We start from the raw sequence: 57,671 nt of genomic DNA on the forward strand, positions 1-57,671 counted from the left end.
TTTAGTCCTTCTTAGAGGTTCGTAGTGAAGACTTTAGTCCTTCTTAGAGGTTCGTAGTGAGGACTTTAGTCCTTCTTTCTTGCGGACTGAAGTCCTCACTACAAACAAATGCGATCGTTCAGTTGGCAGATGATACTCTGGTTTTTTCGCCTAATCTGGTCGATCGCAAATGATTATACCGAGCCAAATTGACAGCAAGCCACAGACTAATCGTAAAACCGATCGCCAAGAATTACTTAAAACTGTCGCAAAAAGCGCAAATCGCTAGCATAAACCCGGCGAATATCGTCAATTTCATAAAGTACCATAGCGAACCGCTCCACCCCAAAACCCGCCGCAAACCCAGTATACTTTTCGGGATCTAAACCGACTCCTTGAAGAACATTCGGATCGACAGCGCCGCAGCCCAAAACTTCCAGCCATTTACCGTTCCACTGCAAATCAACTTCAGCAGAAGGTTCTGTAAACGGAAAGTAACTCGTGCGAAAACGAATCGGCAAATCTTGTCCGAACATTTGGCGCAAAAACTCTTTAATTGTACCTTTCAAGTCAGTAAATGTGAGATTTTCACCAATTGCCAAAAGTTCAATTTGGTGGAAAACTGCCGCGTGAGTAGCATCAACAGTATCGCGGCGGTAAACGCGGCCCGGAGAGACAATCCGAATCGGCGGCTTGTGCTGTTCCATGTAGCGAATTTGCACCGATGATGTCTGAGTCCGCAGCAAGTCACCACCGGGCAGGTAAAATGTATCTTGCATATCCCGCGCCGGGTGATCGGGGGGAGTGTTGAGCGCCTCGAAGTTGTAATAATCGGTTTCCATTTCCGGGCCGTTAGCGACGGTGTAGCCCAGACCGACAAATATATCTAGAGCGCGGTCTATGACTGCATTTAACGGGTGGATGCGACCTTGGGGGCGAAAAATCCCCGGCATGGTAACATCGAGGGTTTCTGAGGCTAATTTGACTTTAATTTGGGCGGTTTGGAGAGCGGCGCGCTTGTCTTCTAGGTCGGCTTGTAGGGCTTCTTTTACAGTATTGGCGATCGCGCCTACTTTCGGCCGCTGGTCTGGCGGCAGTTTCCCCATCATGCCTAAAATTTGAGAGAGTTGCCCTTTTTTGCCGAGGTAGCCGACGCGCAACTGTTCGAGTTGTTCGAGGGTATTCGCAGTTGCGATCGCACTTTTGGACTCTTGGCCCAGGGTTTCTAGTTGAGTTTCAATGTCGCTTAGTTGGACAGTCATCTTGATTTTAGATTTTAGATTTTAGATTTTAGATTGATGGCAGTTTTGGGCCAAGCTGAGTGTAGCGCAATTTTGGATCGACTGACTTGTAGATTTTAGATTTTAGATTTTAGATTGATGGCGGTTTTGAGCCAAGCTGAGTGTAGCACAATTTTGGATCGACTGACTGGTAGATTTTAGAACGAACAGGGGAGGATCGGCACTGCGGGCGATCGTTCAACACACTTGGGTTAGGTGTTGTCCGAAGAGAGGAACGAAGCAATCGCAGTATCTATTTGTCACAAGGTTTTACCCCTAGGACTGTCCGATCATAACTTGTATTGAGCGATCGTTGCTACTGCTTCTACCCTAGCATTTTTGCGATCGGGCGATCGCCAAATTCGATAACAATCGCTCATCAAGATTCCTGCTAAAATAATGAAGTGCATTTATATCCAAGCTTTTCCAAATTCTTCCAATTCAGCAACTCAATAGTTTCCAACTCAGCAAAACTCAACTCATCTTGCCAAGCATTAATTCCCTTAACTCCAACAGGCTCTAAAGTATGTGGATGCCACACCATTTGACTGGGCGGAACCAAACCTTCAGCAGCATTTTTTTCATAAAAATCCAGCATCGATTCCTGAAAATCCACCCCCAACCACTTGCAAATTTCAGCCAAATGTGCTGACTGCTCCCTCACCAAATCTTCGTAAGAAACCAAATAAAATTGCTCCCACTTTTGATGATACTTTTCAAGAATTTTAACAACTTGATTCCACTGGTGCGTCAGTCCTTCTACCGTTTTTATCCCCTGCCACACTTCCCCGCTTTCCTGTTCTTTTGCTACTAATTTTTTTACCGAACTGTAACAAGCCCGAAAATCTCGCACAATCAGAATCACCTTAACGCCTGGAAAATATTTCCTAATTTTCCCTAATTGATAAATGTGAAAAGGATTCTTATCGCCCCAAATCGAAGCTGTCGGGTCAAACTGCTGGCGGTAAGTTTGATAAACTGTAGAAACTGCTCTCTGGTAACTCAACTGCTGGTTGTTTGTCAAGTTATTTAATAAAAGCTGTCGGTCAACATTCCACTCCCCAAACCTGTGAAAATCGTTATTGTAAAGGTCATTTAAAAATTCTTCGATTTCAGGCAGCAAGTCGCTGACAGCGCCGTATTTCGACTCTAGGGCAACAAAGAAAAGACTTTCAGGGGGAATGCAGATATCTGGATGCGCCGCGAGCATTAAACGCAGGAGAGTTGTCCCCGAACGTTCGGCCCCGAGGATAAAAATCGGACTTGATGCGGTCGATCGACTGCCGGGTGAATTTGGGAACTCGCCCAAAAATCTGATATTATCAATTTTGCGATCGACCTGCTTTGGACGCAAGCGAAATTGACCGACAAGTTCCACTCCCAGCTCCAATGTATCGGCAAGTTTGCGACGAACGAGCGCCTGTTCGACAGCGGTATGGCATAATAATATCTGCTCGGCCCGATGCTGGCGAGAAAAATTGTGCTGGTGGATGCGGTAATAGTACAGCGGTTTGTTGAGTTTTCTAATTTCTGAAACTTCGCTCAGCCGCAAGCACAATTCGTAATCGAAAGCACTGGCAAATTTGGTGTCCACACCGCCACAACTATTGTAAGCCGAACGGCGGATGAGGCGGAAGTGAAAAACGATCGGATCGACTAACAGTTGTTCTGGCGAATATGGGATTTTGCAGAGTTCACCTTCGCCGCCAACGCAGTCGTTTTCATCGATGAGTAAATAGTTGGTGTAAACAACTCCAACTTGAGGATTTGCATCTAAAATAGGGACTGTTTCTGCTAGTGCTTTCGGAGCGAGCAAATCGTCGCTATCCACACACCCGAAGTAGGGAAATGCAGTTTCTCTAATCGCGGCCATGAGGGAATAGCTGACTCCTCGGTGTTCGGCGGCGAGGACTTTGATTCTGGAGTCGAGTTTGGCGTAGCTGCGGGCTATATTGAGAGAGCTATCTGTGGAGCCATCGTCCCAAATTAGCAGTTCAAAGTTGGGGTAGGTTTGAGCGAGAACGCTTTCTATGGCGGCTTTGAGATAGCGTTCTCGGTTGTAGACAGTCATGACAAGAGAGATGGGAGTCATATCACTTTAACCTGCTTCTTTCTGCTGGCGTTTGTACAGAAAAAATCGACTGACGATATCTACTTCTAATTCAAATTTATCGCTCAGCCCGCGTCTCTCCAGCGCTTGTGCAATAGCTGACTGAGATTCTTGAATTTGAGCGAGTTGTTGTCGAACTGTATGCTGGGAATGTTGCCGGTAGTAGTAAAGGGGTTTGTTGAGGTGATAGAATTGGGTAATTTCTGAAAGTCGTAGGCAGAAATCGTAATCTTCGGCGCGGTTGTATTCGGAGTTAATGCCACCTATTTTATCGTACAATTGGTGGCGAAACAGGCGAAAGTGAAAGGTCATGAAGTCTACTAACAGCCTGTCTGGAGAATAGGGTATTTGGCTGCGGTGTCCCAGTCCTTTTACTTGAGTTTTTTCATTGATAATTAGATAGTCGGTGTAGACTGCACCAATTTCTGGCCGTGCGTCTAATACGGCTGCGGTTTCTTGCAGGGCGGTGGGTGCGAGCAAGTCGTCGCTGTCCAGCCAGCCGATGTATGTTCCTTTGCAGATTGTGTGAGCGGTTTTGAGAGCGATTCCTCGGCCTTGGTGGGGGGCCGCGATTACTTGAATTCGCGTGTCTTGCTGTGCGTATTTGCGGGCGATGGTGAGGCTAGAGTCGATCGAGCCGTCATCCCAAATTATCAGTTCAAAGTTGGGGTAGGTTTGGGCGAGAACGCTTTCTATGGCTGCGCTGAGGTATTGTTCTCGGTTGTAGGTGGTGGTAATGATGGAGATTCGGGAGGTCATTGGGGGTTTCTAAGCCGTCGCACTTTCGGTAAACAGCTTTGATGTGTTTCTGCGGGAGTTTGCAGGTAAGTTTTCTCGTTAAATCTGATGTTAGCAGAGGTTGGGAGCGATCGATTGTGCGATCGCCCGTGATAATATCTCTGTCAGGGCGATCGCAAGTACAAATACTCAATCATATCGTATTGGCGATCGATTTAGAATCGCAGGCTAAGCAAGAACAAAACAATTAGGATACTCAATTGAACTTAGTCAAACTTCGGATCAGTATACCATTTCTTCATATTCTCGTACCATTGCAATGCTTGTTCATGTTCCTCAACTAACTCAGGGAGAGCTCCTTCTTTTTGGTAATCTAGGCACGAATCATTGTGCTGAAATTCACAACTAACGTGATAGCCTTGTGGTAAAGTCTTCCAATAAGTTGCTTCCCAGGGTTCAAGGACATTCCATTTTTCGGTTCCTGGAATATGTTGCTTGCCCAAAATCAAGCGGTCTAAACTCAACAATTGTTCGAGAATTTCTCGCTGAGTACCGAAAATTTCATCTTCATCAGGGAAGAACTCACGAAAATTAACAATAAAAAACTTATTCCAATCAGGATGAGCCATTGCTTCCCATCTAGCACCACCTTGAGGAGTTAAATAGTAGCTTGCTACAAGTCTTCCAATTAAGTGGTCTTGAATTCCTGCCCTGGTTAAGACAACATCTGAAGCTGGTTCGGTGTCGTATTCATCGGTAAACACCATTGCTTTAATGTCACCTCTCTGAAACAAGGAATCTGCTGCAAGAACTACTTCAGCCTGAGATAGCTGCTCTGAGTGTGCAAAATTAATTAGTGACTCGCATCCGCATATTGCAGACTTAAGCATCAAGTATTCAATTTTGAGGTTCGGACTTTTTGCTAATGCTGTGGAATAGTTAAGTTCTGCTTCACACTGCTTAAAGTAGTTTGTATACCAGATTCTAGTGCTAGAATACCAGTTATTTGCTTTTTTTTCTCGTTCAATTAACTTAGGATCGCGTTTAGCAGATTCATCAAATTCAACGCTTCTACTTTCATACCGAACTTCGTAACCAATAGGAAGTGTTTTCCAATAAGTAGCTTGCCAAGGAGTCAATATTTTCCATGATTCTGTGCCTGGGATAATATAGGCACGGGTATTTCCATGATCTATTAAATGGTATAAGGCTAAATATGCTTCTAATAATTTACGGTCAGCGCAGCCAAGGAAACCGTCACATCCTGTCATATACAAATTCCAATTCGGATGAGAGACACACTCCCATTTTTCTCCTCCTTGACTTGTCAAGAAGTAGAACAAATTTATTCTTTGATGAATAGCAGACTCAATTTCAGATTTTGAAGGTATAAAACCTCTATTAAAGCCGTACTCATCGAAATCTGAGGGAGTAGTTGCTAGCAAGTCTCCTGTTTGAAACAGACAATGCAATAGATCGGTTATTTCAGCTACGGTGAGATTGAGAGGTGCGCGATTGATGGCAAGGTCTCCGTATCGATCATCAGGAACAATCCAACTGAAACCAACCACTTCTGTTACAGCAGTGTCTAGAAACCAATACTCGAATTTGTTCATCAGTACCCTCGATCGTAATATTTGTTACCTGCTTTATCTTTAATGTTCAGAATAGCAAATCGGTTTACTAATTCGGGAGGATTTCCTTCTTTACAACATTTACATTCAGCTAGAGAACCAGCACTTACCTCGCGTGGGAGAAGGTCTTTTATGAAAACGTTGTAATGATTAGCATCTGTAGGGTTTTTACATTTAAACTTAGTCGCTGGGTCGCCTTGTCCCCGTTGAGGCTGAAGCTCTCTATAATCTTTGATCAGAGGATGCTTTCCTCTAAAGTTCTGGATAACTTTAGCAGCAGAGGAAGCACTTGTATCTTTATACCCTCCAAAAGGCAAATCGTTTGTCACCAAATCACTACACTTATCATATGAACTGAATAGGGAGTCACAGGTTGGACAATTGCTATCTTTCTTGTTGGCGGCTGGTGCTGGTGCAGGGGCTGATTTTGGTGCTGGTGTGGGGGTTGGTGTAGGGGATGTCTGCGATGGTCGCGTAGGAGGTGTCTTAAGCGGTGGAGTAGGCTGAGTTTGTCCCTGTGGCCGAATCAGCCCTCTCCGCACCCTGTCTTGAAACAGTTGATCGTTCTGGCCCGCAGACCAAGGATTAAGCACCCCACCACCACCAGGAGGTGCAAGTAATATACCCCCAGCACCCAAACCTTTCAAAAACGGAATCAAACCACCCGCAGGCGGCGCAGCCACAGGAGGCGCAAGAGGCACCGGTATTAATCCCGACGGATCGGTATAATTAGTAGGGCTATTCCCCACATACCGATACAAATTAACATCCCCACCCGCAAACCCAACAGTATCCTCACTAATAAACCTCCCCCCTTTCGGATCGTAATACCTCGAATTGTAATAATAATTCCCCGTCTCCGCATCCAACTCCCGCCCCGTAAAACCAAAACGGAAACCCACACCCGGATTAGTTTGAGCAGTAACCTTCCCAAAACTATCATAACCAATCCGATTCAGAATCACCCCATTAGAATCAACCAAATCCCGCACAGTACCCAAATTATCAGTCAGCGGCCACAACACACTACCACCAACACCTTCATCTGCCAAAATCTGGTCAGTTTGCACCCCATACAAATAACGATGCGTTTGATTTCCACCCCCATCAAAAGTCAAAGCAATCTGCTGTCCGTCGTAAACCAAACGCTCGAATTGAGGTGCTGCACTTCCCGCACCATCGGCATCAACTTCCTTAACAATGCGGCGATTCAAACCATCATAACTATACTGAGCCGACTTAATCACAGAACCGCCAGCATTCTTACCAACAACCTGACTTAAACGATTGCGATAATCCCAACTGTATTCAGTCACCTCACCCGTCACAATATCAGTCCGCTTCGTGAGATTCCCCTCACCATCGTACTGATAATTATAAACACCATCAGACTGCAACTGATTGTTACTACCAGTCTGATAACCAGAATTAGTGCGAGTCCCATTATCATCATAACTGTAACTCTCATCACTCTGAGAACTGTAATCTGCCCCAGTTAATTGGTCTCGCTTATCGTAACTGTAACTCGTACTACCCGAAGGCGAATTAAATCCAGTCACCCGATTGGCAAAATCGTAAGTCCAAGCATAATTAGCTAAGATTGTATTCTCCTTAGCGTGACTCAACCCAGTTAAACGACCCCCACGGTCATAAACATACTCACTTTTTGCCACCAAACCAGTCCCATTCAAATCGCTGTAACGAGTCACATCCTTAACTTGACCCGCAGCATCATAACTCAGATCCACCCGCTTGGAACTGACTCCATTCCCGCTTTGAGTAATCCGAGTCACCCGGTTCGCATCATCGTAAGTAAAAGACTTCGTTCCCCGCAATTGACCGTTAATTGTATCCGTCACAGAAATCGGATTGTTAACATTATTGTAGGCGTACTTCAACAACACATTTGGCACATTCGGAGTTCCCGCATTATCAACAGTCTCCAAATTGCCAGCCAAATCGTAAGTCAAAGCATAACTTGCATCGGGGTCATTAATAGTTTTCAGTTGACCTGCTGCATCGTAAGTATTGCTAATCGTGCGAATCGGAGCATTAGTTGAATTCAGCCACTGTTCCTCTTTGGGACGGTTAAGTTGGTCGTAAACAAACTTGCGAGTGCGGTTGTTGCCGTCTTTTGCAGTTAGCAAATTACCTGCGGGGTCATAAGTGTAACTGCGAGTGCGGTTCAGAGGTAGATTGGTTTCAGTTTTGCGGCGATTTAATTCATCGTAGGTGTAACTCGTTTTGTTATTTAAAGGATCGGTAATTGAAGCAATGTTGCCGACATTATCGTAAGCGGTAGTCGTCACTTTATTGAGAGCATCAGTCGCTGTAGTTTGACGGTTTAAAGCATCGTAACCGTAGCGGGTAGTATTGCCCAAGCCGTCTGTGACAGCACTCACGTTGCCGTTAGCATCGTATTCTGTAGAAATTGTATTGCCCAACTGGTCAGTAACAGCAGTCACTCGGTCTTTTTTATCGTAAGTATAGGCAGTTTCCTCTCCCAATTCGTTGGTGAATCTGAGGAGATTGCCGTTAGCGTCGTAGGTGGATTTTGTGGTATAAGTTAGGGGATTTTTAGTGCCGATTTGGCGGTTGAGATTGTCGAAGGTGTATTCAGTAGTGCGGTTGAGAGCGTCGGTAATTTTGGTTCGATTGCCTGCCTTGTCGTAGGTATAGGTGGTAGTATTGAGTTTGGGGTCGGTGACGGTTTTTTGGCGGTTTAAAGGGTCGTAGGTAAAGGCAGTTTTGCGAAGTAGCGGGTCGGTAACTGCTTTGAGATTGCCAGTGGGAGTATATTCAAAATTGGTAACTCCGTTTAAAGCATCGGTGATTTTGGTTTGTCGATTCCTGGCATTATAAACATACTGAGTCTTGTTATTATTCCCATCAATTTCAGCAGTAACGTTCCCAACCTTATCGTACTCGGTTTTGCGAGTGCTGGCGATCGCAGTCGTTGCTCCCTCAGTCACATCGATTCTTCTTCCCAACTCATCATACTTGTACTCAGTTCGGCTACTATTGGCATCAACTTGAGCCTTTAATTGATTGGCAGCATCGTATTCAAAGCGAGTAACTTTCTGATTGGGGTCAACCTCCCGAATTAACCGACCCCGCGCATCGTAAACTTTGTTAGTGCGGTTGCCTTTAGCATCAATATTCCCCGTTTGATTGTTATCCGCATCGTACCGCATCTTCTCCACAGTACCGTCAGGATTCACCGTCTCAACCAACCGATTCCGACTGTCATATCGATACTCAGTCTTCCTCCCCAACGGGTCAAGCATCCACACCTGATTCCCATTCTTATCGTAACCGTAACTCGTCACCGGAGAACTCAGCGGCCCGCTACCATCCGGGTCAGGTGCAATTTGTTTTACCAGATGATTCATCACATCATACTGAGACTCAGTTCGGTTGCCATTTTCATCAATAACTGCCGTCTGATTCCCATCACCATCATACTCAAAGGTTTGTGATACCTCATCCGCTGTTCCCTTGGCAAAAGTAGTCTTTTTCAACCGATTCATCGCATCGTACTCGTACTCAGTCCGATGCCCTAGTTCATCAATTACCGCCTTTTGATTGCCCGCAACATCGTATTCAAACTGCTGCACAGCTTCATCAGGAGTTCCCTTAGCAACAGTGATTTTAATTAACTGGTCTTGAGCGTTATAATCGTAATCTGTAACCCGTCCGTTGGGGTCAGTTTCAGTATCGATTAGATTCTTGTTGGTGTAGGTATAGCTAATAACCACATCATCAGTGCCACCAACAGCACCTACTACCTGAGTCATCTTTCGGCGATTGCCAGTAATCGAGTCAACTTCGTAAAGAGTTTGGCGGCCTAATTCGTCAGTTTCACTGGTTACTTGATTGAACACTGGGTCGTAAGTATAACTCCGCTTGCCAGTACCACCTCCCGCACTATTTTGTACAATATTATTTAAACTGACATTAACTGCACCACTAGCAAAGATTAAATCCAAATCGCTATCAAGATCGACATCTGCTAGTGCTACAGCCTGATCGGTGACATAAGTGGAATTCTCAGGAAAAGTATTTGGAATAGTAAAAGTACCGCTACCATTGTTAAACAATACCCTTTCTAAACCATAACCCTGACCAGTAATAACTGCATCCAAATCTCCATCCCCATCTAAGTCTCCTACAGCTACGGACAAAACATCCTGAGCATTTCCCAGACCTAAATATGACGAAATTAAGTAATTAGTCGCCGCACCAAAACTACCGTCGCTATTACTTAACAATACAGATATGCCACTACTATTGATTAAAGATCCAGAGGCGTTGTTGTATCTGCGTTTATTTGCAGTAATGATGTCATTGTTGCCATCCCCATTCAAATCTCCTACAGCGACAGATACAGCCCCACTATTCACCGCGTAATTACTTGGGGCGGCAAAAGTGCCGCTGCCATTTCCCAACAATACTGACACCCTGCCACTAGGAGGATTAGTGTCGCTAGAAGGGCTGGCAGCAATGATGTCTAAATTGCCATCCTTATTTAAATCATTGAAAGTTACAAATTCTGGCGATGAATTCAGTGTGATATTCGTGCTTGCAGCAAAAGTTCCGTTGCCATTTCCCAACAGCAGTGACAAACTATTGGTGCCAGAATTATTAGCAGTAATGACATCATTTCTGCCATCTTTATTTACGTCTCCCACAGCTACGGATAAAGCACCAGACCCGACCGGATAATTATTAGTTTGAAGGGTAAAATTGCCTTCACCGTCGCCCAACAATACTGACACTCGGCCGGCATTGGGATCAGTACCGCCAAAAGAATTGACAGCAATGATATCTAAATTCCTATCACCATTCAAATCCCCTAAAGCTACAGAGTTGCTATTTACAGTGTAATTTTTGACGGCAAAAGTGCCATCGCCGTTACCCAACAAGACTGATACGTTGCCATAACCAGCAGTAACAATATCAACCGTGCTGTTATTGTTGACATCTCCTACGGCAATAGCCCTAGCATTCGCGTTTATATAATTTCTCGGCGCAAATAACTGCCCGTTGTTATTTGGGGGTGTTTGAGGTGTACCAGAAAGGGAATCAGAAATGCTTTTTACATTCCCTTTAGCATCGTACTCATACAAGGTAGTATTGCCCCGCCCGTCAGTTCTTTTCGTCACCAAAAAATTCGGATTCCGTTCAAAAGTAGGCTTATTTCCCCCTCCATCTTTTGCCGAAACAACTTGTCCGGTTTGGTCGAGAATCTGAGTAACTACCCCACCGCTACCGTCAGCATAACTCGCTTCTACCGCACCTAAAGGCTTAGCCACAGGCGCATTCAAAGGATTAGTTGTATCCTGTTCCCGGTAAAGTCCTTGTACCTGTACCGGTGCCACCTGCAACTGCGAACCATCCTTACGAATTCCCCCGGTAGCCCTACCTGCAAAGTCGTACAAAGTTTGTTCGGAAACTCCCCGCTTGTCTACCTCTTTTGTGATGTGGCGCTGCGCGTCGTAGCTAAACGTCCGCGCTGTGATATCGGGGTCAACAATCTTTTGCAAGTTGCCAGCAGAGTCATATTCTAACTTTGTCAACCGTCCTGCTGGGTCTTCTATTTGACTGACTTTGCCGTTGGCATAGGTCAACTTGGTAATCAACCCGGCTGCGTCGATGATTTGGGACAATTCATTTGATGAATTGTAATTATATTTGGTTTCGTTGCCGTTGGCTTCTTTGACTGAAACCAGGCGTTTGCTGGTATTGAAACTGTAAACTGTTTGGTCTTTTAAGGTGCGGCGAAATGTGCCGTCTGCTAGTTTATCGAATTTAGAGAAATCTCCTGGAGGAGATACGTACCCTCCCCCTGCTGCTGGGGATTTGTCGAATACCAATTCGCTGCCGTCTCCGTCTATTAACAATATTGAAGAGTCGGAGTTTTATACTAATTCTTGCCAGCCTGCTATTCCCCAACCGCTGCCGAAGAAACTGTTGATTGTGTTGACTGAAATGAATTTGTCTTTGGTATCGGTTGATGAACCTGCAAATATACTGCCTGTAAATCGGCGGATGCCGCTGTTAATTGTATAGTCGTACTGACCGGAAGGTAAGGCACTCATATCGACTTGTAATGCTGCGTCAATTGTACCTCCTGCTTCAGGCATCGACCAGAAGTGTTCGCCTCCTGTCAAACTGTATTGAGTGCCGGAATATCCGGGTATTTGATATTTGAATTTTCCGGCGTCTACGGTGAGTTTGGCAACTAATTTTTGGGCTGTATCGGCGGGGGCGTTGTTGTAGCCGAAGTGGACTATTGGTCTGGGGTCTGCTCTCAGGGAGTCGTAGGTTAGGGTTAGGCTGCGGCTTTCTCCCATTGATTGGTAGGGTATGAGGTTGTGGGTTTCGATGACTGCCCCGGAGTGCATTTCTACGGAGGAGGTTAAGCCTCCTTTTGCTTTGCATTCGTGGCATTTGTCTTTGGGGTTGCGGGGGTCTTGACTGGGGTCTTTGGGTGCTGGTGCGGGTGGGGCGAAGAAGTGCCAACTGCTGTTGCGGATGCCTCCTGATATGGTTTCGATGGTGGTGCTGTCGGTGCTGACTTTGCCGACTCCTACGTTGTCGAAGAAGCCTGTGGTGGGGTTAATTGACCACAAGTCCATTGTCGTACCGGGCGCGTATCCGGCGCGGTTGGGCAAGGAGAGGGGGGCTGGAGTGGTAAACACCATATCCCCCGGCTGAATCGTAACTACCAAGTCGGTATGCAGGTTGGGCGGCAGCGCGGCAGGAGTTAATTCCGTGGGAACTTCGGTGATGCTGAGGTTTTCGGTGTAGGGGTTGCCTTCCGCGTCTTTAATAGAACCGGCTTTGACAAATACCGATGCTTTGGGAATGGCTGCGGTGGTGACAGTGGTATCGGCAGTTGGGTTGATTGTTTTGCCGTTGGCAGTGTCGATCGGTGGCAGGTAAATCGGACGGGTGATAACGTTGTTAGCGTTGGAGTAAACTTCGCGTTCCAATAACAGCGGCAATTTTTCCGCAATATAGGGGTAGTTGTCTTCACCGGTAATGCCTTCGCCGAAAATTCTCAAGGTATCGGGCGGTGTCAAATCGGGCAGTCCCACTCCAGACAAACCGGGAAATTCCAGCCTTTCAATTTCAAAGGAACCGTCGGCAGCAGTTACTGTCCGCAATTCGCCGAGTCCTATCAACACGCCTGCTAAAGGTTCTCGGTTGGTGTTTTGAATTACTCCAGAAATGCGGGTGCGGCCGGGAGTCGAAGGGGTAACGTTAACTGTAACAGGTCGAGTTGTTTCTAACTCTCCGTCGCTGGCAACTAATGTAAAGTTGTAGGTTCCTATTTCTTCGGGAGTGGGGGCAATTTCTAAAGTGCCGTTGCCGGTGATTTGGCCCGTGGGTAGGGCAGTAGAGGATTTGACAGCAAAGCTGATGGGGTCGCCGTCGGAGTCGGTGTCGGTGAGGGGCAGTTTGAATGTTTCTCCGACTTTGACGTTGATGGTTTGAACGGCAGCTAAGCTGGGGGCTTGATTTGCCCCGCCGGCAAGGGCGGTGGCGATGAGGGAAAATTTCTGGAAGTTGGGGTTGTTGATGGTGATTTCTACGGAGTCGGAAATCGCCCCGGCATCCAACCCTCCGGCGGGAATTGCACTGCGTAAGTTGATGTAGGGTTTGCCGTTGCTGTCGGTACCGCTGGGATTTTGCAGCGTTACTCCGGCTGGCAAATTCGGGAAAGCTACTGCGACGTTGCGGCTGACTGGATTGCCTGTATTTTGTACTTGTACTGATGCTTTGTAGCTGCCCGTAGCGGGGTCGATTTGTACCTGAGTGAAGTTTACTTTTAAATCGGAAGCTGCTGTCAGGTTGGCGGTGTTGAGGCTGCCGCCGCTGCTGGCTTTGTTTGGCGCTGCTACAAAAACCGGGCTGGCAGTACCTTCTTCATCGACTGTGTTGGTGAGGTTTTTGACTTCTACGGTACTGCCGGTGTCGGTGTCGCTGTCAATTAACTTAAACAACAAATTGCCACTGCTGCTGTTTGTCACGCCAGTCAAATCGATTTCTACGATATCGCCAGTGTACCGCACTCGTCCGGGTAGGAATTCGGCTTTGCTGCCGGCTAGGGAAAATAGGGGTGTTCCGGGGCTGCCTCCATCCAGTAAAGTTTGGCTGGGATTGCTTGGAGAAACCAGGAACACTTGGAACAAGTCTTCTATTGCTGATGTTGTATCTGTTTTGTCGAAATTGGCTTTGAGTTGGAAGCGCAGGGTGCGGCTGCCCCTGGGTTGCCCCAACTGTACTGGCAGTAAGGCTTGGACGAGTTTGCTGTTGCGTTCGGCCAGGAGTACGGTGTCTGTTGATGCTGCCGCCCACCCCGTACTGCCGTTGGGGGTGATAGTGAAGTTGTTGGCGACGGAGAAGTTGGCAGTCTGGGATGTTTGGTTGCCAGCGATATCTGTTGCCGTGATGGCTGCGGTGTGGCTGCCGGTGGCTAGCGGCGAGTTGTCCGGCAAGGAGTCGAACTTGCCATCGGTTCCTGGGGTGATGGTGTTGGGGCTGCCGCCATCGACGGAGGATTGCAGGTTGGACAGATTTGTCCCGGTGTCGCTTGCCGTACCGGTGACTCGGACTGTGTTGCTGTGGTTGCCTCCGGGAATTGGTGTCAGCAACGCGGTTTGAGGGGCGGCGGTGTCGAGGGTAAAGTTGAGGCTGAAGGTGTTGGAAGTATTGCCGGCGGAGTCGGCGGCTATGAGGCGCAGGGTGTAGTTGCCGTCTCTGAGGGGGTTGCGGCGGATGGTTTCGAGTTGGGCGCGACTGAGGGTGAAGCTGCCGTTGCTGCCCAGGAAGGAGGTGATGTTGGTAAATTCGGCTGTGGGAGTGTCGTCGAAGCCGGCGCGGAAGCTGGCGATGCTGCAGCTGTCGGTGACGGTACCGCCGATCGCAGGATTGTTCGTAATACGATCGCCCGTAGATGTTCCGGTATCGTTGGTTAAGCTGGCGGTAATTGTCGGCGGTGTCGTATCGTTGGGAACTAGGCTGTTGGCGTAGCTGATAATTTGCTGTCCCAGAGGGGTGGTGCGCCATTCTCGGGCTGGGTTGATAAGCGTGCCGATTGCGGGGGCATTGCCGGAGGCGCCGGTGAAAGTGAAGATTAAATCGTTGTAGTCGCCGTCTGCTTGAGTCGCGGGTACGTCTTCTATTGCTATGGTGTTGCCCCCTCCTGTAACATCTGCGATCGCTAGCTGATAATTGCTATTGGCAGAGTTAGCTGGAACAACGGAGAATATAGGGCGGTGTTCGGGAAACAAATCCCACAGCCACTGGTTGTTGTAGGATATTTGCACCGTCCCGTTGGGAACCAGCATGACTCCAAAAGTATCGAACGGTGTCATGGTGAAGGTTTTGGCACCAGTGTAGGGCCCCGAGCCCCAATTGTATTCTCCCGGCATCGAACCGCTGAATTTTGCGCCTTCGATCGAGTCGCGGAGGACGACGCGGCCTAAGGTGGAATTGGTGAGGGCCCTGCGGGATGCTTCCAGGACAAAGGCTTCCGAACCGGGGACTAAAGCTTCCATGCCGGTGAGGCTGAAAATAGCCAGTTCTCCTTGGTAGTAGCCGCCGTCAAACAGGTAGTCCAGGCTGACTTGCCCGCTGGCACCGACTTGAAACACTCCGACTGGTAAGGTGCTGTTTTTTGCCTGCCGTTCGGGGGTCGATGTATCGGGAAGCTGGCTGGCAGCAATAGTGCCCGTTTGTGTTGCTATTTTTTCGCCGGTTAAGGTGTCGCTGTTTGTGAAGGCTGAGGGCGAGGTGTTTGGGACTGCACCCAAGAACTGCGGTTGTGTTAAAAATTGTGCAAAACTCTTGCTATCTTCAACTTTTTGTGATGTGAAAAAATTGCCCCCTGCTGTTTGTGAAATTGGGGCGGGAATGCTGTTGGAACTGCCAGCAATAGTGCCCGAAGTGAATAATTTTTCCGGCGCTAACGGGTTCGTTGCGGTCTTCTCTGAGTTAATTTCAAATGGCTTTTTCTGAGGCAACACAATGTCTTGAAAATTATTCATATCCCCTCACACTTTTTGACAGTACACCCGAGCGAAAATGAGTTTTAGTTTGAATTCACCTGCGATGATAATTCGCCTGCAATTAGAATTTATTGCGATGAGAATTCCCTGTTCGTAGTGTGGACTTTAGTCCGCTATTTTTTGCGGACTAAAGTCCACACTACGAACCGTTATGGAAACGGTATTTCTTCGCTACCTGCTATTTCTAATAACGGACAATTTGTAGCTTTTCAATCTTTAGCATCTAACCTCGTAGCGGGTGATACGAATAACCGGGCAGATATTTTCGTGCGGGATGTGCAAGCTAATACTACGAATCGCGTTTCTGTTTCGAGCACAGGATCGCAGGGAAACGGAAATTATGTTTCTGCGCCTGCTATTTCTGGAAATGGGAGATTTGTGGCTTTTGTTTCGGACAGTTCCAATTTAGTGCCGGGGGATGCGAACAATCTTCCAGATGTTTTTGTGCGGGATTTGCAAGCCAATACTACGAATCGTGTTTCTGTTTCCGCTAGCGGTGGAGGTACTGATTCTTTCGAGGTTCCTGCTATTTCTGCTAGCGGGCGATTGGTGGCTTTTGAGTCGGGAGTATCGAGTTTAGTACCGGGGGATGCGAATAATGCCAGCGATATTTTCGTGCGGGATTTGCAGGGGAATGTGACAAATCGCGTATCTGTATCTATGACAGGGAGTGAGGGAAATGCGGGTTCTTTTACTCCAACGATATCTGCTAATGGGAGGTTTGTGGCTTTTGAATCTGCTGCTTCTAATTTAGTACCGGGAGATGGGAACAACAGTCGGGATATTTTTGTGCGGGATTTGTCTGCGAATACTACTGTACTTGTTTCTGTGTCCGCGACGGGCGATCGCACTAACGGCGATTCCAAACGTCCTTCTATTTCTGCTGACGGCAGGTTTGTGGCGTTTTCTTCTGAAGCTTCTAACTTAGTTTCGGGGGATACGAACAACCGCAGCGATATTTTTGTGCGGGATTTGCAAGCTAATACGACGAATCGCGTGTCTGCGGATGCTGCTGGCGATATTGCTAACGGTATTTCCCTACTTCCTGCTATCTCAAATAATGGCAAGCAAGTAGCATTTTATTCGCTGGCTAGCAATTTGGTTCCGGGTGATACGAATAATGTTTCTGATATTTTTGTTTTTGACTTTGACAGCGGTTCTAATACTGTCAGCGGTACTCCCAATAACGATACCCTGACTGGCAGCAATGATAGCGATATTATTAACGGTTTTGGTGGGGATGATGTGTTGGCTGGTTTGCAAGGAAATGATGTTTTAAATGGGGGCGCGGGCAACGATATTTTATCTGGCGGTAGGGGGAACGATTTTCTCAGAGGCGGGGCTGGGGACGATACTCTCACTGGCGGGGCCGGCAGGGATACTTTTGTGTTGGGTTTGGGTTTGGGGGTTGATACGATTGTTGATTTTACTAAGGGTCAAGATTCGATTCAATTAGCCAGCGGTTTGAATTTTGGCAAACTTTCAATAGCGGCTGGAAATAATGCTACATTAATTAGATTGGCGAGCAACAATCAATTGTTGGCTGTGTTAAATGGGGTTGAATTTAGGGCGCTCGGGCCTAAAGATTTTAATTCAGTTGAGTTGTGAGGTGTAAAAATTTATTATTTTTAGGCTCTAAGTGTTTGGCAAAGCCATGATAAAAGAATAGAACCCATTTGGGATCTCTGATGATGAGTTAAGATCAGAAATAAATGCTATGGGACTTACACAAAAAGTGGTTTGGCAGTCTCTTATAGCGGGAAGCATTGGTGTTAACTTAACGTCAAACGTAGTCACAGACTGCTGTCTGACGATTAGGCCTTCGATCCCCCCGGCGCCCCCCTTAAAAAGGGGGGGACAAGAAGCACTCAAAGTCAACCCCTACTCCCCTTTTTAAGGGGGATGCGAGGGGGATCTTGCCTCGGCTATCAACGAGAGATACAAAGGTTTTCGGGGTTAAGTTGACACCAATGAGCGGTAAGGTGCTCCGTGTGCACCCACCCCGCTCAGGAGTGCAATCAACCTATTTGCCTGATTGTAGGTCTTGCTCGTTGGCAATAGATATTATTTATAGCTAATCGTCGATCGCGCGCCAGAAGATTTATCGCCCTTACGGGATGACAAGCAACTTGAAAATCTTACTATACAATGGTTAACGGGACTCAAATATTTTATAGCCCCTAAAGTGGCTGAAAACCTCTCTGGAGAATGTACAGAGGTCGATGCCCGAAAAATGCCTGAAACTATGCGTAAATACTGGATTAATGCCAATTATAGCTAAAAGTCTCTCTAGGTCTGGGTTTTAAGCCTTTTTAATCTCATTTTTAGTTTGAGTCCGGTTAAACCATTGTCTACTGAATTGATGTTTAAAGGCTTAGCGATCGCCCTACTTGAATCTAGTTTAAGATTGTTCTCAGGCCTCTAAAAATTTAAATGAAACTTTTAATTAGCAACGACGACGGCATCTTTGCCCAAGGCATCCGCAGCCTCGCCAACGCTCTCGCCGCTGCCGGCCACTCTGTGAGCGTAGTTTGTCCCGACAGAGAGCGCTCCGCTACCGGGCACGGCCTGACATTGCACCAACCCATCCGCGCCGAAATTGTCGAATCTGTTTTTGACCCCGCCGTCAAAGCTTGGGCTTGTTCGGGGACTCCCGCCGACTGCGTGAAATTAGCTTTGTGGGCTTTGCTTGACAAACCGCCGGATTTTGTAATTGCTGGCGTCAACCACGGGCCGAATTTGGGCACGGATATCATCTGTTCGGGTACGGTTTCGGCTGCGATGGAAGGAATTATGGAAGGCATTCCCAGCATTGCTTTCAGCCTTGCGAGCTATACTTCGCAGGAATTTGGGCCGGCGGTGGATTTTGCTGTGAGCTTGCTGTCGCAGTTGGAAAAACAGCCAACGCCCAAACCGATGCTGTTGAATGTCAACATACCAGCAGTCTCACAAGCTGAAATTACCGGAGTTGCGATCGCCCGTCAAGGCATTCGCCGCTATTTCGACATATTTCAAAAGCGCACCGATCCGCGCGGCAAAACTTATTATTGGCTAGCTGGGGAATTGTTAGAAGATGTGGAAGAAAGCATAGATCCGGCAGTGCCGCATGATATTCCTACAGACGTACAGGCTATTCGCGACAATAAAATTACCGTTACTCCGCTGCAATACAATCTCACCTGTGCTCCCGACTTGCACTCGTTGGGGGATTGGCAATTTGAAGGTTTTCCCAAACAGTGAGCTCCGATCGACCCGATTCGAGCGGTAAACTAGGAATTAAGGATAAAGTGCCTCTTTAGGCATATGCCCTAGGCGTTAACGCAGGCTCTCTATTGGTTGTTGGTTTTTTACTCAAGAAAAGCAGTTATGAACGCTCCCACCTATAACACTCATTCTGTCACTTGCCCGATTTGCCACCGTTCCAGCGTCGTGGGCCCAGTCGGAATGGTCAGCGGACTATTCACCTGTCCCCACTGCCATTCTCATATGGTAATTAGCTGGAGCGGTCATTTTGTCCGCGATCCTTTTAGTCTCAAACAACTGACGGTGGGAAAGATGCTCAGGCGCGAGAGCAGGCCGCTAGCTCGCCTTCAGCGCGACTTTGGGCTGGGTAAGCATTTCCCGCTGCTGGCAATTTTGGGAAGTGTGGTATTTTTGGGATGTGCGATCGCCGCTACAGAACAATCGCTGCCCCGACAGAATTCATTTCAAGGGTTTGTAGAGTGGGTGAGCGGAACTGGCAATTCCCAAGATGTCTCGCGTTAACATTTCTCAACACAAATTGTGACAGATATTCCGTGCAAATATCTATTCCTTTAGGTAGAGATAACGATACAACACTTACGCACTCCGACTCCTCGAAACCGGGTTTCGACTTCGCTCAACCTGCCGGTTTTTACGGTTTTGATGGGCTGTAACGAATTATTTTCGTGAACAACTCGGTTTCTGAGCAGCCGTGCGTAAGTCCTAGTAGTTTGAACTTATACCAATTCCCATAAGTATGGCTACTTTTAAGAATTGGTAATTTTTCGTTTGTTTAATAGACAAGATTGCAAAATTCCTTTTAATCAAATCTTGGAACAGGCTCTCCGGCCCGTTCGACAATAAAAAATGTTTTTTGTGGAACGGGCCGGAGAGCCCGTCCTAGTTATTTTTGCAATCTTGTCTAATCGACTTATACTCAGGCTGCGGACTTTCGTGGGCAATACGAACGAATCTTACTACGGTTAATTGAGCCGACACGATAGTATTCCATAAATCTTGGATTGATAAATCAACCGCAGATAAACGCAGATAATTTCAAGAGAGGAGAGCTGATGAATCCAATCTTTTTAATTGAGAAATTAATTGAGAAATTCCGCAATTTTGCTCACTGCTGTTTCCAAAATTTCTGGCGGCTCGACTAAGGCAAATCGCACATAGCCTTCTCCTGATTTCCCGAAACCGGCGCCGGGGGAAGCTGCGACTCCTGTACTCTGTACTAGCTGAGTGCAAAATTTCACGGAATCCGAGGCCCAAGGTGCTGGCAGTTTCGCCCAGACGTACATGGTGGCGGGGGGTACGGGTACTTCCCAGCCGATCGCGCTAAGCGCGTTTACAAAGGCATCCCGCCGTTTTCTGAAGGTTTCGACGCTGGTGGTGACGGTATCTTGGGGGCCTAGTAATGCTGCGCTCGCTCCGTTCAAAATCCCTATATATTGGTTGAAGTCTACTGCTGCTTTGACTTGTCGCAGGGCTGCAATTAGTTCGGGATTGCCGATCGCATATCCAACTCGAAAGCCTCCCATGCTGTAGGATTTGGATAGGGTGAAAAACTCGATCGCCACACTCTTATCTCGATCCGCCTGAAAAATCGACGGCGCCATCAATTTGCGAAATCCCTCCTCGTTACCAGGCTCTGCCTGGTAACGCATATCCAGAGGCTCTGCCTCTATGTTAGAGTTGCGATCGTCAAACACCAAATCCACATAGGGGAAATCGTGCACTAAAACGAGATCGTGTTGGCGACAAAAAGTCACTGCTTTCTCAAAAAATGCCAGCGGGGCGATCGCCGTTGTAGGATTGTGAGGATAGCTCAAAACCATCATCTTCGACTGAGCCAAGACGGGCATCGGAATATCTTCAAATACTGGCAAAAACTGATTTTCTGCTAATAGTGGCATCGGGTAAATTTGACCGCCCGCCAAATAGACACCGCCCGCGTGGGAAGGATAGCCCGGATCGAGCAGCAAAGCAAAATCTCCGGGGTTGAGCACGGCTAAAGGCATATGCGCCGTGCCTTCTTGGGAACCAATTAACGGCAGCACTTCTGTTTCTGGATTGACTGCTATCCCGAATTTTTTCTCGTACCAGGAAGCTGCTGCTTCCCGGAAAGAGCGGGTTCCGTTAAACAATAAATAGCCGTGGGTGGTAGGATCGGATAGCGAACGGGCGATCGCATCTGTAATGTGAGCAGCAGCGGGCAAATCGGAAGAACCTAGAGACAAATCAATTACATTTTGTCCGGCGGCTCTGGCGAGAGATTTTGCTCGATCCATATCGGCAAATACATTAAATTTCAGGGGTTCTAAACGTTTTGCAAATTGCATATTGGCTACCAGTATTTTTGTGAATTGTGAATTATATTATGTTTGTTTCCGGTAAAATAAAGATTATCAGGTTCGTAGTGAGGACTTTAGTCCTCTGAATTTGATGCGGACTGAAGTCCTCACTACGAACCTATTTTTTGATTTTTGTTGTTTTCTAGGATTGAATATTGTAAATTATTTGACAATCTAGCGGCGATAACTTATATTTAGCGTTGAATCATTATGAGTTATAAATTATCAGTTGCCAGTTAAAAATAATTTAACTAAAAACTAAAGCTTTATAACTCAAACGTCAACATTAAAAACTTAAAACTCAAAAGTTTATAAGTGACCTTCTAGCAAACCGATCAATTTTGCTTTGTTAATGGCTCCTTCGTGGGAAAGGACTACTTCGCCATTTTTAAACAGTCTGAGAGCAGGGACTCCTTCTACTTTATACTGCTTGACAGTAGTAGGATTGGGGTCAATTTCCATTTTAACCACTTTGAGGTCGCTGTAGTTGGCCGCCACCCAGTCGATCGAGGGCGCGATGAGTTTGCAAGGCCCGCACCAAGATGCCCAAAAATAGGCAAGCACTGGTTGCTCTGCTTTCATGACTTCTGTTTCAAATTTTTCGTCGTTAATGACAATTACACTGTTGCTCATGGTTTTACGATGATTTTTCCTGATTATTTATAAAGCACGGGCGGGCGTTAAACTTGCACCAACTTAAAAGACGGGCACAAAAACTGTTACTAATTTTAAAACATCCTGTCAATTATTGAGTATAAACTCAGGACTGGGGGCTAATGGCTAATTCTGTATGGCGTTTAATTCCGCTGCTGTCGGCGTCTGGTAGGGTGCAGATGGCGATCGACAAATGGCTGCTAGAAAAGCATCTAGCGGGGAAAAATCCGCCAACTCTGCGATTTTACACCTGGACACCGGCGGCGATTTCCTTGGGCTACCACCAGCAGCGCTGGCCGGAGTTTTGGCAGGAGTTGTCTTGGGAGGGACAGCCTGTGGAGTTGGTGAGGAGGCCCAGTGGTGGGCGCGCTGTGCTCCACCAAGGAGATTTAACTTATGCAGTTGTGGCGTCGGGATTTGACAGCAGTCGCCTGAAAGCTTATCACACTATTTGCGAGTTTTTGATCGAAGGTTGGCGGGCGATGGGTGTGGATTTGCACTACGGGGAAGCTAAGCGGAGTTACATTCACAATCCGAATTGTTTTGGTACGGCGACGGGTGCGGATTTGGTTACTGTTGATGGTTGCAAGTTAATTGGTAGCGCGCAATTGCGCCGTGGTGATGCTATTTTGCAGCATGGTTCGATGCGTTTGCAGCCGGATGTTAGTTTGTTTTCTCAAGTTTTTGGGGAGGAATTAATTCCTGTAAAATTACCTCTATCTGAAGGGGGAGATGATTTGATTGCAACTGTAATTGATGCTTTGAGTGCGGCGGCTTGTCGTTGTTTTGATATTGATTTGGAGGTGCGGCCGCTTTCGGATATGGAATGGGAGGAGATTTGGGAATTGACTGGAAAAACCTGTATTTGTAGATAAACAATGAGGGCGATCGCCAATTTTTGCTGATTCTACCATTTGAGATTTGTTAAACTACCTGGGCCATTGCTTTGAGCAGCGCCCGCAAACTTAAATCTAGATGCAGTAGAGCTTAATTGGCTTCCCCGATCAAAGTAAATGCTGCCCAGTTTTTCGGTTCGGGATATTGTTCGATCGTAGCCAGCATGGCTTGACGCAGCGCCTGAGCCTTGTCCGGGTTTTTTTGAAGATTTTGATAAAATTCGCTCATCAAGGATGCTGTAGGCGCATCTGGTACTGGCCAGAGGGATACAATTACGCTGGATGCACCTGCCGTAATCAGCGATCGCGATAACCCAATTACTCCATCGCCTGTAATAGTGCCCCTACCTGTGTCGCAAGCACTCAAAACCACTAATTCCGCATTTAGTTTTAAGTCTAAGATTTCATCCGCAGTCAGCAAACCGTTAATCCCTGAGTTTTGCTCTTTGCTGGAAGATGGAGAATCTGGAGCAAGGGCGATCGCCCCTGGCACTCCCGATCCGTTAAAATCGTTGAGCAACCCATGTGTCGCCAGATGAATTATCCTGGATTTGAGCATTTGTTGGACGATCGCCCCTTTCGTAGCTTCATTACCGATGATTGCTCTAGTTTTCAGCAGTTTCGCAATAGCTAAAGCTTCTTTTTGGGCACCGGGAAGCGCTTCTAACTGCTCGGGTTTTTCGCCAACCTCAAAAGCAATGCTCGGCATAGTCGGATTTCCTACCACTAAAACCTTGTCTCCTGACACTTGTTTGCGCTGCTGATTCGTTAGCTGTAGTACCTGAATCGCCGGTGCTGTTAAAACCGTGTGTTTTTCAATTAAATATTTGCCAGCCGGATCCATTAGTGCTGGGAAAGGAACTAGAAACAGAGATTTTTGAGGTATAAAAATCACCCGCTGCTTGGGGTCATTTGGCAGCAAATCAGCAATTGGTTGAATCAAGATTTGATAGAGTTGCTTTAATCTTTTGGTTTCGATAGTTTCATCGCTTCGCCCTGCTTCCGTACTGCCACCACCTCTGGCACCGAGATATGCGCGGGTAGTGGTAATATAGGATGCTAAAGAAATCTGCTGCTCTTGCCATAGAGCTTTCAGGTTAACCAATCGAAACGTCACTTTACCATTAGGCTCGATCGCCCAAATATACAGTTCTGATTCCTGACTTTTTTCTCTACCTTCTACTTTAAAATCGTTGTAAATAATCGAATATTGAACGAGAGTGGCATTTTGAGTTTTAGCAATTTGTTGAATTTGCTGGATATTCGGCGCAGTAATGGTAGTAACTGGTGCTTGCTTCAGAGATAGCCGCTTCTCCAGTAACTCCACCAACGCCCTGGCTCTCCCTCTTTCGGCAATTTCCAGTGCTGCATCAGGTTTGTTGGCAGCAATCAAGACTTTTTGTAAGTTGATATAAGGAAAAGTCTGAGTTTCAAAGATTGCAATTTTATAGGCATCATTACTACCTAATCTTCCCCTCAGAGATTCTAAAACCTGGATGCCTTTTAATAAGTTTTCGGTGGCTCCCGATAAATCGCCTGTGTTGATTTGCAGCACTGCCATATTGTTCCTAACTATGGCTTGCTCTCGGTGGTTTTTTCCAGAAAACGTGCTGGTAAAAAACAGATTGTATAATTCAATTGATTTCTGATAGTTGTTCATCTGAAAATATACCAGTCCCAGATTGGCACGCACCTTGTTGGCTATTTGAGACTCGCGAATTTTCCAAGCAATTGCTAAACTTTTTTCGTATAACTCAATTGCTTTGATGTAATCGCCTAATAAATAGTAAGCACCTCCCAAATTTGCCAAAGCTTGTTCTTCCCAAAGTGGGTTTTTAATTGTTTGGGCTATGGCTAAATATTGTTGTTGGTATTCAATGGCTTTAGTATGGTTTCCTTGGGTATGGTAAACTATGCCCAGATTTGAGATTGCTTGTCCTTCTCCCAAGGTGTTTTTGATTTCCCGCGCGATAGCTAAACGTTTTTGCTGGTATTCAATGGCTTTCTTGTAGTCGCCTAAGGCATGATAAACAATGCCTAAATCTCCTATCGCTTTACCTTCGCCTCGACGGTCTTTTATTTCTAGGGAAAGTGCTACACGTTTCTGATGGTATTCAATTGCTTTGGCGTACAAATCTGCACTATAATAAGCATTGCCGAGGTTGCCCATTGCTACTCCTCCCCAGCGCCGATCTCCTCCGTTGTAGTAGTAGGCTTTGTGCCAAGTCTGTGCTAGATATTGCTCTAAATACTCAAAGGGGTCGATGTAGGCAAAGCCATTTTGCAGGTAGGCAATTCCTATATTTCCTAGCAGGATGACTTCGAGATTGCTATCTCTGATTTCCTTGGCAATTACTAAACTTTGTTTGTAGTAGTCAATGGCTTTGTCAAAGAAACCGCCGATCGCATGATTGGCTAAACCTGACTGGAAAAGTGCGCGGGCTTCTTTTTGTCGATCGCCATGAATCCGGGCAAATTCCACATCGCCATCAGGGTTTGACACCGCATCGGGCGATCCTCCGTCGATCGCAAAATAAGCGATGCCTTGGGGAGAGACAAACATTCCCTCCCACTCAATATTCTGGATCGGCTGATAAATGGTTAGTGCTTGCTGTTGGCTGGAAGTTTGAGCTAGTAGCTGCGCCCCTGAATCTGAGCCGGGTAATAAATTACCAAATTCAGTTTGGGCGAAAACACGGGTATGACGATCGATTTTGGCGATCGCCTCCAACTCGCCTAAACCCAAAGTTGCGAGAGTAGAACCACAGAATTGTAAGAAATGACTGCGTTTCATCTTCAACCAATCTACGGTTTCGGCTCAGTTTGGACTTGGACGATCGGCTCTTTGGCAATTTTGAGCAAGTTTACTGCATCCAGGAAGTTGGCCCAATCAGCATAGAGCACTGTATCCGACGGCTGAGCGCGGCGAGTAGCGACTAGATTGCTGAGGGCATCTTGCCAAATCCCATTTTCAGCATAAATAGCGGTCTTCTGGCGCGAATCAGCCTTGGATAATTCACTGCGGATATCTGCACTGAGTTCAACTCGCCGTACAGTACCGATTTCGATCATATCGCTCGATCGGTCTTGAGAGTTGCAAATCACTGTAAAATTCCAATTGTAACTTTTGCCTACTTCCAAGGGCGCCACATTTTTGTTAGCGGGGATACTAATGCCGATCACCCCTGATAAATTGCTAATGGTGAGAGTCTGTTTATAAATCTCCTTACCGCTTTTATCTACTAGGCTAAATTCGGCTGATTCCGCCTCTGTTGGAGGCAGGTAGAAAAAGAATGTTGGATAGTCGGAAACAGTTCGTCCGACTTTATTTTGAGGGACTAAGCCTGTGAGAGTTTGCTGAGGGTTGCTGGCGCAGCCACCGCGCACATTATTTCTTGGTGCTCGACGGGACACATCGATATCTTCAGGGGGCTGAGAAAAGCGCGGCCCTCCCGGTTGAGTGGGCGGCTTGCCCTGCACCCCAATTGGCAGATCCTGTGCCAGACTTGCAAACTGGCAAGCGTTAAATGAGCCTATCAACAATATGGCACAAAAGGCGAGCGATTTTAGCCTAAATTTATTCATTTTTCCCCTAGTTGCATGATTTTTTCAAGAGATCTTCTCTATTTTTACTTGCGAGAGCTTTCTCCTCCCAAGACGCGGTAGACATTAACTTTTTGCTCCCGGCCTTTTAAAGGTAAAGCTCCCCAAGATTCTACCTCAAATTTTCCTTCTAGATGCACTAAAGTTTCTTTGGCAATCAAGATCCGGCAGGTGTCTTCTTGCCGATCTTTTTCACAGCTTTCTAGGCGAGAAGCGATATTGACACTATCGCCGATTACTCCATATTCTAAACGGGTTTTGCCGCCCAAACTGCCCACCATGATCGGCCCTGTAAAAATTCCGACTCGCATTTTTGCCGACGGTAAACCGCGAGCGAGCCAACTTTGATTCATGGCTGGCAAGCGGGAACTTATCGCCTTAGCGCAAGATACTGCAAGCCTAGCATCTTCGGCAATTTCTTCGGGAGTTGTGCGGGGAATCGGCACGCCAAATACCGCCAGCATTCCATCTCCGGTAAATTTATTAATCACACCTTGATGTTTTTGCACTTCCTGGGCCATTGCTGATAAATATTCATTTAACCAAGGCATGACTACTTCTGGGGGTAATTGTTCCGAAATCGTGCTAAAACCCTGCAAGTCAGTCACGATCATTGTAGCAATTAGTCTTTTGCCAGGCAATAGCCCCGACTGGAGGAGATGGACGCGCTCTTTCCACAGGGCATTGGCGATCGCCGGTGATGTTTGCTGTCCTAAAAGTTTCATTACAATTTCTTGCTGCTGCTTTGACTGCTGGTACTTGTATGTGATGATAACTGCTGGGGCGATTAAAAATCCCAGAGTCGGCGCACTCAGAGATATCCAGCCTTGTTGAGTGAAGAGAAAAAATGTGAAGCCCCACAATATGCCACCAAGTGCGATCGCGCTGACAATGAAACCGAGCGTATTTTCTAGCCGCCAAGCTAAACAGCCGCCAACTGCTGCCCAAACAGCGATCCACAGCATTTCTTGCCATTCATCCCAAAACCAAAATAGCTTTTTGCCGTCTAAAACTGCGCTGAGAATTTGGCTAGTTGCCGTTGCGTGAATCAATACCCCAGGCATGAGGCGGTTGCCGCTGGCAGTAGCGCTGTAAGGGGTAGAAAAGACATCTTTTGTAGTTGGGGCTGTAACCCCGATTAGCACTATTTTACCCTTCACCAATTCTGGGTCTAGTTTTCCCTCTAAAACTTGAGTGAGTGTCACGGTTTTTGCGATATTTTCAGCAGAGCGGTAATTGAGCACCATTTGATAGCCTTGAGCATTAATTGTCTGATACCCTCCTGAGTCTGATTGCATTGGCGGAAAGACTGTTTTTCCGATCTGAATTTCGTTATTTGCTGTGACTATTGTCTTGATTTGTTTGGCATCAAAATAGTTAAAGGCTAGCCGCATCGAAAATGAGCTAATCGTCGATTTTTTATCGTAAATCAACATCAAGTGTCGGCGAATTATGCCGTCTGGATCGAGGACTAAATCGTTAAATCCTATCCGTTTTTTTGGGATGTTGGGAGGTGGCCCAATTCGATCGTACTCAGAGTCACCGATGAAGGTAATGGGGATTACTTTGGGGTTTTTGAATTGAGCAACTAATTCTGCATTTCCCGGTTCGTAGGGAATATCGCGAATTAGATCCAGACCAATAACGGTGGGTTCGAGACGCGCTATGGAGGCGATCGCACGAGCTAAAACGCGATCGGAAATTGGCCATTTCTTAAAAGCATGAATGTCTTGTTCTGTGACTGTCACTACCAGCAACCTCGGGTCAGGGCCTGCATCGGGGCGCAACTGTACCATCCGGTCAAAAGCCATTAATTCCAATGGCTGGAACCAGCCTAAATGTCGCACTCCTAATAGAGTTCCCGTCACGACAAGCCAGCTAATAGCCAGAGGTTGCAAGTCAGCGAAGGGAAAGGAATGAGTTAAGTTTTTCCAACCTCCCTCGCCCAATTTATGATAAAGTTTATGAAACAATTTGGGCATAAGAATTTTTGTTTTAATCCTCCTTGACATCTGTGCGCAAGCTTTTGTAGTGCGAGTTCGCGACAGCTCGCACGGGCTTGTATAACCAAGCGATATCTTAAGCTCGCACTACAAAAAAACGCTTTTTACACTCTCGTGAGATGCTCCCATGTGCTACATCTTAACTTTTCACTAATCCGGATGAGGATGCCCAATTTTTAATTGTCCTGTGCGGTTTTGGCGATCGCACTTAACTGCAATCCCTGCGGATAAATGTTTTCTTCTTTGCTGCGCTTGATGTCGGCTTCGGAAATCCGGGGTTTGAGGTATTTTGCCAAAACTTTCACCACGTCGCCCCGATCGATCGTCCCTACCACTGAACCAATGGGCGAGAGGACGATGATTCGGGGGAGTTGGCGGGCTTCCATGCTGTTAATCACTTCTGCGATGGATGCTTTTTCTGAGACTGTAGGGGTTTTTTGCAGCGGTTGCAAAATGTTGTGCAAAGTCTGAATTTGCCACTGACTGCGCTCTGTGAAGCGGATATCGTCGATCGACACTAAGCCCAAATCGCGCCCGTTGGTCGCAGCAATGTAAAATGGAAACGGATTCACTTCTAACAAATAGCGATCGGCAAATTCTCGCAGAGTCAAATCTGCATCTACCACTCGAAACTCGCGGCTCATCGCATCCGCGGCCTTAGTTTTGAGCAGGGCTTCTTGCAACGAAGTAAAGCGGCTGTAGGCTAGCGCATTCCGAATCGCAAAAGAGCCGATCAGCGCAATCCACAAACCACCATACTGGCGCGTTAACAAGCATGAACTTAGACCAAAAGCAACCGCCAGCCAACCTAAAACTTGTCCTGTTTTTGCCGCCCAGCGCACGCCGGCAAATCGAGAGCCGGTGATTTTCCAAATTGCTGCTTTTAAAACTTGTCCTCCGTCCAAAGGCAGGCCGGGAATTAAGTTAAACAATCCCAAAACAAGATTGATTAGTGCTACCCTTTCGGTGATAATTGCCAGCAAACTTGTCTGGGGTAAAACTTGAGAACCCAAACCGAGGATTAAAAACAGCGCGAAGCTGACGAGAGGGCCGGCAATGGCTACTTGAAAAGCTTGACCGGGAGTTTTTGATTCCGAGTCGATCGATGCAACTCCGCCAAATAAGAATAGAGTAATAGAATTAACTTTAATGCCTTGCGACATTGCCGCCAAGCTGTGTCCGAGTTCGTGCAACAGCACGGAACCAAACAGCAGCAGAGCTATTGCCAACCCGGCACTCCAGGAGATCGCAGGCCCCAACAAGCTGTAACTGCTGGCGTATTCGCGGGTTGCTAGGGCTAAAATTATAAACCACGAATAATCTATCAGTAGCGGGATGCCAAATAAAGAGCCGATTCGCCAACCTGTCTGCATGAAAGTTTCCTGGGAAAGGAGAGCTAGAAAGAGTTTCTATTATATCTTTTATAACCCTTGCCTTTCCCCGAACCCTGATTTCTAAAGAACTCCGGCGTTACCCAAGCCCAAGATTACTCCAGCCCCGAGCAAGTGGCCGAAGCTGGTTGTGGCCAGCAATTCTGGGATGCCAAAGCCTTTGAACATTCCAGGGACTGCAACAGGTAAAGCTGGGCCCTTGCCTCGGTTTTGCTTGTTGATGCCGTAGTAGCCGATCGCGATCGCCAGCAAATTGCATATAATCATTGTCAGTCCTACCATTGGCGACCACTCCGGCGTTGAGGGAGCGGTAGCTTGTACGGCTAACAGCAAAGATGAGTTAATCATGTTTATATGCTCCTGATTTCACAGATTAATTGAGTTACCAAATTATAAAAAGCGTTTTGCATTAAACTAAGATTTGTTTTAATAGTTAACAATTCGTTGATATTTTGATACAAATTCAGCACAGAGGAAAAAGAGTGCGGGTTAAAATTTGCGGAATTACTAAATTAGACCAGGGAATGGCGATCGCCCGTTTGGGAGCCCAAGCTTTGGGGTTTATCTGCGTTCCGGCTTCCCCCCGCTATGTCAGCCCCGAAACTATTCGTCTTATTGTTGAGCAGTTGCCGAAAAATGTCGATCGCATCGGCGTGTTTGCCAATACCACAATAGAAAATATCTGTCAAGTAACCGCAGAGTCAAATTTAAGCGGGGTGCAGTTGCACGGAGATGAAACAGCGGAATATTGCGATCGGCTGCGCGAGTTTTTGCCGGGAATTGAAATTATCAAAGCTTTGAGAGTTAAGACTCCTGAAACTTTAGCGGCTGCGGCTGTTTACGCCCTTCGCGTCGATACTTTACTGTTGGATGCTTACCATCCCAATCAACTCGGCGGTACTGGCAAAACCATAGACTGGATGATGTTAGCAGAGTTTAAACCGCCGTGTCCTTGGCTGCTGGCGGGCGGTTTAACGCCCGATAATATTTTAAATGCAATTGATAGCGCGATCGGCAAAAACTTCAGCGGTGTTGACCTTTCTAGCGGCGTAGAAATAGCGCCGGGAGATAAAGATTTGACCAAAGTTGCTCAGTTGTTTGCTAACTTAAGTCTACTTACTAATCCTAGGTAATTGGTAATTGGTAATTGGTAATTGGTAATTGGTAATTAGTAATTGGTAATTGGTAATATCATGTCCGGTCGATTACCATAACAAAAACGGTTCGATCGCGCGTGCGCCCGAAAGTCCGCTATACGGCTGCGGACTTTCGGGCGCACTACAAACCAATCTTATTGTGGTCAATCCACCGGATATGATATAATTGGTAATTGGTAATAGACATCTCCAATAATTATTATGAAACAGGCATCTTGCCTGTTCAATACTTGCTTTTTAGGAGAGGTATAATACAGATTTCGTGCTTTTTATTCCATTGATTCTTTAGTTTGCTTGGAGTGGAATTCGCTTGTGTAGTGGGGGTTTAAACCGCCGATTCCCATCTCCTAATATCTGTTAAAAACTTTTAATGCTAAATTAAATTATGTTAAATTTGAGTGCGATCGCGCTGTTGGACTTACTCGCACGCCGCCTCACCCACGCTTTTTCAACTATTCCCGATTTCACCGATTGGCTGGTTGCAGCCATGCTCGTCGTAGTTTACAGTGCGATCGCACTTCCCATCGGTTTTTGGTCGGGATTTCTGAAAGTAGACGTGCTAACCTCCAGACGTACCATCGCGGGAGTGCTGATTGGCTGTTTGTTAAGTCCCGGTATCACCGAAGAAGTATGTTTCCGCGTGTTAATGCTGCCGCACCCCTTCGAGAATGCTTCTGGATTAATGCTGTGGTTTTGGGGATGCTTGAGTTTGGCGCTGTTTGTAGTTTACCACCCGCTGAACGCGCTGACTTTTTATCCCGTTGGTCGATCGACCTTTATGAATCCAGTGTTTTTGCTGCTGGCGGCAATTTTGGGGGTAGCGTGCTCCATCGCGTACCTGCTCTTCGGTTCCATCTGGCCTGCGGTGGCGCTTCACTGGCTCGCTGTCACAGCTTGGCTGCTGCTATTGGGCGGTTACAGGAGGCTTTATGGTTAAATGTACAAAGTCCAGCATCACTATATTGTCGGGAGGAACTCAATCGTGGGTATCATAGGAGCGATCGTAGGTTTTTTGGCAGGCATAGCAGTTGCTTACTGGTTAGTGGAAAAGCGGTTACACAAGCAAAAGCAAGAACACTTGCAGCAAACTCGCAGAATAGCTCAGGATATAGAACTAGCTCAGATATCTCGGATGCAGCAAAGCACCGAATCTCAGGAGGGAGAACGCGAAGATCGGCTGAGAAAAGCTACTGTCGAACACGAAAATTTACTCAGACAAGTTACAACCCAATACGAAAATCAACTCCAACAAGTTGCAGCTCAATACGAAAATCGGCTACAACAAGTTTTGACAGAACGCGATCGGCTCCAACAAGTTGCTGGCGCACACGACAATCAGCTCCGACAAGTCAGCCAGGAATTAGAGGCAGCTCACAATGCTAGGATGCAGGAAAATCTGCAATCTTTGCAAGCAGAACACGAACATCATTTACTCACAGTTGCTGACGAACTGCATAACAATTATCAAGCTCAGATGGAGCACCATCTGCAAAACCTGCAAAACGAGCACGAAATTCGATTGAGACAAACTGCCGAGGAATATCAGAACCGCGAGGTTGAGATGCACTTAACTATGCAGGCTTTGCAACAGCAATACGAGAGTCAGTTGCAAGCGGCTAACGAGCAGTTGCAAGCTCACGAAGCTCAGATGCAAGCTACTATCATGTCTTTGCAACAGCAGTACCAGAGTAATGTACAACAACAAGAAGTCCCGGATCAGCAGTTCAGTCAGTTAAATCAAACAGAATTTCGAGAAGATTTACCACAACAAGAAGTTTGGCAAGAACAGTCAAGTGAGTTAAATGAAACAGAAGTTGAACAAGAGTTAAATTACACAGAGTTTTCCGAACCAGAATCAATTGATTTACATAAACCAGAAGTCGAACAACAGCATCAATTTTCCCGACAAGCACCAAGCTATTCATCGGTGGCACAGTTGATGGGATGCGTTCAAAGTCAGGACACAGAAACCCGCAAGTTGGCAGCGTCTGCTTTAGGTAAAATGGGTGCTGCTAATGCTTTGAGAACCGACGGTCAGCGAGCCATAGAAACCCTGGGTAAATTAGCTCAAGATTTCCACCCAGAGGTGCGCGAAGCTGCTGTGGAAGCACTAGGAATGATTAAGTCGGAAAAAGTAATTCCGCTGTTGCAAAGAGCTTTGCGAGATACAGATAGCGGTGTGGCGGTGGCGGCAAGTGCTGCGCTGAATAAGTTTAAGTTTTATCCGCGCACTCCGGCGGCTAAACCAAAAACTGTTGATATCAAGAAACCAAAGCCTTAAGCAGTTACTGCAACAGCGTAGGGATACAACAATGTTTATTGGTGTCAACTTAACGTCAAACCTATTATCAGTCTTTTGTCTGGCGATTAAGGCCAGATCCCCCCGGCGCCCCCGCAACGATTCGGGGGGGACAAGACTCTTTTCAAAGTCCCCCTACAACCAGGGGAATTTAGGGGGATATGGTATCGGCTATAAACGAGAAATACAAAGATTTTCATGATTAAATTGACACCAATGAACATTGTTGTGCCCCTACACTGTTGCTTGCTGAGTTTATTTATGGCAGGTTTGTAGTGCGGACTTGAGTCCGCAGCAGGTTTGTAGTGCGGACTTGAGTCCGCAGCTTTTTGATTTTTGCGGACTGAAGTCCGCACTACGAACGCATCTAATTGTCCGCAGCTTTTGGCTTTTTGCGGACTGAAGTCCGCACTACGAACGCATCTAATTGTCCGCAGCTTTTGGCTTTTTGCGGGCTGAAGTCCGCACTACGAACGCATCTAATTGTCCGCAGCTTTTGGCTTTTTGCGGGCTGAAGTCCGCACTACTAACGCATCTAATTGTCCGCAGCTTTTGGCTTTTTGCGGGCTGAAGTCCGCACTACGAACGCATCTAATTGTGGTTAATGAATCGCACAGGAACTCACAAACATATAGCAATTTTCCCTGGCCGACAATACAGGACACAACAATGTTTTGTCCCTACCCAGTAAGGTATGCATTGCACACCCTACGACTCATGACATTACGGACTTTAAAATCGCTGCCTTGTACCGAGTACAAATTTGATGTCACCCGCATCGCTCACACCCACATCTAAGCGAATTAATCCCAAGGACGATCGCACCCTGACACCCAAACCAACACCCGCCCCAGTCCCAGGTTTGTCCCTAACTACCGCCGGTTTTCCCAACACGCTGTCACCCGTTCCCAAATCCGACGCAAAATCAACAAAAATCACGCCGCCCACATCCCTACCAACCGGAAACCGATACTCGCCCGAAGCCAAGAAATAACTCCGCGCGCTACCGATATCCCCGCCGTCGTAGCCCCGCACAGAATTGCGGCCACCGAGGCGAAACGCTTCCGTTGGGGGCAAATCTCCGATTACCGTGCCCCCTTGCAAATTAAAAGCCAACATTTCCGGCAAAGCTTCGGACTCGCTGATGCCGAGTAAAGTTACGGGTACATAATGTATATAATTTGCCAGCAGGCGGTTGCTCACAATGTTACCTCGCCCCAAAGGTATCGACTGCTCGGTGCTGAGGCTGAGAATCGAGCCGCTGGTGGGGTTGAAGGGATTGTCCCGCCGATCGCGCACCGCGCCCAAAGAAACAGTATATAACTCATCAACGCCAGAACCGCTGAATGTGAGAGGATTGCCGAGTTCGTCGCGGCGGGCAATATTTAAATCGCGATCGCGCGTGCTGATATTGGTATAATTCAATCCTAAAGTCGATTGCCAATCGCCCAAAGGTCTAGTAAACCTGAGATTTCCGCCCATCCGAATTTCTCGAACTCGGTTCCCATTGGGCAAATCGATATCCTTGTTGAAAATTTCCGAGATTCTGCGATCGCCAAAAGCTCTCACACTGTATCCCAAACGGTCATCGGCGGCAACGTAAGGGCTGACAAACTGGACATCGTACTGGATACCTCGGAGGCTGGGCTGAAGTTCCACCGCCAACCGCTGCGGGTTTCTGCCGAAAGTGCGATCGGTATACGAAAGAGGAACAGCAACGCCAATATCATCACTAAGACTAGCACTCACGCTAAACGATCGAGCCGATCGCTCTTGAACGTTGTAAATTACATTAACATCCGTCCCAACTTCTTCAGTAGAAACCGTCACCTTCTCAAACAATCCCAACTGCTGCAACTGCTGCAAGTCTAGTCGCACAACTTCTTGGCTGTAATTATCCCCCGCCTTAAGTTTGAGTTCGCCTCGGATAAAATCTTCCGAAATTCGGCCCTGAATTGGATTCCCTTTTTGATCGACAGCTTCGCCTCGGGAATTAACCAAGCGAATTTTCACCTGAGCAACGTAAACGCCCTCAGCATTTCTCCCTTGACTGATTGGTAGAGTACCGCCTAGCTGTTGGGCGTTGCGGTTGACTGCTTCCGGGATTTCGGGTTTAGTGGCGATCGTCCCCGCAGTTGCGAACACAGATGTAAAATCTTTATGGCGATCGGACTTGAATGAAGGCGATCGAACTTCTGGAGCAACCGCGATCTCATCGGATGCCGCCCTTGTGGGACAGGCGTCTCGCCTGTCAAGGGATGCCGGCAAATCCCGCACAATTGGACTCACCTGATCATCCTCCCTCTGCGCCCTTGTGGGATAGGCGTCTCGCCTGTCAATTTCTGGGCTTCGCCTGTCAACTTCTGGGCTTCGCCTCTCAACTTCTGGGCTTCCTTCACTAACCTCCACCTCAGCCGGTACGACAGTCAGATCGATCGCCCGCGCCACCAATTCCCCACCAGCCACCGCCACCAAACTCAAAAATGCAATAATCGGAATTCGCATAAACATAAAACTAAAGAATACTCAACGCATATTACTCAAATTCGGTCGTGATGCCTAATACCCCATCTGGAAATAATACCCCTCTATTCTTCAGTCGGCCTGGGCCGACTTCGCTTGTGTAGGATCGGTTTCAACCGCCGACTCCTCTCGACTTGAAGTTTCAACCCAGATTTAGTACCATTAGCCAACAAGAAACCCGGTATTTTTGAAGATACCGGGTTTCTGGGTTGATGAAACTTGGGGAAAGATCGATCGCGTGCGATCGTACAATTGGGAAACCGAAAATTTATTTAAAGAGATTGCCGAGAAACACGCTTCTCAAAATGAGCCTGAGTCTGCTGCAACAGTTGTTCGCGACTGTCCTTAGCAGTGGTAATAGTAGGGAGCAAATTGCGAGCTTGTAAAGTCATGTGAAGCTGTAGGTGTGCTACGTACTCACTGACATCTTCGCGCAGGGAGCAAGCCGGGTAACGTTTTAAAGTAGAGTTCAAAGTGTTCTCCTGCTTTGAGTTTGCAGTATTTTTCAAATAATAATAGAGACTATCACGCTCTATTTCTAATTCTGTACTCTGTAATGAAGTTTAACCTTTGGACTGCTCTTTTGTTACAATTGTTTACAAGTATTGCTGAAATTAAGTAAATCCACCTCATTAAAAGTAAAATGCCGAGCGCTAAAAAGCTTACTGTATATATATTGTTCCTTCTCTCGCAATAACAAAAGCCCTCTTCCCTCTTCCCTCTTCCCTCTTCCCTCTTCCCTTTTCCCTTTTCCCTCTTCCGACTTCCATCGGACTTCAATCCGTTACATCCGTTACATCCGTTACATCCGCGGAGCGAATCCGTTGCCGAACTTCCTTCTACATTATCAGGAGTCGATCGCCCATGCAGTCTCAAGCAGCAGCAGCAGTAGCACACAAGCACACATTAAGTACAGTTGTCAATAGCAGCAGCCAAACAGCCGCCTACCTCGACATCGGGCACGGCCGCCCCTTATTGCTGCTGCACGGTTTTTTCGGAGAAAAGACTTGCTGGTTGCCATTAATTGAATTATTGCAATCTCAGTTTCGGTGCATCAGTTTAGATATGTTGGGTTTTGGAGAATCCAGCAAACCACAAATCCAGTACGACGTAGCCGTAGAAGTTGCCTTCGTGCGGCAAGTTATAGAACAACTAAACATCGAACCCTGCGGCATCATCGGACATTCTTTTGGCGGTTGGGTAGCCTCTGCATATGCCCTAAAATATCCTAATTCAGTCAGCAGTTTAGTGTTAGCAGCACCTGCGGGAATCCGGGACGACAGTTTTTGCGGTCAGTACGATGCTTTGCGGCCCTTGCTGTGGCAAACGCCCGCCGTTGATTGGGCCTTGCAGCTAGCAAAACCTTTGGCTAGATTAGCAGGGAAAAGTGAGAAATTACAGGAAATTTCCGGGTGGCGCAGGGAGTTAATGTCTCAGCCAGTAGCAAGGTCATTTTTAATGAGCCGGATGCGGCCGGAAGACGCAGTTGATACCGTAGAAAAAGAAATTCACAAATTACAAATTCCCACCTTAGTCATCGCAGCTATGGGCGACGAAACCATTCCTCTATGGCACTGTGAAACCTACGCCAACGAGATACCGGGGGCTGAGTTAGCAATTATTCCCAATGCCACTCACGGGTTGCCGCAAACTCAAGCTCAAATCATGGCAAAGTTGATTGGTAAATTTTTGAATAATTAAGAAAACCTTTGCTAAAAGCGGAATGCTAAAAATTGTGATAAGGCAACCACGCCAGACGGTTAGGACACTCTTAATTGCCCTTTCTCCATGCGGTTAATTGCTTCTTCTTTCTTCCGACTTCCATTTCTATTATTGTTTCTTCCTTCTTCGCTCAGCAACCAATAGAAAATAATTGTGTTTTAGTATACTACTTCAATAGGAAAGACAGCATATATTGCTTACTGTATTGTACAATTATTTTTATGGCAATCCAATCTTGTGTCAGCACGAGCCACAGACATTTACTTGATTCGAGGTTATTACGAATGGCGGCACTGAGCAACTATTTTAATCTGGAAGAAATTACGACAGCCAGAAAAGTTAATGCTGCGGTAATTAATATCAGCGGCCGCCAGCGAATGCTTTCCCAGCGCTCGGCATTTTTTTGCATGAGGTTAGTTGGCTCTCAGAATGTGGCAGAAAGAGCAAAACTGCGCGATAATTTGTTAGAAGCGATCGAGCTTATGGAAAAATCTCACCGCGATTTAATTAATACTGACAGCAGCATCAACTTATTAAGTCCCCCTTCACCCACCGTCAAGGCGATGTATTTTGAGGCGCCACTGTATCTAGACAAGCAAGTGCGCGAATATATCGATCGCATAAAAGCCTTAGTGGAAGTTCCCGATGCCGAACTCAGCCTAGAAAATCCCCATCTGCTGTACATTGTCGCAGCGGCGGGCGGCGAATTGCTAGCAGCTTTTGATGCCGTCGTGAGTCAGTACCAGCAAGAAAGCGAAATCGAACAATTTGAAATCGACCTCAAGCAGGTTGAACTGTATCAAGAAAGCTGTGCTGCTACCGCAAAAGCCGAAGCTCAAGCAGCCCAGATCGATCGCGCACTTCGCGAGCTCAAACAAACTCAAACTCAACTCCTCCACAGCGAAAAAATGTCTTCGCTGGGAGCGCTAATGGCCAGCATCGTCCACGAAATTAATAACCCAGTTAGTTTTATTTACGGCAACTTGAGCCATGCCGAAATTTATACTAAAGATTTACTGCACCTGCTGCATCTCTATCAAGAACACTGTCCCAATCCCTGTGCCGAAATCAAAGCTCAAATCGAAGAGATGGATCTAGAATTTCTAGTTGAAGACTTCCCTAAAGTTATGTCTTCCATGCAAATGGGTTCCGAGCGTATTCGCGAAATTGTCAAATCTATGGGCAGCTTTTCGCGAACAGATAACAGTAACATGACGATGTGCGATTTACACGACAGCATTGACAGCACCATCTTAATTTTGCGCAACCGTATCAATGCTAAAAGAGACCGTCGCGAGATTGAAATAGTTAGAAATTATGAAAAATTGCCTGGTGTAGAGTGTTATGCCGGACAGCTAAATCAAGTATTTATGAATCTAATTAGCAACGCGATCGATGCTTTGGACGAGGCAGCTAAAAGTCAGGCCCAAGCTGCGCTAAAAATTTCGATATCCACAGAAGTAGCAGGGTTCGAGCGCGTGAGAGTGCGGATTGCTGACACGGGAGCGGGAATGACAGCAGAGGTAAAAAAACGAATGTTCGAGCAGTTTTTCACCACCAAGGCGATCGGTAAAGGTACGGGTTTAGGATTGTCTATTGTCTACAAAATCTTAGTAGAAAATCACCGAGGAACGCTCAGGTGCGAGTCTGAACCGTCCCAGGGAACCGAGTTTATCATTGAACTGCCAGTGCAGCAAACTTAAACAGTCGATCGACATCCAAATTTAGCTGTATAAATTGTGGCACGGGCAGGTTTGATCGTTCGGACTTCAGTCCTCATAAAACTTAGAGGACTGAAGTCCGAACGATCAAACGTTAACTGCGGTTAAAATTCACACATCCTCTACTCCAATTCTAGCTTCAAAGTTGGCAACAGCTTTTCTAAATTCTTGAGAGATTTCTGTTGCCAAGGAATATCATTTGAGCCCAATACCAAAAGTTGAATCGTTTTCTTTTTCCGCACGCTAATAACAAACTTAGACAGCATACTGATACCAGAACTGTTAACAAAGTCCAATTTTTTTAGGTTCAAGGTAATAGCAGGCGGTTCGTTCAAGGCGACCTCATCTAACAATTCGACTATTGGTGCATACTCTGATGGCCCGCCAAGGCTGAGTTCGCCTTGAAAACAGACTGTCACCGATTGTGGATCGTACTGAATGCTGTAGTCTTGACCTTTAATTTCTTGAATACCCATTGTTTTTTGGTTTCCTGACTGAACTATGGCGATCGCCTATCGGAGTAAATACTGAAATGGTTTAAACTAGACAGTAATTTGAACCAAACTCGTAACAAATATCCTATCAGGACTGTCTCGCCTTGGCTCGAATTTCCCACCTATCTTAGCTGAATAGTCATTAATCATCGTCAGCAATCGCAATCTCGATGTTTCGCTTTCAGATTCAGCATTCTTTTCAAGCTGCTGCAAATTGATAAATTGCGCGGCGTTATAAAATAAGAGAAATGGAAGTCGGAAGCAGCAATCGACAGTATTAGTACCAATTAAGAACATCCTCACCGTCTTGGCTGTTGCCGCAGACAAACCGGGTTTCTTTTAGTTCAATACGGTTTACGATCGACTCCTTATACTCGGAGAGCTCCCTCGCATACCCCCTACTCCCCCGAATCGTTGCGGGGACTTTAAGAGCATTCTTCCCCCTTGATTCGGGGGGCGCCGGGGGGAGCGGTCGATCGTGAACTCTATTGTCTTTTAGTTAACGCTTAATTCTGCGAGATGTCGCCCTGTTTCTTCAATACTACCAAAGTAATATCATCAAATACTTTTTGCGCTCCAATAAATTCTCGCAGGTCATTAATTGCCGCTTGCTTAATTTCTTCGGCGCTGTTGTGCCAATTCAGAGAAATTATTTCACAAAGCTTTTCGAGTCCGTAGAATTGTTTCCTAGTGTTTGTGGCTTCCGTGATGCCGTCGGTGTACAGCACCACCCCGTCCCCCGGTTCTAACTTTACCAAAACATGGCTGATGAAATCAGCAATTTCTTCATCTAAGCCGATGGGAAATCCTAAATCTATTGTATCAATCCGTTCAATTTGACCGTCTTTTCTGACCACCAGAGTTTCCTCGTGCTGGCCGCTAATGCTAATTCTGCCGTCTGCGTAGTTGAGGACAGCCAATGTCAGGTTTTTGTCGGAATTCATGCGCTGAATATTTTTGTACAAGGTGCGGTTGAGAGTATCTAAAAAGCGCACTGGATCAAGTTCTTGCATTTCCTTCAGAGTGCGAACAGCAGTTTGAGCCATCACCATCAAAATGCCACTTTCTAGTCCGTGTCCGGTGACATCGCCGATCGCAATTGTCACCACACCCTCAGTGCAAAGTACATCGTAGTAATCGCCGCCAACTTCATCGGCTGGTTCCATAAATCCAGCAATATCCAAGTCTTCAATTGCTGCGAGTTCAGCAGGTTTTGGCAGAATCAACTGCTGCATTTGTCTGAGCATACCGAGTTCCGAACTCATGCGCCGATTTTCCGCTTTCAGCCGCTGGTTGAGAGCAGCAATTTTTTGATTAGCTGTGGCGAGTTCCGAGGTGCGTTCTGTAACTTTATATTCTAGAGTTTCAAAGGATTCTTTGAGTTGTAAGGCCATGCTGTTGAATGAATGAGCTAAGGTCTCAACTTCAAATATTCTGCTAGAATCAACGTTCTGCTTGAGAGCGCCACCTGCGAGTTTTTCAGAAGCTTTAGCAATTTGCAAAATCCGGTGAGCAATCCTGTTAGCGGTGAGAAATCCCACTCCAACCGAGGCAATTAGAGCCGCAATACAGAGCAAGATGGTGTTGCGAGTGTTAGCATAAATTTGCCCCATAAAGTCACCTTCGGGAACCACAACTACAATCAGCCAGTTGAGACCGTACTTGTCAGTGAGCGGAGAAACTTGGAGAAATTGCCGCTGACCGTTGAGCTGAAAATTGAGTTGAGCAGTTTCTTGAATGTCTTGCAAACGGTGGAAGCGCTCGAGCAAATAAACCACACTTTGGCGCATCAGCAGATTGCTGTTGTCCTGTGTTTTGAGCCGCTTTCTGTTTTCGCCTTCTCCCATCGACAGAGGCTGATTTTTTACCGAACTGGCGATTAAGTCGCCGTTCGGCTCAATGATAAATACTTGACCGGAATTACCCACGCTTAATGTTTGCAGGAAACCGCGAATTTGATCTAGCCCCATCTGGCAAGTCAGGACACCAATCAGTTTGCCTGCGGCATCATAATAGGGTTGACTGGCATTAATTTGCAGCGTACCGTAGCCAAAATTAATGTAAACATCGCTCCAAGCTGCTTGTTTTTTCTCCACAACAACGGTGTAAAATGGGCGGTTGCGAACGTCATAATTGGGTTGAGACCTCTCAATTGTGTTCGGGTTTCCATCACCGTCAACGTCGTAGAAGAGCAAGTCGCCACCCCCGGGAATTAGTTGCTGAGCAAGCTGAGGTTGCTCAGCTCCCGCCAGTCGGTTCACCCAACCAATGCGCAGGTACTGACCTTTTTCGTTGGCAATTCCAGCGTAGCCGATCGAATTAAAGCGCAGAACTTGCTTCCAGAGATAGGGTCGAGAGCGCTCCAAATCCTCGAAGTCCAACACCCCCAGCGGTAAAGAATCCTGATTGATTTGATTGACTAGCGGCGGAGCTTCCAGGTAGTTTTGGACGCGCTCGTAAACTCTGGCGCTGACGGAGCGCCCCAACTGACCCGCAAGATCGTTGACTGTTTTCTCTCCGTTTCTGTAAGAGAGATAGCCCACCCAGCCAACAGCAGCGACAATTTGCAACACAAAGGGAACCACCAGGACGCTGCGGAGACGGAATTGGCCCTTGGTGGGGACGATCGCGCGTTTTTGAGAAACCATTGTGAAAAACACTCCCCAGGGCTGTTGGCGTTGCCTCAGCATTCTGTGCAAAAGACACTCCGGCTTGAGACCGGGAAATAGGCGATCGCCAGCACGAATCCGCTCGATCGCCTTACCGTTTCCCTGTCTCAAGCTGCTGAAATTATATCAAATCCGCCACAAAATCCCCGCTTTCGGCTGAGCAGTTCAAACACTCGTTACACGCACACAAAACCCGCGATTGCCGGTTAATTTAGCAAAGTATTTTGCTACAGTATTCGCTCCGAGCGAGCCTCTTTTGACTTGTTCTAAGACAATACGCGATTGTTCACATTTTTTGTCATTGTTCGCGCTGTGCAAGGGCGAAGCAATCTCATCTCAATTATGAAAAATATTGCTACTACCGAAATTAGAGGTTCTCATCTGTAGGGAAACGGCCCTGGCTAAGTCCGGCGGGGAGTTATGCTATAGACCGATAATTTCCCGAGCATTAATAACTGTAGCAACACTTTTTTAAATTGGTATAATTTGCGTAACAGCTTACTCCAATTCTAGCTTCAAATTTGGCAATAGCTTTTCTAAATTTTTGAGAGATTTCTGTTGCCAAGGAACATCATTTGAACCCACTACCAAAAGTTGAATCGTTTTCTTTTTCCGCACGGTAATAACAAACTTAGACAGCATATTAATACCAGAACTGTTAACAAATTCCAATTTTTTTAGATTCAAGGTAATAGTAGGCGGTTCGTTCAAGGCGACATCTTCTAATAATTGAACTATTGGCGCATAATCTGGCGAGCCATCTAAGCTGAGTTCGCCTTGGAAACAGACTGTCACGGATTGTGGATCGTATTGAATACTGTAATCTTGACCTTTAATTTCGTGAATATCCATTGTTTTGTGGTTTCCTGAGTGAATTATTGCGATCGCACAACAGAGTCAGTCGATTTTCCATTTTTCGATTTGAGATTTTACATTGACTCGCCTCGATCAATCTGGGAGATTGAACTTCTATCTAAAATTTGAGCTTCACCACGACGATTGTACGCGGCACGGTATCCGTTTTTGGGTGGGAGTAAATATTGAAACAGTTAAAACTAAACGCTAATTTGAACGATCGTCGTAATAGCGAGCAGATGGGGATCGTCGGGCATCGTCTCAAATTTCCAACCGATTCTAGCTGAATAGTCATTAATCATCGTCAGCAATCCCAGTCCCGATGTTTCACTTTCAGATTCAGCATTCTTTTCAAGCTGCTGTAAATACAGTTCATCCGAGTCAGAATTCAACAGTTCTGTAATGAATTCCTGCAACTTTTTAGCCGCTGGTTCCTGCACACAGTTAGTGGCAAAAATAACCGCTATCACATCAGATTCTCCGAGAAAGTGTATCCCAAACCTTACCTTATGATTGCAATCATCATCAGTAAACTTTATAGCATTTTCTAACAGTTCATTGGCGATGTAGCTCACGGCTCCCTTGCTTTGTTTAATCCGTTTGGCGCTGCTAGCATCCTGCTCGTCCACCGGGATAAAACTGGACAAATAATCGGCGACAAAATGAGCAGATACCCTATTGTTGCGCCAGCGCTGCTTGATAGGGCGAGAACTGGGCGTAAATGTAAGTTCTAGGGAGTCGTGATCCGGTGGAAATTGCTCGATGAATTCTCCAAATATTTGTGTCACAGTTTGTAAGCTTCTAGATGTCATTATTTTTTTCCCTCCTATTCATGTTTGATTTCACTTCTGGGTAAATTTCCACACGCCATTCCAGTTAGCCGGAATACTATTTTCTAACAGTGATTGGATGCGTTTTAGGTAAAGTTGGCTGGGTTGGTCAGCGGGATTTAGCCGCACTATCTGTTCAAAACAAACTTTGGCATTAGCAAAATTTCCCTGACAATATTGTTCTAGACCCTCCTCAAAAATAGGCAAAGTTTGAATTTTGAGCGCTCGCACAGGTTCTACTTCAACATCTAACACCTCACAAATAGTAATGGCTTCTTGTCTACCTTTGACAATTGCCCGATCCAAAAATCGAATATGATACTTTCCTGGTTGACTCAAACGTTGTACCACATCTCCTGAAATTAATAAAGATACGCCATAATACTTAGTCAAACTTTCCAGACGAGCCGTGAGATTGACATGATCCGACAGCGCATCGGCTTGCATCCGATTCGCATCTCCAATAATCCCCACCATCGTATCACCGACATGGATACCAATGCCAATATTCAGCGGAATCTCACCATTTATTTTACGGCTTTGATTGTATTTTTGCAACTGTTCAAGCTTCACAATGCCTGCCTGAATAGCATCATCAACGCCCTCGGGAAAAACTGCCATCAGTCCATCTCCCATATACTTGACAATAAAACCATTGTGCTTGCGAATTTCTGGACTAATTTGCTGTAAGTATGTATTGATGAAATTGAAGTTTTCTTGAGGAGTCATTTGCTCCGCCATTGTGGTGAAGGAACGCAAATCCGAAAACATGATAGCCATCTCTTTCCTCACGTGATCTCCAAGCTGGAAATCAACAATGCTCTGCTTACCCAGAAATTGGAGATATTCATCGGGAACAAAACGTCCGTAAGCCTGCAAAAGTTTCTCTAATTCCTGTTCTCGCGCTTTCACGGTTTGCACCATATGCGAGAATACCTGTGCCAATTCTCCCAGTGCATCACTGCGCGCCGCCACCTCTGACAATATCTGGGGCTCAAAGCTGTTGTTTTTCACAGCAATAGCTGCATCTATCACCTTTTTTACCTGGTGGATGTAAGTCTGCATCTCTCGATTTTTATGACGGATCTGGTTTTCCAGCTCCGTGGAGTGTTCCGTGATAATTTCTACTAAGGTTTCATAGCTATTTTTTTCGTCTTCGACTTCCTCAAGTTTTTGGCTCAAATCCTGTAGCTGAGTATTGAGTTCTTCCGGGGATTTAAATTGCGCTAAATTTATTTGGGGGTTCATAATTTATACTCCAGAATTTCGGATCGCAATTTTTTTTTATCGCGCGTCGTACATTACTAGAACTTACACGGGCGCAGCTATAAATCCGGTTTCTGCTTCGATTCTTCGCCACTAAATCCAATAGCGATGTTAGAAACCGGGTTGATGACCATCAATCATAAATTATGCACAATATTTCCCTGTTGCTTCAATACTAGCAAAGTAATGTCATCAAATACCTTTTGTGTTCCAATAAATTCTCGCAAATCATCGATCGCAGCTTGCTTGATTTGTTCAGCGCTCAAATGCCAGTTTTGAGAAACCACAGCACAGAGTCTTTCCATGCCGTAGAATTGTTTGTGGATATTTCTAGCTTCGGGGATGCCATCAGTGTAAAGCACGACACCATCCCCCGGCTCTAAGTCTACTAAAAGATGACCGATCCAATCTGAAATATCCTCATCTAAGCCTATGGGAAATCCTAAATCCATCATGTCAATGCGTTCAATATTACCGCCTTTTCGGACTACGAGAGTTTCCTCATGTTGACCGCTAATACTAATTCTACTGTCTGCGTAATTGAGGAGAGCTAGCGTCAGGTTTTTGTCCGAGTTCATCCGCTGAATATTTTTATAAATAGTGCGGTTCAGGGTATCTAAAAAGCGCACGGGGTCAAGTTCTTTAACTTCCTTGAGAGTCCGAACAGCCGTTTGAGTCATCACCATCAAAATGCCACTTTCTAGTCCGTGTCCGGTGACATCACCAATGCAGAGCGTTACCACCCCGTCATTAAAAAGTACGTCGTAGTAATCGCCACCAACTTCATCGGCTGCTTCCATAAATCCTGCAATATCTAACTCTGCAATTGCTGCTAATTCCGCTGGTTTTGGTAGAATTAACTGCTGCATTTGTTTGAGGAGATCGAGTTCGGCACTCATGCGAATATTTTCGGTTTTCAGCCGCTGGTTGAGGGCAGAAATTGACTGATTAGCTCGAGCTAGTTCGGCAGTACGTTCTGCTACTTTATCTTCTAGAGTTTGATAGAGCAGAGCGTTTTCGATGGAGATAGCAGCTTGGGAAGATAGGATTTTTAAGACTTCCAATCTGTCAGCAGTAAATGCACCTGTGGCGAGACTGTTTTCTAAGTAGAGAATGCCGATCGCTTGACCTTTGTTAACAATGGGAGTACACAATACGGATTTAGGTTGGTGCTGAATAATGTAGGGATCTGCTGCAAAGATATTTTCTACAGCAATATCGTTAATTACCAAGGTTTCTCCGGTACGCCAGACGTAGTTAATGGCTGTGATGGGAAGATGTTGGCTTTGAGAAAGTGGAATATTTGGCAAATAGCAGTGTTCGTCTAAACATTTAGCAACAATCAATAATTTACCATCTCTTTCTAAGATCAGAGAGCCTTTGGATGCGCCTGCATTTTCGATCAGTATTCGGATTAAGGTTGATAGCAATTCCTCGACGTTGATTTCTCCCGATATGGCTTGAGAAGCTTTAATGACTGCTTCTATATCTAGAAAATTGGAAACATTTTGGCTGCTGGAAGTAATCTCGCCCACAATTGTTTCAGAAATTGTCTCTCCTGTGTAAAAAGTGTTTTCTTGTTGGAGAATGGGGCCGAGTAGTTGGGAATATTTTTGTTGTAAATCATGGACTTTTGCCTGGGAACCCCAGCGGGCATAAGCGTAGTAAGCGTCAGTTAGATAGACGCGGGCAATTTTGTCTTTACCTAATTCGATGTAGAATTTAGCTGCGAGCTCGCTGAAGAGTGCTTCTTCTTGAAGGTATTGGTTTAATGAGGCGGTAGCAATGGCGCGATCGTACAAATCGATGGCTTCGAGCCTGTCTCCCAATACTCGTGCTATTTCTGCTGCTACTAAGTCATACTTGTGCTGATAGTTCATCGGTGCGTGGAATGCCCAGGTTTGCATTTTTTCCTGATTGGCTCTGACTTGGCTCAAATATTGCGATCGCGCGATCGGCTCAGCATCGGGATACAGCGCCAGCAGGGCTAGGGAATGGTAAAAATTGTGCTGCGGTACCATCATCAGCGAACCGACACCAGCGACATATTGCTCTGCTAGCTGGGCATTTTCCACGGCACTTTCGATCTCGCCAAACAAATAATTGACAACCAATTTAGCAAAATAAACTCCAAATATGGAAGAGACATTATTTGCGGCTAGCAAAACAGGCAGCAGTTCATCTTCATTAAAACTATCGCCAACTAACCGACATTTATCCTCGGCTAATCCTTGTAAATTCAATGTTATTTGTCGCCATATTTTGGTATAATAAGTCTGATATTCTTGTTTGAAATTAACCATTAATTCAAGATACTGCTCATATTTTTGGTCTACAGATGTTAAGTCTTCACCGCTAAAGAAGCTGTAGATGCAAAAATACATAGCAGAATAGCAAGCATACTCGATATCGCCGCTTTCTAAACCGCTTTGGACTGCTGAGAGCAAAGATGGTATTGTGGAGCGACTAGGTTCTTTCCAATGTCTCACGCAAGCATTGTAGACCATCACAACTTTAGATTCAAATTCTTGGGATGGAAATTTATCTAGTATTTGCAAAGATAGTTGACCGTATTGATAGCCTAATTCAATTTCTCCGATTACTTCACACATTAAGCTGCAACAAGCATAGGCATAACTAGCAGGTGCAGAGTTGCCGTATTTGCTGCAAAGATGTGCCATTGTAAAGACAACGGCTGGGTAGACTTCTGGACTAGCTAGATAAGCGGCAGATGCGATCGCACATAAAATCCTCAAAGCAGCAATTTTATAAGGATCGTTGATTTCTGGGAGATTAGCTAAAGCGGATATCTCCACCACCGCCGGCAGTTGTGTTTCCAAAGCAACACCCAGCATTCCCAAAACCTGCAATCCAGTATCCACTGCCAATTTCATCTGATTTTGGGCAATATAAGACTGAATTTGCGCTTCGTAAACTCGGAATTGATCGAGGAGATTGTGCGATCGGGATAGAACTATTTGGGCCAGTTGGTGCGACAAATCGAAATTGGTATTCAAATATTCGGCTTCAACTGCTTCTACATACAGATCGATCGTCAAGTCGTATAAATTAATCCAGCTATCATCTGGTAGCAGATTTCTGCCGATAGTTAAGTAATCAACAGCAGCAGCATAAGCTGTGGAATTTTTAGCTTTGCGCCCAGCAATTAAATTCAAGGAAGCTAGTTGATGTCTTTCCGTGCGATCGACAATTAATTGCACTCCCATATTCAAGTGGTTGACAATATCAAATATCCGATCTTCCCGCACCCATTCCGTAGGGGCGGTGCCCCCGTGCCCGCCCGTGCCCCCGTGCCCGCCCGTATCCCCGTGCCCGCCCGTGCCCCCGTGCCCGCCCGTATCCCCGTCAGCGCCCTTGTGCAGCAGCAATCTGCCAATTTTTAGGTGAGTTGACTGCTTTGCATCGTCTGGAATCAAAGAATATGCGGCTTGCTGAACGCGATCGTGCAAAAATTTGTAACTTGGTAATTGACAATCGGCAACGGATAATTGTGCAGACTCCCCATCATCCGCAAAAAATTTGTAAACTTCACTTTGCGGTAAAATTAGACCTTCTTGCAATGCTTTCCAGAAGTAGGCTGCGGTATCTATTTGAGATTTTTCGCAGACAAGCGCCAAGGTTTCCAAATCAAATTGGCTGCCAATACAAGCAGCTAATTTTAAAACATCTTGAGTATTTATTGGCAATTTCTGCAATTGAGTTGCCATCAACTCGACGACATCATCGCTGACTGTCAATGTTCTAATTTTAGTAAGATCGCACTGCCAACCACCCCTATCTCCTCCTGGCAATGAGGAGGCAAAATCGAAATAAATTAACTTGTCTTCGTGGAGTTTTTTGATGAATTGATTGCTAAAAAAAGGATTTCCCTTAGTTTTTTCAAATATTAATTCAGTCAAGGCAATAGAGCGGTCGATCGCACAACTTAAAGCATCAGCAACCAGACAATTTAAGTCAATTTGTGAAAGTGGGTTGAGAGTAATTTGATTAATGATAGTGGCCGAGCGAGCGATACCGTCATTTTGTAAAGAAGATGAACCTGCACTGAGATTGCGAATCTCTGATAAAGTCAGCATTAATGGATGAACGTTGGAAACTTCATTATCTCGATAGGCACCAATTAGCAGCAAATGTTGACCTTCTGATTCGCACAGCAACAATTGCATTAATTTTAGAGATGCTGCATCTGCCCATTGCAAATCATCTAAGAAGATGACTAAGGGATGATTTTTGGTAGCAAAGACACGAATGAACTTTTGAAATAATAGATTAAAACGATTTTGTTCTGGAGCAGGTTCTAATTCCTGGACAGCAGGTTGCTTGCCAATCAGCAGTTCTAATTCTGGGATCACATCAATAATTACCTGAGCATTATCGCCTAAAGCGGACAAGATTTGGGCTTGCCACTGCTGAACTCGATCTGCACTTTCTGTGAGTAATTGCCGCAGGAAACTTTGCAGAGCTTGTACCCATGCCCCGAAGGGAATATCGCGCCTGAATTGGTCGAACTTCCCTTTGATAAAGTATCCCCGCTGCTGAACAATCGGCTTGTGAACTTCGTTAACGACAGCGGTTTTGCCAATCCCCGAAAAGCCCGCTACCAGCATGATTTCGGTAGTAGCTGTACGGGGGATTTTATCAGGAGCTAGGCTGTTAGGAGAGGATACCTCCAAATCGGCGGCTGGGGAATTTTCCAGGGGACAGGCGACGCGCCCGAAGGCTGCTAATAGGGTCGAAACTTCGGTTTCTCTGCCGTAAAGTTTTTCGGGAATGACAAAGCGTTCGGAAATATCTCTGCTGCCTAATTCAAAAAGTTGAATATTGCCACGCTCTGAGTATTCTTTTAAGCATTGTTCTAAATCGTGTTTGATGCCAAAAGCTGTTTGATAGCGTGCTTCCGCTGTTTTAGCCATCAGTTTTAGCACTATGTCATTCAATACTTGGGGGATGGCTGGATTTATGGCGATCGGGGGAATTGGCTGGCGAGCAATGTGACAGTGAACCAATTCCATCGGCTCCTTAGATTGGAATGGCAATTGTCCTGTCAACAGTTCGTAAAAAGTTACTCCTAGGGAGTAAAAATCGGTTCGGTAGTCAATCCCACGATTCATTCTGCCAGTTTGTTCGGGAGACATATAAGCTAATGTCCCTTCCAAGATATTGGGGTTTTTGATTTCTTGATTTTCTTTAGGTAAAAACGATGAAATGCTAAAATCTATAAGTTTGATTTCTTTGGTTGTAGGGTTGATTATAATATTCTGTGGTTTGATATCCTTGTGAATAATGCCGCTGTGATATATTGTTTCTAATGTGGAGCAAATTTGAATGGCAATTTGCAAAAAAATGGCTAGGCGATTGGTGAATTTACCCTGGACTCCAAAAGCATCGTTGGTGATATATTCAGCCAGAGAAATACCGCCAAAGTCCTCCATTACTAAAGCAAAACCGTTACGATATGTTTCCAGACTTAAGTGTTTGACAATACCGGAATTATCAATATTTTTGGCAATGGTGTACTGATTGCGAAACTGCACCAGTTCGGTGAAAGTCGGATACTCAGACTTGAGCAATTTGATGACGACTGGTCGATTGTCTGATTCCGAAAAACCTCGATAAACCAAGGTTCTGGTGCCGGAGTAGAGTTGTTCGCTCATGCGGTAGCCGGGAATTGAGATCGGGGTCATAGTTGCTAAATCCTAGTCAGCTTTTGTTTTAAGAGGACTTACGCGCTCCGACCTTCATAACCGGATTTTTTGCCTAATCCGCTGGCTACAACCTCTGTATTGTAGTATAAAAAACTGGTTTCTGGCTGCCTGCGCGTAAGTTATGTTTAAGCACTATCAAACTTGTTTGTGTTCATTATTTATTAGTTTACTACTGCTCCCAAGATTTCGGGAAGATTTGACAAAAAATAATGATATGTCGAGCGCTAACCATCGCACGTCTCATGAATTTTGTTAAAAATATTTGAAGCGCTTGCTTCCGGGAAGCAGGATCCCGTTAAAGTCACATCTGGGATATCCAGCTTCCTGTTGGTTGAATTCCCTACCAATTTCTTGGTACATCGCTATTTTTTTTGTCGGAAAGGGTACAATAATAGCGATCGAGTGTGTTGGGCCTGAGCGATGAAATATAAATAGCGATCGGGACTATTGGCCCTCAGTTTCAGATTACCAACATTGTATCCCGCACGCTTCAGGCGAGAGGCAGGACTTAATCCTTTTTCTTAAGAACCACCAAAGTAATGTCATCAAAAACCTTTTCTTCTCCAATAAATCCCCGCAAATCTTCAATGGCTGATTGCTTGATTTGTTCGGCGCTTTTATGCCAATTAATCGAAACCACTTCACAGAGTCTTTCAATCCCGTAGAATTTTTTGTAGATATTTCGGGCTTCGGGAATGCCGTCGGTATAAAGCACCACTCCGTCCCCCGGTTGTAACTCTACTAAAACCTGGTTAATAAACTCTGAAATATTCTCATCTAAGCCGATAGGAAATCCCAAGTCTATTGTATCTATTCGCTCGATTTTGCCGCCTTTTCTGACAACAATAGTTTCCTCATGCTGACCGCTGATGCAGATTTTGCCATGGGCATAATTGAGGATAGCCAGAGTCAGATTCTTATCTGAGTTCATGCGCTGAATATTTAGATAAATAGTGCGGTTGAGAATATCTAAAAAGCGCACCGGACTTAATTCTCGCATTTCGTGAAGAGTGCGGACAACCGCTTGAGTCATTACCATCAAAATACCGCTTTCTAAGCCATGTCCGGTGACATCGCCGATGCCAATAGTCACCAGACCGTCAGTCTGGAGAATATCGTAATAATCGCCACCTACTTCATCGGCTGGTTCCATGAATCCGGCAATATCTAAGTCTTCAATTTCCTTCATTTCTTGGTGTTTAGGCAAAATCAACTGCTGCATTTGTTTGAGGATGTATAGTTCGGCACTCATCCGCATATTTTCGGCGGTGAGTCGGCTATTGAGACTCGCAATTTCGGTGTTAGCGGTGGCGAGGTCAGTGGTACGTTCTTTAACTTTATATTCTCAAGTTTCAAAGGATTCTTTGAGTTGTCCTGCCATGCTGTTAAAGGAGTTTGCAAGTTTTTTTATTTCGATAATGGAGCTAGTTTTTACCTGTCTGTCGAGATGACCGTTAGCCATGTCTTCCGAAGCTTGGGTGATGGCTTCAATCGGGCTAGCAATCCAGCGGGATGTAAGAATTCCAATTGCCGTTGCCACAGTAAATGCGATCGCACACAAGAGGATTGTGGTGCGGGTATTGGCATAGATTTTAGCCATGAAATCAGATTCTGGAACCACCGTCACGATCGGCCAGTCCAACCCAAACTTGTCTTGCCACGGAGCAACGAGGACAAAGGAATTTTCACCTTTAATTTGAATATTAATTCTTTGGCTATTTCTAATATTTTTAAAGCTACCGAACCGTTCTTGCAACGCTTTAGCAGCAGCTTGGATCGCAGGATCGGAGATGTTGAGAGCGCTAAAGCGTTTGACTTGATTGTTCACCTTGATAAAAGAGGGTTGCGGGCCAGAATTTCCAATCAATTGTCCGTCTCGTTCCATGATGAAAATTCGCCCGGATTTGCTAAAGTTTAAGTTGTGCAGAAATTTAGTAATATTGGATAGTTGTAAATCGACCCCAATCACTCCGATTAGCTTGCCCTTGGCATACATGGGACGCATTGCCCCTACAGCAATAAAGTTAAGCTCATCTAGCGAATAAACAGAAGTCCAGATAGGTTTCCCGGCTTGAGCCGCCTGAGTGTACCATTCTAATTTCACGGTATCGTAAGGAGCAACCTGTGTTACCTTAATTGGATTTCCCTGGCGGTCGGTTAAATGGGCGTTAATTTTCCAGTTTGTCCTTGCTGAAACTTCGGCAATGCTGATGCCTTCTCCCGGTCTTACTGGCCCAGCACCAATAAAGCGTCCATCTGAAAGTCCATAGGAAATGAAGCCAAGATTATCGAATGCTTGCACCTGTTTCCAAAAATAAAGTCCCGCAATATCTAAGTTATTTATGTCGAGCAATCTGGTTTCGATCGCATCGATATTGATTTGATTAATTTGATGGGGAGTTAAGAGATAATCATCTAAGTGCCGATAAGTGCGATCGCTCACCTGAGTCATTAGCTGGTTAACCAAATCCGTTACCGCTTGTTGTCCGTTGCGGAAAGAAAGATAACCGACTAAGCCAACGGCTGCAACGATTTGCAGGACAAAGGGAAGTACGAGGGCGGTGCGGAGGCGAAATTGCCAAAGAGTGAAGGTCATATAGCTTTTCTCAGATAGATGAGGTACAGGTTCAGATTTGAGATTTTAGATGTTAGATTGGGGAATTGAGGAATTGTTAATTAACTGCCGAAAGTACCTCACCTGAAGAGAAATACCACAATAGATAGACATCTTGAACGGACGGAATTACGTTTTAAAAGCTCTAGCTACAGTTCATTAATTTTTGTGACGGTATTAAGAGCGACTAATAATGTTATCATATCTAAAAATCTACCGACCTCAACAAATCAGCGTTCATCAGCGTTCATCTGCCTGCATCAGCGGTTAAAATAAAAATAAAAAAATAAATATCAAACAGAAATGCAAATTAATCAAGCCCTCCACAGCGCCCTGCTCGTTTCCAACCTCGAAAAATCCCAACACTTTTACAGCAACGTATTAGGACTGGAAAAAATCGATCGCGAATTAAAATTTCCCGGGATCTGGTATCAAATCGGCAACTTCCAGATCCACCTTATTCTAGCGGCAACAATTATACCAGATGCCGTAGACTGTGAAAAATTGGGGCGCAATCGACATCTAGCGTTTGCTGTGGCTAACTTAGAGGGAGCCAAAGAGCAATTAATCGCTCACAATTGCTCGGTACAAATGAGCGCGTCAGGTCGATCGGCATTATTTACCCAAGATCCAGACGGGAATATCATTGAACTCAGCGAGTAACAGATGAAAATCATCGCCTACTCTTACACCGAACCGCTGCTAGAATCCGCGCCAGCAGCCGAAATTTGGGGCCAAGAGGTCGATCGCACATACCAAGACTTAGGAGGGCGCCAGCAACTCCAGCAACTGCTCAAAGACTGCCAAACCGAACCAGTCAAATACCTGTTAATTCAGCGATTTGAAGAACTCGGCGACACAGTACAGCAAGTGTGCGCCCACCTCGAACAACTAGAAAACCTCGGCATCCAACTAATTGTCACAGACGAAAAACAAACAGAAAATAGAGCCAACTTACTCAAACTCCTCGCCGAACTCCAGCGCAGCCAACACAGCCGCAGCATTCGCAAAGGACACGCCCGCAACCGCATCAAATCCCTTCCCCCACCCGGAAAAGCCCCCTACGGCTATCGGCGCGGCAAAGACAAATATGCGATCGACAAAACCGCCTCCCCCGCCGTCAAAGACTTTTTTGAACACTTTCTCATCTACGGTTCCCTGCGCGGTTCCGTGCGCCATTTAGCCAAGAAATACAACAAAAAAATCTCCGTCAGCACAGGCCGCCGCTGGCTGACAAATCCCGCCTACCGAGGCGATTTAGAATATCAAAACGGCCAAGTAATTTCTAACACCCACGTCCCGATTATTTCCAGAGAAGAAGCCGCCCAAGTAGACAGATTGCTGCGGCGCAACAGTCGCCTTTCTCCCCGCAGCGCCAGCGCCCCGCGTTCCCTCGCCGGTTTAGCAATTTGCGCCGAGTGCAAATCGCCCATGACAGTTGCCAAAGTCACAGCCTACCGCAAAGACAAAGAATACCTTTATTTGCGACCGATTAACTGTCTGTCACAGCCTAAATGCAGCGGCATTTCCTACGAAGAAGTATTGCAATTAACCATAGCCGGAATTTGTCGGGATTTGCCCAATGCTGTGGCTGGGTTGCAAATGCCGGATATGAAGAGAATTAAAGCAGGAATGGCTGGGGCGATCTACTCAAAACAACAAATCCTAGACCAACTTCCCGCCCTGATTGCCAGCGGAATTTTTGACACACAAACTGCTGATTTGAGAGCCTACAAAATCCGCACCGAAATTGCCGAACTGCAAAGCAAAGTAGCGCAACTGCCGCCCGTAAATTTGCGAGAAACTGCTCAAACTGTTTCTCTTCCTCAATTTTGGCTCGACTTGTCGGAATCGGAACGCAGGTTTTATTTTCGAGAGTTTATCGATCGCATTGAAATAGTCCGGGAAAATTCTCAGGTGAACCTGCAAATTATTTTCATTTTTTAATTGCCCAAACCATTTATTTTATAGCATTTTTATTCTGGCTAATTGCTGATTGCTGATTGCTGATTGCTGATTGCTGATTGCTGATTGTTGACATCCGTTACATCCCGTACATTGCTCGTTGCCGAACTTCCTTCCGATCTAACTTCCCAATTAGATTGAACTAACTTTTTTTAGCCTTTAGCCAATAGGCGATCATATCTCCTTTACCTTTAACCGGAATCGCCCCTCTTTCCTCAAATACATACCCATCCTTTAACTGTTCGTAAACAGCAGCAGTAACTTGAATATATCCCGGTAATCCCTGTAATTCCATGCGAGAAGCAACATTAACAGTATCTCCCCACAAATCGTAGGTAAATTTTTTTGTGCCAAGTACGCCAGCAACTACTGGGCCTGTATTAATGCCAATCCGAATTTGAAAGGGTTCGCCTGTGTCGGTTTGAAAATCTGCGATCGCCTCCTGCATATCCAAAGCCATATTTGCGATCGCTTCTGCATGATCTGCCCTCGCCACAGGCAGCCCCCCAGCCACCATATAAGCATCTCCAATTGTTTTAATTTTTTCCAAACAGTGTTTTTCAGTTAGTTCGTCAAACTTGGAAAAAATCTTATTGAGAAAATCCACCAATTCTAGTGGTGAAATTCTCGCAGCAAGAGACGTAAAATCGACAAGATCGGCAAAGAGGACTGTTGCTGACTCAAACCTCTCAGCAGGAGAACCATCGCCTTTTTTCAAATTTTCAACAATCGCTGCTGGTAAAATATTTAGCAATAAATCATCCGACTTTTTTTGAGCCAGCCGTAAAGCTAGCTCAACCGCCTGCCGCTCTTTAATTTCATTTTGCAAACGTTCGACAAGTTCTTCTAATTGCTTCGTTTGCTCTTGAAGTAGCTTTTGCTGACTTTGAATTGTTAACTGATTTGCCACTCGTGCCAATACTTCTTTACCTTGAAAAGGTTTAGTAATATAGTCAACTGCTCCCACATCAAAGGCTTTCACCTTATCTACAACGTCATCTAAGGCGCTTAAAAATATCACCGGAATGGAACTGGTTTTTGGTGAAGCTTTCAACTGCGCGCACACCTGATATCCATTCATCTCTGGCATCATCACGTCCAGCAGAATTAGATTCGGCGGCAACTCCTGCACCGTCGCCAGAGCCCTTTGTCCATTCAACGCTTTACGAACCTGATAGCCTTGCTCAGTTAGGATTGTAGATAAAAGCCGCACGTTATCTGGCGTATCATCAACTATTAGAATGATGGCGGAAATTGTCGGAGACTGATTGCTGTTCATGCGAGCGCTCACGGTATTTTTTCAACATCGAACATATTAAGACTGACGCGCCCTAACCGCAGATTTCGCTAGCTCTATAATATCATCAAATAGGAAATCATGTGCTAAATTAGTTAAAACTTGTGCAGCAGTCGCAAACTCTCTAGGCATTTCTTCAATCAATCGCATAATTTTATCGTCGTAGCATTCATGAGCAGCTTTATGGATTTTCTCCATCCAATCAACAGGCATTTGAGCCAGTTGTGCTTCTACAGATTGATGATTGCCAGCAATCCGATTAATTTCGCTTTTATTTTCGAGGTTGACAGCAGCAGGTTCCTCGTAAATATAGCGGACTCCTAAATATTTCTCTATAATAGAGAATAGTATTTTGGCTTCAAAGGGTTTACGAATAAAATCGTCGCACCCTGCGGCTAAAATAGTTTTGCGCTCCTCTTCAAAAGCGCTAGCAGTGAGAGCCACAATCACCGTTTGTTTCCCGAGAGGATGAGATTTAATTTGTCTGGTGGTTTCATAGCCATTCATGACAGGCATCTGCATATCCATCCAAATCAGGTGCGGTTGCCACTCCTCCCATACAACAA

37 protein-coding genes (1 of these 37 running past the window's edge) are annotated in these 57,671 nt (G+C 45.8%); 12 read left to right on the forward strand and 25 right to left on the reverse strand.

Annotated elements, in window-relative coordinates; genetic code table 11:
* Positions 1-236 precede the first annotated feature (236 nt).
* The 3 genes from pheS to QUB64_RS24185 all read right to left on the reverse strand — a co-directional run bounded on the left by pheS (position 237) and on the right by QUB64_RS24185 (position 4,128).
* On the reverse strand, positions 237-1,241 hold the full coding sequence (pheS, locus tag QUB64_RS24175; RefSeq protein WP_333275901.1) for a phenylalanine--tRNA ligase subunit alpha: 1,005 nt from the start codon (positions 1,239-1,241) through the stop codon (positions 237-239).
* A 409-nt stretch (positions 1,242-1,650) separates the two neighbouring features.
* A complete protein-coding gene (locus tag QUB64_RS24180; protein WP_333275898.1) occupies positions 1,651-3,351 on the reverse strand; it encodes a sulfotransferase in 1,701 nt (566 codons plus the stop codon).
* Positions 3,352-3,357: 6 nt separating this feature from the next.
* Positions 3,358-4,128, reverse strand: coding sequence for a glycosyltransferase (locus QUB64_RS24185; protein WP_333275896.1), 771 nt, complete (start codon positions 4,126-4,128; stop codon positions 3,358-3,360).
* A 59-nt stretch (positions 4,129-4,187) separates the two neighbouring features.
* Here QUB64_RS24185 and QUB64_RS24190 point away from each other — a divergent pair, with 59 nt between their 5' ends.
* The gene (locus QUB64_RS24190; RefSeq protein WP_333275894.1) at positions 4,188-4,358 is read left to right on the forward strand and encodes a hypothetical protein; all 171 of its coding nucleotides are present in this window, start codon (positions 4,188-4,190) and stop codon (positions 4,356-4,358) included.
* A 15-nt stretch (positions 4,359-4,373) separates the two neighbouring features.
* Here the strand turns inward: QUB64_RS24190 and QUB64_RS24195 are convergent, their stop codons facing one another.
* From QUB64_RS24195 to QUB64_RS24205, 3 genes are read right to left on the reverse strand one after another with little or no spacing between them, the layout of a single operon-like run.
* Positions 4,374-5,723: a hypothetical protein gene (locus QUB64_RS24195; protein WP_333275892.1), complete on the reverse strand. Its 1,350-nt coding sequence runs from the start codon at positions 5,721-5,723 to the stop codon at positions 4,374-4,376.
* Positions 5,723-11,644 carry an FG-GAP-like repeat-containing protein gene (locus tag QUB64_RS24200; RefSeq protein WP_333275890.1) on the reverse strand — a complete coding sequence of 1,974 codons (5,922 nt, stop codon included), beginning with the start codon at positions 11,642-11,644 and terminating at the stop codon, positions 5,723-5,725. Before QUB64_RS24200 ends, QUB64_RS24195 begins: the two co-directional genes overlap by 1 nt.
* 18 nt (positions 11,645-11,662) lie before the next feature.
* Positions 11,663-15,799 carry a DUF4114 domain-containing protein gene (locus QUB64_RS24205; protein WP_333275888.1) on the reverse strand — a complete coding sequence of 1,379 codons (4,137 nt, stop codon included), beginning with the start codon at positions 15,797-15,799 and terminating at the stop codon, positions 11,663-11,665.
* A 117-nt stretch (positions 15,800-15,916) separates the two neighbouring features.
* Here QUB64_RS24205 and QUB64_RS24210 point away from each other — a divergent pair, with 117 nt between their 5' ends.
* The 3 genes from QUB64_RS24210 (at position 15,917) to QUB64_RS24220 (ending at position 19,585) form a co-directional block, all read left to right on the forward strand.
* Positions 15,917-17,428, forward strand: coding sequence for a calcium-binding protein (locus QUB64_RS24210; RefSeq protein ID WP_333275886.1), 1,512 nt, complete (start codon positions 15,917-15,919; stop codon positions 17,426-17,428).
* 825 nt (positions 17,429-18,253) lie between these two features.
* The gene (surE, locus tag QUB64_RS24215) at positions 18,254-19,060 is read left to right on the forward strand and encodes a 5'/3'-nucleotidase SurE (RefSeq protein ID WP_333275884.1); all 807 of its coding nucleotides are present in this window, start codon (positions 18,254-18,256) and stop codon (positions 19,058-19,060) included.
* A 126-nt stretch (positions 19,061-19,186) separates the two neighbouring features.
* Positions 19,187-19,585 (forward strand): hypothetical protein, encoded by a 399-nt coding sequence (locus tag QUB64_RS24220; RefSeq protein ID WP_333275882.1) that lies wholly within the window; start codon positions 19,187-19,189, stop codon positions 19,583-19,585.
* A 578-nt stretch (positions 19,586-20,163) separates the two neighbouring features.
* Here QUB64_RS24220 and QUB64_RS24225 read toward each other — a convergent pair.
* Positions 20,164-21,408, reverse strand: a complete 1,245-nt coding sequence (locus QUB64_RS24225) for an LL-diaminopimelate aminotransferase (protein ID WP_333275880.1) — start codon at positions 21,406-21,408, stop codon at positions 20,164-20,166.
* A gap of 321 nt (positions 21,409-21,729) precedes the next feature.
* Positions 21,730-22,053, reverse strand: coding sequence for a thioredoxin family protein (locus tag QUB64_RS24230; RefSeq protein WP_333275878.1), 324 nt, complete (start codon positions 22,051-22,053; stop codon positions 21,730-21,732).
* Between the two features lie 143 nt (positions 22,054-22,196).
* Between QUB64_RS24230 and QUB64_RS24235 the strand changes: the two genes are divergently transcribed.
* Positions 22,197-22,949 (forward strand): lipoate--protein ligase family protein, encoded by a 753-nt coding sequence (locus tag QUB64_RS24235; RefSeq protein WP_333275876.1) that lies wholly within the window; start codon positions 22,197-22,199, stop codon positions 22,947-22,949.
* 112 nt (positions 22,950-23,061) lie between these two features.
* Here the strand turns inward: QUB64_RS24235 and QUB64_RS24240 are convergent, their stop codons facing one another.
* The 5 genes from QUB64_RS24240 to psaK all read right to left on the reverse strand — a co-directional run bounded on the left by QUB64_RS24240 (position 23,062) and on the right by psaK (position 30,315).
* A complete protein-coding gene (locus QUB64_RS24240) occupies positions 23,062-25,764 on the reverse strand; it encodes a CHAT domain-containing protein (protein ID WP_333275873.1) in 2,703 nt (900 codons plus the stop codon).
* A gap of 11 nt (positions 25,765-25,775) precedes the next feature.
* Positions 25,776-26,555, reverse strand: coding sequence for a DUF928 domain-containing protein (locus tag QUB64_RS24245; RefSeq protein ID WP_333275871.1), 780 nt, complete (start codon positions 26,553-26,555; stop codon positions 25,776-25,778).
* Between the two features lie 44 nt (positions 26,556-26,599).
* A complete protein-coding gene (locus QUB64_RS24250) occupies positions 26,600-28,555 on the reverse strand; it encodes a CHASE2 domain-containing protein (RefSeq protein ID WP_333275870.1) in 1,956 nt (651 codons plus the stop codon).
* Between the two features lie 197 nt (positions 28,556-28,752).
* Positions 28,753-29,949: a site-2 protease family protein gene (locus tag QUB64_RS24255; RefSeq protein ID WP_333275868.1), complete on the reverse strand. Its 1,197-nt coding sequence runs from the start codon at positions 29,947-29,949 to the stop codon at positions 28,753-28,755.
* Positions 29,950-30,030: 81 nt separating this feature from the next.
* Entirely contained in the window at positions 30,031-30,315 is a 285-nt protein-coding gene (gene psaK, locus QUB64_RS24260; RefSeq protein WP_333275866.1) for a photosystem I reaction center subunit PsaK, read from the reverse strand.
* A 134-nt stretch (positions 30,316-30,449) separates the two neighbouring features.
* On the opposite strand from psaK, the gene QUB64_RS24265 reads away from it, so the two are divergent.
* From QUB64_RS24265 to QUB64_RS24275, 3 genes are all read left to right on the forward strand, one after another.
* Complete coding sequence (locus tag QUB64_RS24265) at positions 30,450-31,100, forward strand: phosphoribosylanthranilate isomerase (RefSeq protein ID WP_333275864.1); 651 nt, start codon at positions 30,450-30,452, stop codon at positions 31,098-31,100.
* 409 nt (positions 31,101-31,509) lie between these two features.
* A complete protein-coding gene (locus QUB64_RS24270) occupies positions 31,510-32,061 on the forward strand; it encodes a CPBP family glutamic-type intramembrane protease (RefSeq protein WP_333275862.1) in 552 nt (183 codons plus the stop codon).
* Positions 32,062-32,106: 45 nt separating this feature from the next.
* Positions 32,107-33,405 (forward strand): HEAT repeat domain-containing protein, encoded by a 1,299-nt coding sequence (locus QUB64_RS24275; protein WP_333275860.1) that lies wholly within the window; start codon positions 32,107-32,109, stop codon positions 33,403-33,405.
* A 750-nt stretch (positions 33,406-34,155) separates the two neighbouring features.
* Here the strand turns inward: QUB64_RS24275 and QUB64_RS24280 are convergent.
* Together QUB64_RS24280 and QUB64_RS24285 are read right to left on the reverse strand one after the other, a co-directional pair.
* The gene (locus tag QUB64_RS24280; RefSeq protein ID WP_333275858.1) at positions 34,156-35,928 is read right to left on the reverse strand and encodes a BamA/TamA family outer membrane protein; all 1,773 of its coding nucleotides are present in this window, start codon (positions 35,926-35,928) and stop codon (positions 34,156-34,158) included.
* A gap of 290 nt (positions 35,929-36,218) precedes the next feature.
* Positions 36,219-36,419, reverse strand: coding sequence for a hypothetical protein (locus QUB64_RS24285; protein ID WP_293155365.1), 201 nt, complete (start codon positions 36,417-36,419; stop codon positions 36,219-36,221).
* A gap of 391 nt (positions 36,420-36,810) precedes the next feature.
* Here QUB64_RS24285 and QUB64_RS24290 point away from each other — a divergent pair, with 391 nt between their 5' ends.
* Both QUB64_RS24290 and QUB64_RS24295 read left to right on the forward strand, forming a co-directional pair.
* Positions 36,811-37,647, forward strand: a complete 837-nt coding sequence (locus tag QUB64_RS24290) for an alpha/beta fold hydrolase (protein WP_333275855.1) — start codon at positions 36,811-36,813, stop codon at positions 37,645-37,647.
* A gap of 242 nt (positions 37,648-37,889) precedes the next feature.
* Positions 37,890-39,371 carry an ATP-binding protein gene (locus QUB64_RS24295; RefSeq protein ID WP_333275853.1) on the forward strand — a complete coding sequence of 494 codons (1,482 nt, stop codon included), beginning with the start codon at positions 37,890-37,892 and terminating at the stop codon, positions 39,369-39,371.
* Positions 39,372-39,511: 140 nt separating this feature from the next.
* Here QUB64_RS24295 and QUB64_RS24300 read toward each other — a convergent pair whose 3' ends face one another.
* The 8 genes from QUB64_RS24300 to QUB64_RS24335 form a co-directional block, all read right to left on the reverse strand.
* Positions 39,512-39,865, reverse strand: a complete 354-nt coding sequence (locus QUB64_RS24300) for a slr1659 superfamily regulator (protein ID WP_333275851.1) — start codon at positions 39,863-39,865, stop codon at positions 39,512-39,514.
* Between the two features lie 524 nt (positions 39,866-40,389).
* Positions 40,390-42,531, reverse strand: a complete 2,142-nt coding sequence (locus QUB64_RS24305) for a SpoIIE family protein phosphatase (protein WP_333275922.1) — start codon at positions 42,529-42,531, stop codon at positions 40,390-40,392.
* A 519-nt stretch (positions 42,532-43,050) separates the two neighbouring features.
* Positions 43,051-43,404 (reverse strand): slr1659 superfamily regulator, encoded by a 354-nt coding sequence (locus tag QUB64_RS24310; protein WP_333275849.1) that lies wholly within the window; start codon positions 43,402-43,404, stop codon positions 43,051-43,053.
* Between the two features lie 203 nt (positions 43,405-43,607).
* Positions 43,608-44,219 (reverse strand): DUF6272 family protein, encoded by a 612-nt coding sequence (locus QUB64_RS24315; RefSeq protein ID WP_333275847.1) that lies wholly within the window; start codon positions 44,217-44,219, stop codon positions 43,608-43,610.
* Positions 44,220-44,249: 30 nt separating this feature from the next.
* Complete coding sequence (locus QUB64_RS24320; protein ID WP_333275845.1) at positions 44,250-45,485, reverse strand: adenylate/guanylate cyclase domain-containing protein; 1,236 nt, start codon at positions 45,483-45,485, stop codon at positions 44,250-44,252.
* A 155-nt stretch (positions 45,486-45,640) separates the two neighbouring features.
* Positions 45,641-51,208, reverse strand: coding sequence for an AAA family ATPase (locus QUB64_RS24325; protein ID WP_333275843.1), 5,568 nt, complete (start codon positions 51,206-51,208; stop codon positions 45,641-45,643).
* A gap of 529 nt (positions 51,209-51,737) precedes the next feature.
* Entirely contained in the window at positions 51,738-52,481 is a 744-nt protein-coding gene (locus QUB64_RS24330; protein ID WP_333275841.1) for a PP2C family protein-serine/threonine phosphatase, read from the reverse strand.
* A 93-nt stretch (positions 52,482-52,574) separates the two neighbouring features.
* On the reverse strand, positions 52,575-53,825 hold the full coding sequence (locus tag QUB64_RS24335; protein WP_333275839.1) for a HAMP domain-containing protein: 1,251 nt from the start codon (positions 53,823-53,825) through the stop codon (positions 52,575-52,577).
* A gap of 321 nt (positions 53,826-54,146) precedes the next feature.
* Here QUB64_RS24335 and QUB64_RS24340 point away from each other — a divergent pair, with 321 nt between their 5' ends.
* Complete coding sequence (locus QUB64_RS24340; protein WP_333275838.1) at positions 54,147-54,506, forward strand: VOC family protein; 360 nt, start codon at positions 54,147-54,149, stop codon at positions 54,504-54,506.
* 3 nt (positions 54,507-54,509) lie between these two features.
* Positions 54,510-55,790, forward strand: a complete 1,281-nt coding sequence (locus tag QUB64_RS24345) for a recombinase family protein (protein WP_333275836.1) — start codon at positions 54,510-54,512, stop codon at positions 55,788-55,790.
* Positions 55,791-55,950: 160 nt separating this feature from the next.
* Here the strand turns inward: QUB64_RS24345 and QUB64_RS24350 are convergent, their stop codons facing one another.
* Together QUB64_RS24350 and QUB64_RS24355 are read right to left on the reverse strand one after the other, a co-directional pair.
* Entirely contained in the window at positions 55,951-57,087 is a 1,137-nt protein-coding gene (locus QUB64_RS24350) for an adenylate/guanylate cyclase domain-containing protein (RefSeq protein WP_333275920.1), read from the reverse strand.
* A 36-nt stretch (positions 57,088-57,123) separates the two neighbouring features.
* A protein-coding gene (locus QUB64_RS24355; RefSeq protein ID WP_333275834.1) for an ATP-binding protein crosses the window boundary here: on the reverse strand, positions 57,124-57,671 show its final stretch. The gene runs 2,527 nt beyond the window's last position; only the last 548 of its 3,075 coding nucleotides appear in the window; its start codon lies beyond the right edge, outside the window; it ends in the stop codon at positions 57,124-57,126.

This window comes from Microcoleus sp. Aus8_D2 (assembly GCF_036702665.1).
Lineage (GTDB): Bacteria > Cyanobacteriota > Cyanobacteriia > Cyanobacteriales > Microcoleaceae > Microcoleus.

What these genes read in the sequence shown, in the direction of transcription:
- QUB64_RS24325 (WP_333275843.1), bottom strand. Translation starts at nt 51,208, where the DNA reads ATGACCCCGATCTCAATTCCCGGCTACCGCATGAGCGAACAACTCTAC.
- QUB64_RS24225 (WP_333275880.1), bottom strand. Translation starts at nt 21,408, where the DNA reads ATGCAATTTGCAAAACGTTTAGAACCCCTGAAATTTAATGTATTTGCC.
- QUB64_RS24185 (WP_333275896.1), bottom strand. Translation starts at nt 4,128, where the DNA reads ATGACCTCCCGAATCTCCATCATTACCACCACCTACAACCGAGAACAA.
- QUB64_RS24180 (WP_333275898.1), bottom strand. Translation starts at nt 3,351, where the DNA reads ATGACTCCCATCTCTCTTGTCATGACTGTCTACAACCGAGAACGCTAT.
- QUB64_RS24340 (WP_333275838.1), top strand. Translation starts at nt 54,147, where the DNA reads ATGCAAATTAATCAAGCCCTCCACAGCGCCCTGCTCGTTTCCAACCTC.
- QUB64_RS24220 (WP_333275882.1), top strand. Translation starts at nt 19,187, where the DNA reads ATGAACGCTCCCACCTATAACACTCATTCTGTCACTTGCCCGATTTGC.
- QUB64_RS24310 (WP_333275849.1), bottom strand. Translation starts at nt 43,404, where the DNA reads ATGGATATTCACGAAATTAAAGGTCAAGATTACAGTATTCAATACGAT.
- QUB64_RS24305 (WP_333275922.1), bottom strand. Translation starts at nt 42,531, where the DNA reads ATGGTTTCTCAAAAACGCGCGATCGTCCCCACCAAGGGCCAATTCCGT.
- QUB64_RS24315 (WP_333275847.1), bottom strand. Translation starts at nt 44,219, where the DNA reads ATGACATCTAGAAGCTTACAAACTGTGACACAAATATTTGGAGAATTC.
- QUB64_RS24255 (WP_333275868.1), bottom strand. Translation starts at nt 29,949, where the DNA reads ATGCAGACAGGTTGGCGAATCGGCTCTTTATTTGGCATCCCGCTACTG.
- psaK (WP_333275866.1), bottom strand. Translation starts at nt 30,315, where the DNA reads ATGATTAACTCATCTTTGCTGTTAGCCGTACAAGCTACCGCTCCCTCA.
- QUB64_RS24300 (WP_333275851.1), bottom strand. Translation starts at nt 39,865, where the DNA reads ATGGGTATTCAAGAAATTAAAGGTCAAGACTACAGCATTCAGTACGAT.
- QUB64_RS24270 (WP_333275862.1), top strand. Translation starts at nt 31,510, where the DNA reads ATGTTAAATTTGAGTGCGATCGCGCTGTTGGACTTACTCGCACGCCGC.
- QUB64_RS24205 (WP_333275888.1), bottom strand. Translation starts at nt 15,799, where the DNA reads ATGAATAATTTTCAAGACATTGTGTTGCCTCAGAAAAAGCCATTTGAA.
- QUB64_RS24330 (WP_333275841.1), bottom strand. Translation starts at nt 52,481, where the DNA reads ATGAGTGCCGAACTATACATCCTCAAACAAATGCAGCAGTTGATTTTG.
- QUB64_RS24230 (WP_333275878.1), bottom strand. Translation starts at nt 22,053, where the DNA reads ATGAGCAACAGTGTAATTGTCATTAACGACGAAAAATTTGAAACAGAA.
- surE (WP_333275884.1), top strand. Translation starts at nt 18,254, where the DNA reads ATGAAACTTTTAATTAGCAACGACGACGGCATCTTTGCCCAAGGCATC.
- QUB64_RS24335 (WP_333275839.1), bottom strand. Translation starts at nt 53,825, where the DNA reads ATGACCTTCACTCTTTGGCAATTTCGCCTCCGCACCGCCCTCGTACTT.
- QUB64_RS24320 (WP_333275845.1), bottom strand. Translation starts at nt 45,485, where the DNA reads ATGAACCCCCAAATAAATTTAGCGCAATTTAAATCCCCGGAAGAACTC.
- QUB64_RS24295 (WP_333275853.1), top strand. Translation starts at nt 37,890, where the DNA reads ATGGCAATCCAATCTTGTGTCAGCACGAGCCACAGACATTTACTTGAT.
- QUB64_RS24240 (WP_333275873.1), bottom strand. Translation starts at nt 25,764, where the DNA reads ATGAAACGCAGTCATTTCTTACAATTCTGTGGTTCTACTCTCGCAACT.
- pheS (WP_333275901.1), bottom strand. Translation starts at nt 1,241, where the DNA reads ATGACTGTCCAACTAAGCGACATTGAAACTCAACTAGAAACCCTGGGC.
- QUB64_RS24245 (WP_333275871.1), bottom strand. Translation starts at nt 26,555, where the DNA reads ATGAATAAATTTAGGCTAAAATCGCTCGCCTTTTGTGCCATATTGTTG.
- QUB64_RS24345 (WP_333275836.1), top strand. Translation starts at nt 54,510, where the DNA reads ATGAAAATCATCGCCTACTCTTACACCGAACCGCTGCTAGAATCCGCG.
- QUB64_RS24290 (WP_333275855.1), top strand. Translation starts at nt 36,811, where the DNA reads ATGCAGTCTCAAGCAGCAGCAGCAGTAGCACACAAGCACACATTAAGT.
- QUB64_RS24250 (WP_333275870.1), bottom strand. Translation starts at nt 28,555, where the DNA reads ATGCCCAAATTGTTTCATAAACTTTATCATAAATTGGGCGAGGGAGGT.
- QUB64_RS24235 (WP_333275876.1), top strand. Translation starts at nt 22,197, where the DNA reads ATGGCTAATTCTGTATGGCGTTTAATTCCGCTGCTGTCGGCGTCTGGT.
- QUB64_RS24195 (WP_333275892.1), bottom strand. Translation starts at nt 5,723, where the DNA reads ATGAACAAATTCGAGTATTGGTTTCTAGACACTGCTGTAACAGAAGTG.
- QUB64_RS24280 (WP_333275858.1), bottom strand. Translation starts at nt 35,928, where the DNA reads ATGCGAATTCCGATTATTGCATTTTTGAGTTTGGTGGCGGTGGCTGGT.
- QUB64_RS24350 (WP_333275920.1), bottom strand. Translation starts at nt 57,087, where the DNA reads ATGAACAGCAATCAGTCTCCGACAATTTCCGCCATCATTCTAATAGTT.